The 53,097-nt window shown below is 68.3% G+C and carries 57 protein-coding genes (2 of these 57 running past the window's edge); 27 read left to right on the plus strand and 30 right to left on the minus strand.

Annotated features, from left to right (window positions below):
- The 3 genes from AC0IZJ_RS22400 to AC0IZJ_RS22410 all read right to left on the minus strand — a co-directional run.
- On the minus strand, nucleotides 1-126 hold the 5' end (the start) of the coding sequence (locus tag AC0IZJ_RS22400) for a low molecular weight protein-tyrosine-phosphatase (protein ID WP_471853780.1). The gene continues 348 nt to the left of window position 1, outside the view; only the first 126 of its 474 coding nucleotides appear in the window; the start codon lies at nucleotides 124-126; the stop codon falls past the left edge of the window.
- A gap of 136 nt (nucleotides 127-262) precedes the next feature.
- The gene (gene rpe / locus AC0IZJ_RS22405; RefSeq protein ID WP_471853781.1) at nucleotides 263-955 is read right to left on the minus strand and encodes a ribulose-phosphate 3-epimerase; all 693 of its coding nucleotides are present in this window, start codon (nucleotides 953-955) and stop codon (nucleotides 263-265) included.
- Between the two features lie 11 nt (nucleotides 956-966).
- Nucleotides 967-1,572, minus strand: coding sequence for a TetR/AcrR family transcriptional regulator (locus AC0IZJ_RS22410; RefSeq protein ID WP_471853782.1), 606 nt, complete (start codon nucleotides 1,570-1,572; stop codon nucleotides 967-969).
- A gap of 178 nt (nucleotides 1,573-1,750) precedes the next feature.
- Between AC0IZJ_RS22410 and AC0IZJ_RS22415 the strand changes: the two genes are divergently transcribed.
- The 3 genes from AC0IZJ_RS22415 to AC0IZJ_RS22425 all read left to right on the plus strand — a co-directional run bounded on the left by AC0IZJ_RS22415 (nucleotide 1,751) and on the right by AC0IZJ_RS22425 (nucleotide 4,123).
- Entirely contained in the window at nucleotides 1,751-2,593 is an 843-nt protein-coding gene (locus AC0IZJ_RS22415; protein WP_471853783.1) for a fasciclin domain-containing protein, read from the plus strand.
- A gap of 81 nt (nucleotides 2,594-2,674) precedes the next feature.
- Nucleotides 2,675-3,607, plus strand: a complete 933-nt coding sequence (locus AC0IZJ_RS22420) for a fasciclin domain-containing protein (RefSeq protein ID WP_471853784.1) — start codon at nucleotides 2,675-2,677, stop codon at nucleotides 3,605-3,607.
- Between the two features lie 63 nt (nucleotides 3,608-3,670).
- Nucleotides 3,671-4,123 carry a fasciclin domain-containing protein gene (locus AC0IZJ_RS22425; protein WP_471853785.1) on the plus strand — a complete coding sequence of 151 codons (453 nt, stop codon included), beginning with the start codon at nucleotides 3,671-3,673 and terminating at the stop codon, nucleotides 4,121-4,123.
- A gap of 250 nt (nucleotides 4,124-4,373) precedes the next feature.
- On the opposite strand, the gene AC0IZJ_RS22430 is transcribed toward AC0IZJ_RS22425, so the two are convergent.
- Both AC0IZJ_RS22430 and AC0IZJ_RS22435 read right to left on the minus strand, forming a co-directional pair.
- Nucleotides 4,374-4,985 (minus strand): DNA-3-methyladenine glycosylase I, encoded by a 612-nt coding sequence (locus tag AC0IZJ_RS22430; protein WP_471853786.1) that lies wholly within the window; start codon nucleotides 4,983-4,985, stop codon nucleotides 4,374-4,376.
- A complete protein-coding gene (locus AC0IZJ_RS22435; RefSeq protein ID WP_471853787.1) occupies nucleotides 4,982-5,728 on the minus strand; it encodes a substrate-binding periplasmic protein in 747 nt (248 codons plus the stop codon). Before AC0IZJ_RS22435 ends, AC0IZJ_RS22430 begins: the two co-directional genes overlap by 4 nt.
- 47 nt (nucleotides 5,729-5,775) lie before the next feature.
- On the opposite strand from AC0IZJ_RS22435, the gene apaG reads away from it, so the two are divergent.
- The 3 genes from apaG to mltA all read left to right on the plus strand — a co-directional run bounded on the left by apaG (nucleotide 5,776) and on the right by mltA (nucleotide 9,326).
- Entirely contained in the window at nucleotides 5,776-6,150 is a 375-nt protein-coding gene (apaG, locus tag AC0IZJ_RS22440; RefSeq protein WP_457420295.1) for a Co2+/Mg2+ efflux protein ApaG, read from the plus strand.
- On the plus strand, nucleotides 6,147-8,126 hold the full coding sequence (locus tag AC0IZJ_RS22445) for a site-specific recombinase (protein WP_471853788.1): 1,980 nt from the start codon (nucleotides 6,147-6,149) through the stop codon (nucleotides 8,124-8,126). The genes apaG and AC0IZJ_RS22445 overlap by 4 nt, the downstream gene beginning before the upstream one ends.
- Before the next feature lie 144 nt (nucleotides 8,127-8,270).
- On the plus strand, nucleotides 8,271-9,326 hold the full coding sequence (gene mltA / locus AC0IZJ_RS22450) for a murein transglycosylase A (RefSeq protein ID WP_471853789.1): 1,056 nt from the start codon (nucleotides 8,271-8,273) through the stop codon (nucleotides 9,324-9,326).
- Here mltA and AC0IZJ_RS22455 read toward each other — a convergent pair.
- Complete coding sequence (locus AC0IZJ_RS22455; RefSeq protein ID WP_457420301.1) at nucleotides 9,316-9,597, minus strand: DUF427 domain-containing protein; 282 nt, start codon at nucleotides 9,595-9,597, stop codon at nucleotides 9,316-9,318. The genes mltA and AC0IZJ_RS22455 overlap by 11 nt on opposite strands.
- A gap of 24 nt (nucleotides 9,598-9,621) precedes the next feature.
- Between AC0IZJ_RS22455 and AC0IZJ_RS22460 the strand changes: the two genes are divergently transcribed.
- The 6 genes from AC0IZJ_RS22460 (at nucleotide 9,622) to AC0IZJ_RS22485 (ending at nucleotide 12,375) form a co-directional block, all read left to right on the plus strand.
- The gene (locus AC0IZJ_RS22460) at nucleotides 9,622-9,861 is read left to right on the plus strand and encodes a hypothetical protein (RefSeq protein ID WP_471853790.1); all 240 of its coding nucleotides are present in this window, start codon (nucleotides 9,622-9,624) and stop codon (nucleotides 9,859-9,861) included.
- Between the two features lie 9 nt (nucleotides 9,862-9,870).
- Entirely contained in the window at nucleotides 9,871-10,515 is a 645-nt protein-coding gene (locus AC0IZJ_RS22465; RefSeq protein ID WP_471853791.1) for a glutathione S-transferase family protein, read from the plus strand.
- Nucleotides 10,516-10,666: 151 nt separating this feature from the next.
- Nucleotides 10,667-11,083, plus strand: coding sequence for a DUF1579 family protein (locus tag AC0IZJ_RS22470; protein ID WP_471853792.1), 417 nt, complete (start codon nucleotides 10,667-10,669; stop codon nucleotides 11,081-11,083).
- Between the two features lie 32 nt (nucleotides 11,084-11,115).
- A complete protein-coding gene (locus AC0IZJ_RS22475) occupies nucleotides 11,116-11,337 on the plus strand; it encodes a DUF7661 family protein (protein ID WP_471853793.1) in 222 nt (73 codons plus the stop codon).
- 9 nt (nucleotides 11,338-11,346) lie between these two features.
- A complete protein-coding gene (locus tag AC0IZJ_RS22480) occupies nucleotides 11,347-11,751 on the plus strand; it encodes a GFA family protein (RefSeq protein ID WP_471853794.1) in 405 nt (134 codons plus the stop codon).
- 192 nt (nucleotides 11,752-11,943) lie between these two features.
- Nucleotides 11,944-12,375, plus strand: a complete 432-nt coding sequence (locus AC0IZJ_RS22485; protein ID WP_471853795.1) for a hypothetical protein — start codon at nucleotides 11,944-11,946, stop codon at nucleotides 12,373-12,375.
- Nucleotides 12,376-12,417: 42 nt separating this feature from the next.
- Here the strand turns inward: AC0IZJ_RS22485 and AC0IZJ_RS22490 are convergent, their stop codons facing one another.
- Both AC0IZJ_RS22490 and AC0IZJ_RS22495 read right to left on the minus strand, forming a co-directional pair.
- Nucleotides 12,418-14,118: an NAD(P)/FAD-dependent oxidoreductase gene (locus AC0IZJ_RS22490; RefSeq protein ID WP_471853796.1), complete on the minus strand. Its 1,701-nt coding sequence runs from the start codon at nucleotides 14,116-14,118 to the stop codon at nucleotides 12,418-12,420.
- Nucleotides 14,119-14,204: 86 nt separating this feature from the next.
- Nucleotides 14,205-14,369 carry a hypothetical protein gene (locus AC0IZJ_RS22495; RefSeq protein WP_471853797.1) on the minus strand — a complete coding sequence of 55 codons (165 nt, stop codon included), beginning with the start codon at nucleotides 14,367-14,369 and terminating at the stop codon, nucleotides 14,205-14,207.
- A 158-nt stretch (nucleotides 14,370-14,527) separates the two neighbouring features.
- Between AC0IZJ_RS22495 and AC0IZJ_RS22500 the strand changes: the two genes are divergently transcribed.
- Complete coding sequence (locus AC0IZJ_RS22500) at nucleotides 14,528-17,284, plus strand: patatin-like phospholipase family protein (protein WP_471853798.1); 2,757 nt, start codon at nucleotides 14,528-14,530, stop codon at nucleotides 17,282-17,284.
- A gap of 26 nt (nucleotides 17,285-17,310) precedes the next feature.
- On the opposite strand, the gene AC0IZJ_RS22505 is transcribed toward AC0IZJ_RS22500, so the two are convergent.
- Together AC0IZJ_RS22505 and AC0IZJ_RS22510 are read right to left on the minus strand one after the other, a co-directional pair.
- Entirely contained in the window at nucleotides 17,311-19,431 is a 2,121-nt protein-coding gene (locus tag AC0IZJ_RS22505) for a putative bifunctional diguanylate cyclase/phosphodiesterase (RefSeq protein ID WP_471853799.1), read from the minus strand.
- Nucleotides 19,432-19,449: 18 nt separating this feature from the next.
- Nucleotides 19,450-19,818 carry a methylglyoxal synthase gene (locus AC0IZJ_RS22510; RefSeq protein ID WP_471853800.1) on the minus strand — a complete coding sequence of 123 codons (369 nt, stop codon included), beginning with the start codon at nucleotides 19,816-19,818 and terminating at the stop codon, nucleotides 19,450-19,452.
- A gap of 195 nt (nucleotides 19,819-20,013) precedes the next feature.
- Here AC0IZJ_RS22510 and AC0IZJ_RS22515 point away from each other — a divergent pair, with 195 nt between their 5' ends.
- Entirely contained in the window at nucleotides 20,014-20,802 is a 789-nt protein-coding gene (locus tag AC0IZJ_RS22515) for an isocitrate lyase/PEP mutase family protein (protein ID WP_471853801.1), read from the plus strand.
- Here AC0IZJ_RS22515 and AC0IZJ_RS22520 read toward each other — a convergent pair.
- The 6 genes from AC0IZJ_RS22520 to AC0IZJ_RS22545 form a co-directional block, all read right to left on the minus strand.
- Nucleotides 20,777-21,427 carry a hypothetical protein gene (locus tag AC0IZJ_RS22520; RefSeq protein WP_471853802.1) on the minus strand — a complete coding sequence of 217 codons (651 nt, stop codon included), beginning with the start codon at nucleotides 21,425-21,427 and terminating at the stop codon, nucleotides 20,777-20,779. The genes AC0IZJ_RS22515 and AC0IZJ_RS22520 overlap by 26 nt on opposite strands.
- Nucleotides 21,428-21,437: 10 nt before the next feature.
- The gene (locus AC0IZJ_RS22525) at nucleotides 21,438-22,325 is read right to left on the minus strand and encodes an EamA family transporter (protein WP_471853909.1); all 888 of its coding nucleotides are present in this window, start codon (nucleotides 22,323-22,325) and stop codon (nucleotides 21,438-21,440) included.
- 56 nt (nucleotides 22,326-22,381) lie between these two features.
- Nucleotides 22,382-23,497: a diguanylate cyclase gene (locus AC0IZJ_RS22530; protein ID WP_471853803.1), complete on the minus strand. Its 1,116-nt coding sequence runs from the start codon at nucleotides 23,495-23,497 to the stop codon at nucleotides 22,382-22,384.
- Nucleotides 23,498-23,582: 85 nt separating this feature from the next.
- The gene (locus AC0IZJ_RS22535; protein ID WP_471853804.1) at nucleotides 23,583-24,320 is read right to left on the minus strand and encodes a metallophosphoesterase family protein; all 738 of its coding nucleotides are present in this window, start codon (nucleotides 24,318-24,320) and stop codon (nucleotides 23,583-23,585) included.
- A 3-nt stretch (nucleotides 24,321-24,323) separates the two neighbouring features.
- The gene (locus AC0IZJ_RS22540; protein WP_471853805.1) at nucleotides 24,324-24,587 is read right to left on the minus strand and encodes a hypothetical protein; all 264 of its coding nucleotides are present in this window, start codon (nucleotides 24,585-24,587) and stop codon (nucleotides 24,324-24,326) included.
- Nucleotides 24,588-24,660: 73 nt separating this feature from the next.
- A complete protein-coding gene (locus tag AC0IZJ_RS22545) occupies nucleotides 24,661-25,155 on the minus strand; it encodes an Lrp/AsnC family transcriptional regulator (protein ID WP_471853806.1) in 495 nt (164 codons plus the stop codon).
- 217 nt (nucleotides 25,156-25,372) lie between these two features.
- Between AC0IZJ_RS22545 and AC0IZJ_RS22550 the strand changes: the two genes are divergently transcribed.
- Complete coding sequence (locus AC0IZJ_RS22550) at nucleotides 25,373-28,915, plus strand: indolepyruvate ferredoxin oxidoreductase family protein (protein ID WP_471853807.1); 3,543 nt, start codon at nucleotides 25,373-25,375, stop codon at nucleotides 28,913-28,915.
- Nucleotides 28,916-28,972: 57 nt separating this feature from the next.
- Here the strand turns inward: AC0IZJ_RS22550 and AC0IZJ_RS22555 are convergent, their stop codons facing one another.
- Complete coding sequence (locus AC0IZJ_RS22555; RefSeq protein ID WP_471853808.1) at nucleotides 28,973-29,482, minus strand: DUF4440 domain-containing protein; 510 nt, start codon at nucleotides 29,480-29,482, stop codon at nucleotides 28,973-28,975.
- Nucleotides 29,483-29,597: 115 nt separating this feature from the next.
- Here AC0IZJ_RS22555 and AC0IZJ_RS22560 point away from each other — a divergent pair, with 115 nt between their 5' ends.
- The 3 genes from AC0IZJ_RS22560 to AC0IZJ_RS22570 all read left to right on the plus strand — a co-directional run bounded on the left by AC0IZJ_RS22560 (nucleotide 29,598) and on the right by AC0IZJ_RS22570 (nucleotide 32,228).
- A complete protein-coding gene (locus tag AC0IZJ_RS22560) occupies nucleotides 29,598-30,500 on the plus strand; it encodes a DUF2167 domain-containing protein (protein ID WP_471853809.1) in 903 nt (300 codons plus the stop codon).
- Nucleotides 30,500-31,219 (plus strand): site-2 protease family protein, encoded by a 720-nt coding sequence (locus AC0IZJ_RS22565; protein ID WP_471853810.1) that lies wholly within the window; start codon nucleotides 30,500-30,502, stop codon nucleotides 31,217-31,219. The genes AC0IZJ_RS22560 and AC0IZJ_RS22565 overlap by 1 nt, the downstream gene beginning before the upstream one ends.
- Nucleotides 31,220-31,313: 94 nt before the next feature.
- A complete protein-coding gene (locus AC0IZJ_RS22570; protein ID WP_471853811.1) occupies nucleotides 31,314-32,228 on the plus strand; it encodes a DMT family transporter in 915 nt (304 codons plus the stop codon).
- On the opposite strand, the gene AC0IZJ_RS22575 is transcribed toward AC0IZJ_RS22570, so the two are convergent.
- Genes AC0IZJ_RS22575 through AC0IZJ_RS22585 form a run of 3 tightly spaced genes read right to left on the minus strand, consistent with a single transcriptional unit; the run spans nucleotide 32,219 to nucleotide 36,100 of the window.
- Nucleotides 32,219-34,351, minus strand: coding sequence for a TRAP transporter large permease (locus tag AC0IZJ_RS22575; RefSeq protein WP_471853812.1), 2,133 nt, complete (start codon nucleotides 34,349-34,351; stop codon nucleotides 32,219-32,221). The genes AC0IZJ_RS22570 and AC0IZJ_RS22575 overlap by 10 nt on opposite strands.
- Nucleotides 34,348-34,926, minus strand: coding sequence for a TRAP transporter small permease subunit (locus AC0IZJ_RS22580; protein WP_471853813.1), 579 nt, complete (start codon nucleotides 34,924-34,926; stop codon nucleotides 34,348-34,350). The genes AC0IZJ_RS22575 and AC0IZJ_RS22580 overlap by 4 nt, the downstream gene beginning before the upstream one ends.
- A 49-nt stretch (nucleotides 34,927-34,975) precedes the next feature.
- Nucleotides 34,976-36,100: a TRAP transporter substrate-binding protein gene (locus AC0IZJ_RS22585; RefSeq protein WP_471853814.1), complete on the minus strand. Its 1,125-nt coding sequence runs from the start codon at nucleotides 36,098-36,100 to the stop codon at nucleotides 34,976-34,978.
- Between the two features lie 237 nt (nucleotides 36,101-36,337).
- Between AC0IZJ_RS22585 and AC0IZJ_RS22590 the strand changes: the two genes are divergently transcribed.
- From AC0IZJ_RS22590 to AC0IZJ_RS22615, 6 genes are all read left to right on the plus strand, one after another.
- On the plus strand, nucleotides 36,338-36,874 hold the full coding sequence (locus tag AC0IZJ_RS22590) for a cytochrome b (RefSeq protein WP_471853815.1): 537 nt from the start codon (nucleotides 36,338-36,340) through the stop codon (nucleotides 36,872-36,874).
- Between the two features lie 13 nt (nucleotides 36,875-36,887).
- Nucleotides 36,888-37,421 (plus strand): YceI family protein, encoded by a 534-nt coding sequence (locus tag AC0IZJ_RS22595; RefSeq protein ID WP_471853816.1) that lies wholly within the window; start codon nucleotides 36,888-36,890, stop codon nucleotides 37,419-37,421.
- A gap of 33 nt (nucleotides 37,422-37,454) precedes the next feature.
- Nucleotides 37,455-38,024, plus strand: coding sequence for a YceI family protein (locus AC0IZJ_RS22600; RefSeq protein WP_471853817.1), 570 nt, complete (start codon nucleotides 37,455-37,457; stop codon nucleotides 38,022-38,024).
- A gap of 227 nt (nucleotides 38,025-38,251) precedes the next feature.
- Nucleotides 38,252-39,655 (plus strand): sensor histidine kinase, encoded by a 1,404-nt coding sequence (locus AC0IZJ_RS22605; RefSeq protein ID WP_471853818.1) that lies wholly within the window; start codon nucleotides 38,252-38,254, stop codon nucleotides 39,653-39,655.
- Entirely contained in the window at nucleotides 39,652-40,059 is a 408-nt protein-coding gene (locus AC0IZJ_RS22610) for a hypothetical protein (RefSeq protein ID WP_471853819.1), read from the plus strand. Before AC0IZJ_RS22605 ends, AC0IZJ_RS22610 begins: the two co-directional genes overlap by 4 nt.
- Nucleotides 40,060-40,078: 19 nt before the next feature.
- Nucleotides 40,079-40,894 carry a LytR/AlgR family response regulator transcription factor gene (locus AC0IZJ_RS22615; protein WP_471853820.1) on the plus strand — a complete coding sequence of 272 codons (816 nt, stop codon included), beginning with the start codon at nucleotides 40,079-40,081 and terminating at the stop codon, nucleotides 40,892-40,894.
- A 208-nt stretch (nucleotides 40,895-41,102) separates the two neighbouring features.
- Here the strand turns inward: AC0IZJ_RS22615 and AC0IZJ_RS22620 are convergent, their stop codons facing one another.
- The 10 genes from AC0IZJ_RS22620 to soxR form a co-directional block, all read right to left on the minus strand.
- Nucleotides 41,103-41,399, minus strand: a complete 297-nt coding sequence (locus AC0IZJ_RS22620; protein ID WP_471853821.1) for a type II toxin-antitoxin system RelE/ParE family toxin — start codon at nucleotides 41,397-41,399, stop codon at nucleotides 41,103-41,105.
- Nucleotides 41,396-41,629 (minus strand): addiction module protein, encoded by a 234-nt coding sequence (locus AC0IZJ_RS22625; RefSeq protein ID WP_471853822.1) that lies wholly within the window; start codon nucleotides 41,627-41,629, stop codon nucleotides 41,396-41,398. The genes AC0IZJ_RS22620 and AC0IZJ_RS22625 overlap by 4 nt, the downstream gene beginning before the upstream one ends.
- Before the next feature lie 360 nt (nucleotides 41,630-41,989).
- Entirely contained in the window at nucleotides 41,990-42,349 is a 360-nt protein-coding gene (locus AC0IZJ_RS22630) for a hypothetical protein (RefSeq protein ID WP_471853823.1), read from the minus strand.
- A 14-nt stretch (nucleotides 42,350-42,363) separates the two neighbouring features.
- Nucleotides 42,364-43,560: a toxic anion resistance protein gene (locus AC0IZJ_RS22635; protein WP_471853824.1), complete on the minus strand. Its 1,197-nt coding sequence runs from the start codon at nucleotides 43,558-43,560 to the stop codon at nucleotides 42,364-42,366.
- Complete coding sequence (locus AC0IZJ_RS22640; RefSeq protein ID WP_471853825.1) at nucleotides 43,557-44,207, minus strand: hypothetical protein; 651 nt, start codon at nucleotides 44,205-44,207, stop codon at nucleotides 43,557-43,559. Before AC0IZJ_RS22640 ends, AC0IZJ_RS22635 begins: the two co-directional genes overlap by 4 nt.
- Entirely contained in the window at nucleotides 44,204-45,847 is a 1,644-nt protein-coding gene (locus tag AC0IZJ_RS22645; RefSeq protein ID WP_471853826.1) for a substrate-binding and vWA domain-containing protein, read from the minus strand. Before AC0IZJ_RS22645 ends, AC0IZJ_RS22640 begins: the two co-directional genes overlap by 4 nt.
- Nucleotides 45,844-46,971 (minus strand): hypothetical protein, encoded by a 1,128-nt coding sequence (locus tag AC0IZJ_RS22650; RefSeq protein WP_471853827.1) that lies wholly within the window; start codon nucleotides 46,969-46,971, stop codon nucleotides 45,844-45,846. The genes AC0IZJ_RS22645 and AC0IZJ_RS22650 overlap by 4 nt, the downstream gene beginning before the upstream one ends.
- A gap of 164 nt (nucleotides 46,972-47,135) precedes the next feature.
- Nucleotides 47,136-47,912, minus strand: coding sequence for a ferredoxin--NADP reductase (locus tag AC0IZJ_RS22655; RefSeq protein ID WP_471853828.1), 777 nt, complete (start codon nucleotides 47,910-47,912; stop codon nucleotides 47,136-47,138).
- 149 nt (nucleotides 47,913-48,061) lie between these two features.
- Nucleotides 48,062-50,635: a PKD domain-containing protein gene (locus AC0IZJ_RS22660; RefSeq protein WP_471853829.1), complete on the minus strand. Its 2,574-nt coding sequence runs from the start codon at nucleotides 50,633-50,635 to the stop codon at nucleotides 48,062-48,064.
- A gap of 49 nt (nucleotides 50,636-50,684) precedes the next feature.
- Entirely contained in the window at nucleotides 50,685-51,293 is a 609-nt protein-coding gene (gene soxR, locus AC0IZJ_RS22665; protein WP_471853830.1) for a redox-sensitive transcriptional activator SoxR, read from the minus strand.
- Between soxR and AC0IZJ_RS22670 the strand changes: the two genes are divergently transcribed.
- The 3 genes in view from AC0IZJ_RS22670 to AC0IZJ_RS22680 are tightly spaced (at most 30 nt apart) and all read left to right on the plus strand, a layout consistent with a single transcriptional unit that may run on beyond the window.
- Entirely contained in the window at nucleotides 51,255-52,241 is a 987-nt protein-coding gene (locus AC0IZJ_RS22670) for a questin oxidase family protein (protein ID WP_471853831.1), read from the plus strand. The genes soxR and AC0IZJ_RS22670 overlap by 39 nt on opposite strands.
- Nucleotides 52,242-52,271: 30 nt before the next feature.
- Nucleotides 52,272-52,847, plus strand: a complete 576-nt coding sequence (locus tag AC0IZJ_RS22675) for a helix-turn-helix domain-containing protein (protein ID WP_471853832.1) — start codon at nucleotides 52,272-52,274, stop codon at nucleotides 52,845-52,847.
- Nucleotides 52,844-53,097: the 5' portion of a GNAT family N-acetyltransferase gene (locus AC0IZJ_RS22680; RefSeq protein WP_471853833.1), read on the plus strand. The gene runs 268 nt beyond the window's last position; only the first 254 of its 522 coding nucleotides appear in the window; its start codon is at nucleotides 52,844-52,846; its stop codon lies off the right edge, out of view. The genes AC0IZJ_RS22675 and AC0IZJ_RS22680 overlap by 4 nt, the downstream gene beginning before the upstream one ends.

Below are 53,097 nucleotides of genomic sequence, written 5' to 3' on the forward strand. Positions count from 1 at the left end.
CGGGTCGGCATGCACGCCGGCCGAGGTGATGGTCTTGAACACGTCGCCCAGCTTCGCCTTGAAGATGGCTTCGGCCATCGGCGAGCGGCAGATGTTGGCAGTGCAGACGAGGAGAACGGCGGCCATGTCAGTTACTCAGTTTCTCGGGACGAGCGCCGGGCCGCTCCCAAGCCGGCCCGTGTGGCGAAGTGCTTGCCGGTCGATCCGGCAAGCATCGCCGTCCCCACGGGGGACCGGCCAAGGTAATCCTTGGACGAGGGGCTCATGGCTTCGCAAGTTCCGTGCGCATGGCGTCGATGACGGCCTTGTAGTCGGGCTTGCCGAAGATGGCCGAGCCGGCGACGAAGGTGTCCGCGCCCGCTGCGGCGATCTCGCGGATGTTGTCGACCTTGACGCCGCCATCGATCTCCAGGCGGATGTCGCGACCGCTCTTGTCGATGATTTCGCGCGCCTTCTTCAGCTTGGCCAGTGCGCTGGGGATGAAGCTCTGCCCGCCAAAGCCCGGATTCACGCTCATCAGCATGACGAGGTCCACCTTGTCGATGACCCACTCCAGCACGTCCAGTGGCGTGGCGGGGTTGAAGACCAGGCCGGCCTGCTTGCCCTCGCCCTTGATGAGCTGCAGCGTGCGGTCCACGTGGGCGCTGGCCTCGGGGTGGAAGGTCACCAGGTCGGCACCGGCGCGGCAGAAGGCCTGTGCCAGGCTGTCGACCGGCTGCACCATCAAGTGCACGTCCAACAGGGCCGGCGTGCCATCGGGCTTCACCGCGTGCTTGCGCAATGCCTCGCAGATCATGGGCCCGAAGGTCAGGTTGGGCACGTAATGGTTGTCCATCACGTCGAAATGGATCCAGTCGGCGCCGGCGGCCAGCACGTTCTTCACTTCCTCGCCCAGGCGGGCGAAGTCGGCGGACAGGATGCTGGGAGCGATGCGGTATTGCGAAGCGGCAGGCATAGCCGCAGAGTTTAGGCGGCCAGGCCCTTGAAGCAGGTCGACACCAGCCAGTCGACGATCTGCGCGTCGCTGTAGTTGCCACCGGCCCGCATGACACCCAGGACCGGGTCGCAGGCGCGCGCGAACAGCGTGTAGAGCACCAGCTCGGGCGGCAACGCCGGGTCAAGCTGGCGCTGGGCTTGGGCTTCGGTGATCCAGCTGCCGAGCTCGTCGGACACCTGCATCAACCGCTCCATGTAGGCCTTGTTGCCCATCAGCGTGGCGCGCAGCGTGGAGTCCTGCGAGGGCAGCAGCGGCATCAGGCCGGCCAGCTGCTGCTGGTAGGCCCAGCGCGCCACGCCCTTGAGCCGGCCCAGCGCGTCCAGCTCCAGCGCGCGCAGGCGGGCCAGTTCGTCCTGCGTGCGCGCCAGCACCTGCACCATCGCGGCGGCGGCCAGCTCTTCCTTGGACGTGAAGTGCTTGTACAGGCTGGCCTTGGCGATGCCCACGTCGGCAACGACTTCGTCCACCGTCATCAGGTCGAAACCCTTCTCTGCCAGCAGCCGGCTCACCGACGCCACGATGGCGTCCTCACGGGCCTGCAGCACTTGCTCTCTGAATCGGGGGCGGGGCGTCATGACTCGAATTCTAGGCTGCCTGGTTACAAGCAAGACCACGGGGGTCAACTTTGAATCAGGAAGTTATAAAATAGACCACATAGTTGACAACGTGAACTGATCAGTTCACATTGCGGCCTCGCCAGTATTTTGTGAGGTTGCGATGCTGAACTGGATTGGAAAGCTGACGCGTCCGCCGATGTCGCACCTCCTGCCGCAGGGTCTCGGCGGAGAGGCCTCGCCTTCGGTGCCACCACAGGCCACCGTGAAGGCGGGATGGCTGGCGCCGCTGCTGGGTTGTGAGCCCCTGCGGTCCCTGGCCGCCAGCCGCGTGCCGGTGACGCTGTTCGCCCCGACGGACGCTGCGCTGCACCAGGCTGGCGTGTCGCCGCAGACCTTCGGTGCAGCGCTTCAGCAGGCGTGGCTGATGCGCCACCTCACTCTGCTCGACAGTCCGGCCGACTGCCTGGTGCGCATGCTGGACGGCAGCCTGCTGCGGCGCGACGGCTCCTGTCACTGGCTCGATGCCAGCGGCGTGCGCGTGCGCGACCTGGGGCCCGGCCTGGGCGTGGGCAACCTGCGCGTGCGGTTGCTCGACCGCCCGCTGGCGCCGGCCTGCGGCAGCCTGTGGGAACAGATCGCTGCGGAACCCGGGCTCGCCCGCTTTGCCGATGCCCTGGAGCGCACCGGCCTGGCACCCCTGCTGAACTGCACCGGCCCGTTCACCGTGTTCGCGCCGTCCGACGTGGGCCTGGAGCGCGCCGCTGCCCGGCTGGGGCTGGGCCGGCGGGCGCTGGAGGCCGACGTCGCCCGGCTGGGCCGGTTGCTGCGCCAGCACATCGTGCCGGGCCGCTGGACCAGCCGCGACCTGCCCTGGGGCAGCGGCCTGAACACCTGGGCCGACGCGCCGCTGCACTTCACGCCGCTCGGCAAGCTGCGCGCGGGCGGCTGCCTGTTGCAGACGCTGGCTCCGGGCAGCGACCAGCCCTGCCGCAATGGCGTGCTGCACCGCCTGCATCACGCGCTGCTGCCGGCCGACTGACGGCCAACTCCGATTCCCTCCCCCGGAGCCGCCCCAAAGGCAGCTCCGAAGCTTCCGTTCGTTCGTTCAAGGAGATTGCTCATGAGAACCACCTGGCTCAAACGTCTCGGTATCACCCTCGGCTTCGGCCTGCTGACCGCCTGCGGCGGCGGCGGTGATGACCACGATCCCAACGTCGTCGAGGTCGCTCAGCGCGACCCCGGCTTCAGCGTCCTGGCTGAGGCCGTTGTCGCCGCCGATCTCGCGGGCACCCTGTCGGGCCCCGGGCCGTTCACCGTGTTCGCGCCGACCGACGCCGCGTTCTCTTCGCTGCTGACCGAACTCGGCGTCACCAAGGCCCAGTTGCTGGCCGACAAGGCGCTGTTGCGCAGCGTGCTGCAGTACCACGTGCTCGGCGCCAAGGTCGACAAGGCGGCCGTTCCGCTGGGCAAGGCGATCTCGCCGCTGGACGGTGGCATCTTCAAGATCGACTCGGTCGGCGGCAACCTCGTCATCACCGACGGCCGCAACCGCACGAGCAAGATCACGGCGACCGATGTGATGGCCACGAACGGCCTCGTGCATGTCGTCGACAAGGTGCTGTTGCCTGCCAACAAGACCATCGTCGAGACCGCCCAGGCCCTGCCGGACTTCAGCATCCTCGTCGAAGCCGTCGTCGCCGCCGACCTGACGGCGACGCTCAACGGCACCGGCCCGTTGACCGTGTTCGCGCCGACCAACGCCGCCTTCGCGAAGCTGCTCACCGAACTCGGCGTGACCAAGGCGCAACTGCTGGCCGACAAGGCGCTACTGACCAAGGTGCTGACCTACCACGTCGTGGCCGGCCGCGTCCTCAAGGCCGACGTGCCGTTGGGCACGCCCATCACCACCGTGCAGGGCGGCACCTTCACGGTCGACGCCACGCTGGCCATCACCGACGGCAGAGGTCGAAAGGCCGCCATCACCGCCACCGATGTGCTGGCCCGCAACGGCGTCATCCATGTGATCGACACCGTCATCCTGCCCGCCCCCTGAGTTCCTCCCTCCGCAAGCCTGGCTTGCGTTTCCCTTCCCCTTCCCACTGAAAGTCGAACCACTATGAAGAAGCTTTTCGCACTGACCGCACTCTCCCTTGCCGCCCTTGGCGCCCAGGCCAAGGACATCGTCGACACGGCCGTGGCCGCCGGCAACTTCAAGACCCTGGCCACCGCGCTGCAGGCCGCCGGCCTGGTCGACACGCTCAAGGGCCCCGGCCCCTTCACGGTGTTCGCGCCGACCGACGCCGCCTTCGCCAAGGTGCCCAAGGCCGACCTGGATGCGCTGCTGAAGGACAAGGCCAAGCTGACCGCCGTGCTCACCTACCACGTCGTGCCCGGCAAGGTCATGGCCAAGGACGTCAAGGCCGGCAAGGTCAAGACCGTCCAGGGCAGCGAGCTCACCATCACCACGATGGGCGGCGTGATGGTGGACAACGCCAAGGTCACCGCGACCGACATCGCGGCGGACAACGGCGTCATCCATGTCATCGATACCGTTGTGATGCCGAAATGAAGCCCCTCGCCCAGTCGCGCCGCGCCGAACGTGGGCGCGGCTGACCGGTCTTGCAGACCGCGCTGCGGCAGTGCCGCAGCCCTTCGGCAGGCACATGTCGCCCACTGGGCGCCATGTGTCCGCCCTCAGCCCCCGAGGGGATGGCGATGCTTGCGGCATTGAGCCGCAGGCACATCGCCTGACGGGCCGGCTTGGGCGCGGCCCGGTGCTCGGCCCGAAGGCGGACGCGTCAGCCTCTCAAAGCAGACCCTCAGCGCGGGCGCGTGAACGCGTCTCGCGCCTTCTGCGCTTCGGCCCAGTGGTGGCAGCCGGGCTGGTGGTCGTTGATCAGGCCCATGGCCTGGATCAGCGCGTGCATGGTGGTGGGGCCGACGAACTTCCAGCCGCGCTTCTTCAGGTCCTTGGACAGCGCTTCGGACGGAGCCGACGTCGCCTGGTTGTGCGCGATGGAATTCTTCGGTGGCTCGAAGCGCCACAGGTAGGCGGCGAGCGAGCCGGTCTCGGCCACCAGCTCCACGCAGCGCCCGGCGTTGTGGATGGCCGCCTCGATCTTGCCGCGGTGACGCACGATGTCGGCGTCGAGCAGCAGGCGGTTGACGTCCGCCTCGCCGAAGCGGGCGACCTGGTTGTAGTCGAACCCGGCGAAGGCCGCGCGGAAGGCCTCGCGCTTGTTCAGGATGGTCCGCCACGACAGGCCGCTCTGGAAGCCCTCGAGGCATAACTTCTCGAACAGGCGGAAGTCGTCGGCCACCGGCCGGCCCCATTCCTCGTCGTGATAGTGCAGATAAGTCGCATCGCCCGGTGCAGCGGCGCACCAGGCGCAACGCGGCCGGCCGTCTGGGGGCAGGTAGAGGGGTTTCATTTGTACTTGTCGGCCAAGTGCCGCAGCACGCCGTCGCGCTCCAGCTTGCGCAGTGCCTGCGTCAACTTCTCCTCGACGGCGGCGGGCAGGTCGGCGCGCAGGGCCAGGTATTGCGGTTCTTCCTGGAAGACGGTGCGACCGAGCTTCATCCGGGCGCCCACCCGGCTGTCGGCAATGTGGTGGCGCAGGTTGATGTCCTGGCCGTAGATGATGTCGGCCCGGCCCATCGTCAGCATCTGCAGGGCCTCGCGTTCGGAGCTCACCTCGGCGATGGTCACGTCAGCCAGCAGCAGGTGGCGCGCGATGGCCGTGCCGCGCATGACCAGCACGCGCTTGGTGCGACTGGCGGCGGCCAGATCCGCCAGCGTGTCGAATTGCCGGTCATCGTCGGCGCGCTGCACGATGACATGGCGGATGACATACAGCGGCACCGGCGAGTAGCGCCACTGCTTCTCGCGTTCGGGCGACTTCAGCAGGCAGAAGAAGGCATCCACCTGGCCCTCGGCCAGCAGGCGCTCGACGCGCTTGAGCGGCACACGCCGCTCAAGGCCCGTGAAGCGCAGCGTCGGCTCGGCCTTCTCGACGGCGCGCAGGATCTCCACGCACAGCCCCGGCTTCTGCGCGGGCCCATCGGGGTCGTACTTGACGGTCGAGCCGGCCTGCTGAACGGTGCGAAGGCTGGCCTCCTGTGCCGGCGCGGCCACGCTCAGGAGGGCAGCCAACAGCCCGAGCCAACGCAGCATTTGGGGTCCTCTCACCAACATCCAATCAGCATAGCGACAATCACACCATGCCCAACCCCAGTTTCAGCTGCAGCGTCGCCGTGCAGACCCTGCCCGAGCAGACCCACCTCGAGCAAGGCCTCTACGCCTTCAGCTACACCCTCACCATCGAGAACACCGGCGACGTGCTGGCCCAGCTGATCGGGCGGCACTGGGAGATCACCGACGCGCGCGGCCAGGTGCAGATCGTCGACGGCCTGGCCGTCGTCGGCCACCAGCCGGTGCTGGCGCCGGGCCAGAGCTTTCAGTACAGCTCCTGGGCCCAGATCGGCACCCCACAGGGCACGATGCGCGGTCGCTTCCTGTGCGTGACCGAGGGCTGCGAGATCTTCCACGCGGACGTCGCGGAGTTCCTGCTGGCGGACAGCGCTTCTCTGCATTGACCTGGGACCTCACCGCGCTGCTGAACGCAGCCGACCCGCAGGCATCGCTGGCCGAGCGCAACCTGTGGCTGGTTCGCCTGCTCGAATGGCTGCGCCGCGCGCGCGAGGAGGCCGTGGCGACCTCGGGAGGGCTCGGTACGCCGCTGCCGCTCGTGCGCCTGAAGCACCTGCTCAATGTGCTGGAGCGCCACCCCGAACATGCGCGCGCCTTCGCCGGCGTCATTGCCGGCGTCTGGAGCGATGTCGACGCGGTCAGCCTCTTCGCCGAGGTGGGCTTTGCGCCGCGCATGGCGCTGTGGGGCGAGTTCCTCGGCCGCCTGCGCCGCCGCCTGCTGCCCGCCACGACGGACACACGCGATCTGGCGGCGCTGTTCGAGCTGCTGTTCGGCGACGAGGCCGATGAGGACTGGATCGCCGCCATCGACGACGAGCTGCTGGGCCGGCTGAGCCTGCTGTTTGCCGCCGCGCCCGACGACGGCTGGCGTGTCGAGGCGCGTGCGGCCATCACCGTGCTCATCAGCCATGTGCACGCCGCCGGCCTGGCCGGGCTGCTCCGTGTGCGCATGGACGCGCTGCTGCTGCACGACAAGCCCTTCCATCAGCTGCCCGCCGCCTGGGCGGCCGTGGAGCACGCGCAAGCCGGCGCCGAGGGCGACAGGGCCGCTCTGGCGTCGGCGATGCAGTACCTGCATGCGCTGCTCGATGGCTGCCGCGCCGCGGCGCTGACCGTGCCCGAGCACCTCGAAGTTCATGGCGTGTCGGTGGACCTGATGTTCGCGGTCGAGCAGCTCACTGCGCGGCTCGACCGCATCGAGGCGCTGCTGGCCTGCCTGCTGTCGCAGGAACCCCGGCGTGAGCTGCTGCGCCTGGTGGCCGGCCTTGTGCGCGTCGTGCACGAACGGCGCAGCCTGCGCACGCTGTTCGCGCGCCACTACTCGCTGCTGGCGCGCAAGGTGGCCGAGCGCAGCGCCGAGACCGGCGAGCACTACATCACCCGCACGCGCGCCGAATACCGCGACATGCTCAAGCGCGCGGCCGGCGGTGGTGCCGTCATCGCCGGCACCACCTTCCTCAAGTTCGGCATCGCCCTGCTCGGCTTCACGGCTTTCTGGGGCGGCTTCTGGGCCGGCGTGAACTACGCGCTGAGCTTCGTCGTCATCCACCTGTTGCACTGGACCGTGGCGACCAAGCAGCCTGCCATGACCGCGCCCCTCATGGCCGACAAGCTGCTCCACATCGACCGCGACGACGGCCTCCAGGGCTTCGTCGACGAGGTCGCCCACCTCGTGCGCTCGCAGGTGGCGGGCATCATCGGCAACCTCGCGCTGGCCGCCCCCCTGGTGCTGGCCGTGCAGGGCCTGTGCTGGCTGGCCTTTGGGGCGCCGCTGGTGGGTGACAAGGACGCCCACTACGTGCTGCATTCGCTGAGCCTGTTCGGGCCGTCGCTGCTGTTCGCCGCATTCACCGGCACGTTGCTGTTCGCCTCCAGCCTGATTGCCGGCTGGGTGGAGAACTGGTTCGTCTTCTACCGCCTGGACAGTGCCATTGCCTGGAACCCCGGCATCGTCGCGACCCTGGGCCAGGCGCGCGCGCAGCGCTGGTCGCACTGGTGGCGGGCCAACATCACCGGCCTGGCGGCCAACATCAGCCTGGGTCTGATGCTGGGCCTGGCGCCTGCGCTGCTGGCCTTCGTCGGCCTGCCCATCGAGGTGCGCCATGTGACGCTGGCCACCGGTCAGCTCGCCGCAGCGGTCGGCGATCTGGGCCTGGGCGTCACGGGCAGTTGGGCGTTCTGGTCCTGTGTCATCTGCATCGCCGGCATCGGCGTGCTCAATGTCGGCGTCAGCTTCTTCTGCGCCTTCAAGGTGGCCATGCGCTCGCGGGGCGTGCGGCTGGCGGACCGCAAGCGCGTCTACGCGGCCATCCGCACGCGGCTGCGGCGCGAGCCGCTCAGTTTCCTGATCCCCCCGCGCTAATCCTCCTTGCGTTCGCCCTTCTTGCGGCCCGAGAACATGGTCCACCAGATGATGAAGACGAAGATCAGCAACGCGCCGAGGGCTTCGAGAGCGAGGAGCAGCATGGGGTGGTGGGCGCGTGGAGGGCTGGCCGCGATTCTAGGAATGCTCGCCGCCTGCTCCTCGCCGCCGCTGCTGCCACCGCCGCCCGTGACGCGGCCGGTGCCGCAGGCACAGACACCGGGCGCGACCCAGCGCTGGGTTGCGGCCGACTGGAAGGACCTGCCCGGCTGGGGCAGCGACGACCTGCTCGCCGCCTGGCCGGCGCTGCTCGGCAACTGCCAGCGCCCCGCTGCCGGATGGGCGGAGTTCTGCGCCCGCGCCGCGCTGCAGACACCGGCCGACAACATGGAGGCCGCGCTGCTGCTGATGAAGCACCTGCGGCCCTGGCGCATCGTCACCGACGGCGGCGAGACCACCGGCTTGCTGACCGGCTATTTCGAGCCCCAGCTCGCCGCCAGCCGCACGCGCCAGGGCACCTTCCAATGGCCGCTGCACACGCTGCCGGCCGATCCCGCCTTGCGCCGCCTGCCGCGCCGCGACATCGACGCCCACCCTCGCTTCACAGCGCTGGAGCTGGCTTTCGTCGACGATCCCATAGCGCTGCTGCAACTGCAGATCCAGGGCTCGGGCCGCCTCGTCATGCGCGACGCCGGTGGCACAGAGCGCATCAGCCGCGTCGCCTTTGCCGGCCACAACGACCAGCCCTTTGAATCCGTCGCCAAGTCGCTGCTGGCGCGTGGCGAGCTGCGTGATGCAAGCTGGAAAGGCTTGAGCGACTGGGCGCGCAGCAACCCGGCCAAGGTGCGCGACGCGCTGGCCGTCAACCCGCGCGTCGTCTACTTCCGCGAGGAGGCGCTGACGGACGCCGGCCAAGGCCCGCGCGGCGCCCAGGGCGTGGCACTCAGGCCGGGCCGCTCCGTCGCCATCGACCGCTCGTTCATCACGTTAGGCACGCCGCTGTGGCTGGACAGCACCGAGCCGCTGTCCACCACGCCGCTGCGTCGCCTGGTGCTGGCGCAGGACACCGGCGGCGCCATCACCGGCGCCGTGCGCGCCGACCTGTTCTGGGGCTGGGGTGACGAAGCCGCGCTGCAGGCCGGCCGCACCAAGCAGCCGCTGCGGCTGTGGGCGTTGCTGCCTCACGGAGTCACTCCGTGACCTTCACGCCTTTCCAGAACGCGTAACGGCCCTTGATCTCGGCCGCAGCGGGTAGCGGGTCGGCGTAGTACCAGACCGCATCCGCATTCATCTCGCCGTTGACGAACAGGCTGAGGTACTGCGCCTGGCCCTTCCAGTGGCAGCCGGTGCGGTGGTTGGAGAAAGTCGTGTACTCCTTCTTCAGCGACTCGGGCGGGAAGTAGTGGTTGCCCTCAACCACTACCGTGTCGTCGCTTTCGGCGAGGGTCACGCCGTTCCACACTGCCTTCATCGTTTGCTCCGGGAGAATCGAGGGATGCGACGCTACCACTCCCACCTCGGCCGCGACATCGTCCTCACCGGCGGCAGCGCCCGTGACCTCGACCCGGGCCAGTTCGGCGTGCTCGCCATCGACGGCGGCGCGGGCGGGTGGTCCGTCGTGCACAAGGGGCCGGGCGGCGAGGTGGTCGACCTGAACAACGAGATGCATTTCGAAACGCCCGAAGAGGCGCTGGCCTTCGTCAAGGAGTTGATCGGGATGCTGACTGCGGAGTAGCGTCGGGGCATGCACACGCATCCCCCGCTCACGCTCTACGGCGCCCAAGCCTCCGGCGCCGTCGCCGTCGAAGCCGCGCTGACGCTGCTCGGCCTGCACTACACCGTGGTGGAAGGCGCCACCTGGGCCGAAGAGGCGGCGCGAGACCGGGTCGCCACCAGCAACCCGATGCGCCAGATCCCGACGCTGGTCATGCCCGACGGCGAGGTCATGACCGAGAGTGCCGCCATCCTGATCTACCTCGCCGATCTGGACCCGGCCGCCGGCCTGGCGCCCGCGCCGAACGACCCGCTGCGGCGGCAGTTCCTGCGCTGGATGGTCTATGTGTCGTCGGCCATCTACTCGCTGCACTGGATCAAGCCCGACGTGAAGCGCATTGGCGCACCGGAGACCTGCCGCGACACCGTCATCGAGGCCGTGCACGAGCGCATCGCCTTCTGCTGGGCCAACATGGATGAGCAGCTCAATCCCGGCGACTACCTGCTGGGCGACGAGCTGACCGTGCTGGACCTGTACGTGGCCGTCGTGTCGCGCTTCGGGCCGTGGCGCGAGCGCTTCTGCGAGGTGGCGCCGCGCATGGTGCCGGCCGTCCATCGTGTCGACGCCGATCCGCGGCTGGTGGCGCTGTGGCGCGAGCGCTTTCCGGAGGATTGAAGGCGATGCGCGGGTTCCTGCGTTGGGTGGGCCGTGGCCGGTCGCCCTGAGCTGCGCGCGTTTGCGCTTGTAACGATGCGCCGCAGGCGGTGGTTCGTCGGTATGGTCTTGGCGACGCGCCGTTGAGGAGAATGCCTTGCCAAAACCGCCCATGGCCCCGTTCGATGTCTTCATCGGCACCTGGAACACGATCGGCGAGGTGCTGGAGACGGCGACCCACCCGGCCGGCCAGTTGGTCGCGACGGACACCTACCGCTGGCTGCCGGGCCGGCACTTCATCGTGCATGACGTGGACGCGCGCTTCGACGGCCAGCCGACGCGGTCCATGGAGGTCATGGGTTATGACGCCACGAAGCAGCGGCACTTCGCGCGCTCCTTTGACGACCAGGGCCAGAGCGAAGTCTTTGTCGTCGAACTCGACGGCCGGCGCTGGCGCATCGACGGCAAGACGGTGCGTTTCGAAGGCAGCTTCAACGCCCGCAAGAGCCGGCTCGGCGGGCTGTGGGAGCTGAAGAGCCCCGGGGTGGGCTGGCAGCCATGGATACGGCTGGAACTGGCGCGCGCCTGACGGACGCGCTCTACGCATTGAGGAGCGACGCAATGATTTCCGAACGCTTCAACATCTACGGCGGACTGTTCGACATCGAGCGCACCGGCGGCGGCTGGTCCGTGCTGGCGGTGGGCAACGACGGCAAGCGCTCGCCCGCCCACTTCGTCATCCCTGAGTTCGTCGCCGACGAGGAACTCGAGCAGTTCCTGTTCGACCTGTTCCATGAGCATGCTGCCTACAAGAAGGGCGGGATTTCTCGCGTGCAGCGCTAGGGAGGCGGCATGCACATCCACGGCAGCTGCCATTGCGGCGCCATCCGTTACGAAGCGACGGTCGATCCGGAGGGCACAGGCCTGTGCCATTGCATCGACTGCCAGAAACTGACCGGGTCCGCTTACCGTGTGTCGGTGCCGGCCGTGGACGGCTCGTTTCGGCTGCTGGCCGGCGAGCCACGCGTCTATGTGAAGCGGGGCGACGCGGGAACGCGCCGTGCGCAGGCCTTCTGCCCGAACTGCGGCTCGCCGCTCTACACCTGGGACGCCGACCTTCCCGGCGTGGGGCTGGGCTTGCGCGTCGGCTGCATCGACGAGCGCGAGGCGCTGGTGCCGCGCAGGCAGAAGTGGTGCAAGTCGGCGCTGCGCTGGACGCAGAACCTCGCAGGACTGCCCGGCGCCGAAGGCGAATGACCGTGCGCGGTCAAGCCTTCCCGCCCGCCTTTGCCACTTCCCCCGGCAGTCGACAGCCTTGAGGCTTGGGTCGGGGAGTGCCCGGACAGGCGTGCATCTTCACCTCCGCCTTGACCCATGAACGCCGCACTTTCTTGGCATAGTCGCCGCGCCCGTTACCCAGGCGGGCATCAGGCCCAAGAAGGAGTGCCCTTGTTCAGGTTCCTCTTCCGGTGTGTTCTCTTTGTCGTCGGCCTCGCAATGGTCGCCGACACCGTGCTGCCGACGCGCTTCGAGCCGTTGCGGATCGACCGACACACCAGCCATAGCGAGGCCGATGATCGCGGCTTCAAGACCGGCGACACCAGCTACACGCTGCATCTGATCGGCGGCACGGTATCGACCTGCTCTGTCGGCTACGCGCTGTACAGGCGGCTGAGCGACGGGGACCGCATCGAGGTCCGCTCCACGCGACTCTTCAAGAACTGCATCCGCATCTCGCAGGGCGACGACGTCCTGGAGGACGACCGCTACTGGAAGTACGTCGGCCTCATCTTCGGCGCGCTGCTGATTGCCTTTGCCGTCGGCTGGCTGCGCAGCGACGATGACGACGACCGGGGCGGGATCGGCATACGCCTGGGTTAGCCGAGGGATCGGGAAATCCAACCTGAAGGTCGGAGGCCCGCGCTACACCTGCCCGCCCGCCTTCGCTCCTTTGCCCTGCAGCACCGGCGCATCCGGCATGCCCAACAAATCGGCCGCCAGCGCCTCGGCCACTTCGATGCCGTCGACACCGGCGCTCATGATGCCGCCCGCATACCCCGCGCCTTCGCCGGCAGGGAACAGCCCGCGCACGTTGACGCTCTGGTAGTCGCGCCCGCGGTTGATGCGCAGCGGTGACGAGGTGCGCGTCTCCACGCCGGTCAGCACCGCGTCCGGTCGGTCGAAGCCGCGGATCTGGCGGGAGAAGGCGGGCAGCGCTTCGCGGATCGCCTCCAGGCAGTAGGCCGGCAGCGAGCCATTGCCCTTTTGCTGCAGGTCGGTCAGCGTCACGCCGGGCTTGTAGCTGGGCACCACGTCGCCGAAGGCCTTGCTGACCTGGCGCTTGACGAAGTCCCCCACCAGCGAGCCCGGCGCCAGGTAGCCGCCGCCGCCCAGCGCGTAGGCGCGGCTTTCCCAGATGCGCTGGAAGGCCATGCCGTCCAGCGGGTTCACGAGGCTGCCGTCGCGCTTGCCATCCTGGCGGTAGTCCTCGGGCGTCAGGCCGACGACGATGCCGGCATTCGCGTTGCGCTCGTTGCGCGAGTACTGGCTCATGCCGTTGGTGACGACGCGGTTCTCTTCGCTGGTGGCGGCCACCACGGTGCCACCCGGGCACATGCAAAAGCTGTAGACCGCGCGGCCGTTCTTGGCGTGGTGAACGAGCTTGTAGTCGGCCGCGCCGAGGATCTCGTTGCCGGCGTGGGCGCCGAAGCGCGCTGCGTCGATCAGGCTCTGGGGGTGCTCGATGCGGTAGCCGATGGAAAAGGGCTTGGCCTCCATGTGCACACCGCGCGCATGCAGCATCTGAAAGGTGTCCCGCGCGCTGTGGCCCAGCGCAATGACGACGTGCGTCGTGTCAATCTGCTCGCCGGATTCCAACGTCACGCCACGCACCGCGCCGTCCTCGATGAGCAGGTCCGTCATCTTCTGCTGGAAGCGGATCTCGCCGCCCAGCGCCTCGATGTCGGCACGCATCTTGATGATCATGCTGACCAGGCGGAAGGTGCCGATGTGCGGCTTGCTGACGTAGAGGATCTCGTCCGGCGCGCCGGCCTTGACGAACTCTTGGAGAACCTTGCGCGTCAGGTGGCGTGGGTCGGTGATCTGGCTCCACAGCTTGCCGTCCGAGAACGTGCCGGCACCGCCCTCGCCAAACTGCACATTGCTCTCGGGGTCGAGCTTTTGCTCGCGCCACAGGCCCCAGGTGTCCTGCGTGCGCTCGCGCACGGCCTTGCCGCGTTCCAGCACGATGGGCTTCAAGCCCATCTGCGCCAGGATCAGCGCGGCGAACAGGCCGCAGGGGCCGAAGCCGACGACGACGGGGCGCGGGCCGGTGAATTCGCCGACCTGCGCGAGGAAGTGATAGCCGGTGTCGGGCGTGGGGCGGACCTGGTGGTCGCCGGCGAAGCGCGCCAGCACGGCGGCTTCGTCAACGCCGTCAGCCAGCGTGCAGTCGAGCGTGTAGACGAGCTGGATGTCGCTGCGCTTGCGGGCGTCGTAGCCGCGGCGGAAGACCTGCACATCGGCCAGTTCGGCGTCGGTGAGTTTCAGGCGCGCCAGCACGGCGGGGCGCAGGGCCTCTGACGCGTGGGCCAGCGGCAGGCGGAGTTCGGTGATGCGGATCATGGAAGTCAGGTCAGTTTCTAGCCGACAAAACAAAACAGGCCCATCAGGGCCTGTTCATCGGGATCATCAGGCGTGAGCCTGAAGAATCAACCCGAGTGCGGGCGCTTGCCCGGGTTCTTCTTGGAGCGGGTGTGGGCACCGCGCTCCAGGCTGCTCAGCTGGCCCTTGCCGGCGGTGAAGGTCACGCCCTTGGGGGCGGCGGGACGGGGGGAGGCGCGGCGGTCCGCTTCGGTAACGATCTTGTTGCCCATGATGGCTCCAGTAAAACTAGCCCACAGCAGGGGCAAAACGACGAAAGGCGCGCATTTTAGCCTCTTGGCGAGCAAACGCCTCTGGCTCAGCAAAACTGCGGATGTGCAGGCGGCCCCGCTTGGGAAACAGTGCGGTGCCGGAGCTCAGGGAGAAGACCGTGGCGGAATCACAAAACACGCAGCCGCCGAAGCGGGGCGCCCGCTGGGCTGCGTATGCCCGCAACATGGTGCGCCGTCTGGAAGCCTGGATAAGCGGCGCTGCCGCCGAGGGCAAGCCGCCCGAAGAGGCGGTGCTGTTGCGGGACCGTCGTGTTGCCATCGACCTGCCGGCCACCGAGCGCTTCGACGCGCTGGCCTTGTCGGGTGGCGGCATCCGCAGCGCGACGTTCTCGCTGGGTGTGCTGCAGGCCCTGGCCGAAACCAGTCGCAAGCGCACGGAGTCGGGGCCGAACCAGCCGCCTGACGACTTCAAGGCATCGATGCTGGCGCGTTTCGACTACCTGTCCACCGTCAGCGGCGGCGGCTTCATCGGCGCCTTTCTCGTCGGGCTGTTCGTGCCCGGGCGCCTGCGCAAGGCCGCACAGACGCCAGCAGATGCCGAAGCTGCCGCCAATGACGCACGAGCGGTGCTGGGCAGCGGGCCGCCCGAGCGCATCCGCGCGGCGACCATGGGCGGCGAGAAATCGCTGCTGAAGGCGCCGCTGGCCTGGCTGCGCGAGAACGGCCGCTATCTGACGCCCACGGGCTCTGGCGATCTGGTCTACGCCGCCGGCATGGGCCTGCGCAACTGGGTCTCGCTGCACGTCGTCATCGGCGTCGCGCTGCTGCTGGCCTTGACCCTGCTGGCGGCGCTGCGCAGCGCGGTGCTGGCGCAGCCGTGGAGCGGGCCGCTTGCCGGCCTGGAGACCGAGTGGCTGGGCAAGGCGCTGCAGGCTGCCGAGGCACTGACCGCTGCGGTCTCGGAATGCACCGCCAAGTGCCCCGCCAGCCCCGCCACGCCGCTGTCCGGCCTCATCTGGTGGAGCTCGCTGTTCGCGCTGGCCCTGGCGCCGCTGCTGTTGTGGGTGGTGCCGACCGGTATCGCCTTCTGGACGACCAGCCGCCGGCCCGATGGGGTGAGCCTGCCGATCAACCGCAGCGTGCTCGGCATGACGCTGGCGGCCGGCGTCTTTGCCGCACTGGCCGGGTTCGGCCCCGGAGAGTCGCGCGGCCTGCAGTGGGTCTGGTGGGCCCTGGCGGCGTTGACGCTGCTCGGCGTGCTCGTGCATGTGGCGATGGCCATCTTCGAGCCCAGTGCGCGCAAGCAGGCCGTGCTGCTGACGCGCTGGCTGGGCAGGGGCCTGATTGCCACCGGTGCGCTGCTGCTGCTGGGTGTCATCGAGACGCTCGGCCACACGCTCTACCTGCTGACGATCACCCAAAGTGCCTGGTTGCCTGCCGTGCCGGCGGCGCTGGGCGCGGCGCTGGCCTGGATGGCCAAGAAGATCGGTGCCTCGGGCAAGGGCAGCGCCCCGGGCTGGATGAAGACAGTGCCGTTGACGACGCTGGGCGGCCTTGCCGGCTTGGCTGTGCTGCTGCTCATCGCCACCGTGTGGGCCTGCGGCGTGCAGTGGCTGGCCTGGCAGGGCGCCAGGCCGTCCATGGCCGCCATGGCCAGCGCCGCGCATCTGCAGCTGCTGCTGATGCATGCGCTGGCCTGGCTGCTGCTGGCGGGCGGCGTGGGCCAGTTCCCGGCGTTCATCAACCTGTCCAGCCTGCAGAGCTTCTATGCCGCGCGGCTGATCCGCACCTATCTCGGCGCCAGCAATGGCGAGCGCTTCAACGGCGAGGCCAAGCATCTGTCGGCCGCCGAGCCGCTGCCCGGCGACAACCTGCCGTTCGACAAGCTCTATGCCGGTGGCCAGCTGAAGACCTGGGCGCCGCTGCACCTCGTCAACGTGACGCTCAACAAGACCATTGACCCCGCCGAGCAGCTGGTACAGCGCGACCGCAAGGGCCAGCCCATGGCCGTCATGCCCTATGGCTTCGGCATCGACGGCAGCAAGCCCCATCTCTTCAAGCCGCAGGGCGGCAAGCTGCCGCTGAACCCCGCCATGCACCTGGGCGATTGGGTGGGCACCTCGGGCGCCGCCTTCTCGACCGGCATCGGCCGCGAGACGACGCTGGGCATGTCGCTGCTGATGGGGGCGGCCAATGTGCGGCTGGGCGTCTGGTGGGCCTCGGGCGTCCACGAGCAGGAGCCGCCGCCCTGGTGGAAGCTGCCGGCCTGGCTGGGCCGCGGTCTGGGCATCGTGTTCCGCACGCAGACCTATCTCGGCTATGAGTTCACGGCCCGCTTCTACGGGCTGCGGCGGCGCTGGCAATACCTGTCGGACGGCGGGCATTTCGAGAACACGGCCCTGTACGAGCTGCTGCGCCGCGAGCGCAAGGTCGGCTTCATCCTGGCCAGCGACAACGGCGCTGACCCGGACTACCGCTTCGACGACCTCGCCAACCTGATCCGCCTGGCGCGCATCGACCTGCGCACCGAGGTCAGTGTCGTGAGCGACTTCCGCAGCGCCAAACAGCTGCCCAAGGTCTTCGGCACGACGGCGCAGTTCAGCGCCGATGGCAGCACACCGAACCCGGCCGCGTTGCTGCTGCGCGCCCAGGCCTTGCCGGGCCCCGACAACATGTCGCCGCCACCTTGCTGGATCGTGCTGCTCAAGCCGGCCAAGCAGGCCGGCGCGGCCGCCGACGTGCTGCAGTACGCCAGGACGCACCCGGCATTCCCGCAGGAGCCCACGGCCGACCAGTTCTTCGATGAGGCGCAGTGGGAAAGCTACCGCAGCCTGGGCCAGCACATTGCCGGGCGCGTGCTGGCGCCGGACGTCTGGGCGGAGCTGGAGCAGCTGATGGCCGGCCAGACGCCCTAGCGCCGACGGACCCTGCCGTCAGCCGGTCAGCCCGTCGCCTTGAGCCAGCTTTCGAACGCCGTCAGGTCCATGGGCTTGGCCAGCAGATAGCCCTGCAGCAGGTCGCAACCGCAGGCCGTGATGACGCCCAGCTCGGCGTCGTTCTCGACGCCCTCGGCCGTCACCGTCAGGCCCAGGCCCTGGCCGACGCCGACGATGGACCGCAGCAGCGCCTCGCGGCGCGGGTCGGTGTTGACGTCCTGCACGAAGCTGCGGTCGACCTTCAACTCGTCCACCGGCAGGTGCTGCAGGTAGGCGAGCGAGGACTGTCCCGTGCCGAAGTCGTCGATGGCCAGGCGCACGCCCCAGCTCTTCAGCGCATGCAGCACGGCGATGGGGTCGGTGCCGCTGGACATCAGGCCCGTCTCGGTCACCTCCAGCTGCAGTTGGCCGGGGTCGACGCGGTACTCGGCCAGCATCGCCGCCAGTCGCGCGGGCAGGGTCTGGTCTTGGAGGTCCAGCGTCGAGATGTTGACGGCGATGTAGATGGGCGGCAGGCCGGCGGCCTCGCGGTCGGCCAGCGTGTGCACGGCGCGGTCCAGCATCCAGTCGGTGATCTGGCGGATGCGGCCGCTGCGCTCGGCGAAGGGAATGAAGTCGCCCGGCGGCAGCCAGCCGCGCTGCGGGTGCTGCCAGCGCACCAGCGCCTCGGCGCCGAGGATGCGGCCGGTCTTCAGGCAGCGCTTGGGTTGCAGGAACTGGCGCAGCTGGTCCTGCTGGATGGCGGCGGCCAGGTCCGACAGCAGGCTCAGGTGCAGGGCGCGCGCGGCTTCCGCGCCGGGGTTGTAGACGGACACCGGCTGGCGCAGCCGCTTGGCCTCGAACATGGCCTGCTCGGCGCGGCGCAGCAGGGTCTCGGTATCCTCGGCATGCTCGGGCCAGTGGGCCACGCCGAGCGACACCGACAGGTCCAGCGACTGGCCCTGCCAGCTCAGCTTGTGCTCCACCTCCTCGCGCAGCTGGGCCGCCAGCGCGGCGCCGTGCTCCAGGCGGGACACCGGCGCCAGCGCCGCAAAGGTGCCGCCCGCCAGGCGGCCGTAGGCGGCCGAGCCCTCGTCGAACAGCGAGGCCAGCTTGGTGGCGGCGCCCCGCAGCAGCGCGTCGCCGGCATCGAAGCCCAGCACGCCGTTGACGGCCTTGAGCCGGTCCACGTCAATGCAGATCAGCACCGCCAGCTGCTCGCGCTCGGGCAGGTTGGCCAGCAGGCGGTTGCCATCGGCGACGAAGCGGGCGCGCTGCGGCAGGCCGGTCAGCAGGTCGATGTCGGCCATGCGGCGCAGCTCGGCCTCGCGCTCGCCCACGGCCATGGCCATGGTGTTCATGGCGCTGGCCATGTGGCCCAGTTCGTCGGCGGAATCGACCTCGATGCGGTGGCCGTACTGACCCTGGGCGATCAGCTCGGCGCCGTCCTCGGCGCGCTTGAGCGGGTTGACGATGGAGCGCGTGACGCCCACGGCCAGCCCCGCGGCGGCCAGCAGCGCGCCGATGCAGATGGCCAGCACGCCGGTGCGGTCGCGGTCGATCTGCTCGCGCAGCTCACGCGCCTTGGCCGTGCCGGCGCGTTCCTCGCTGGAGGCGAGCTGGTAGATGGCGCCGACGAACATCGACAGCGTCGATTCCGTCTCGCTGCCCAGCAGCGCGCGGGCGGCCTGGAAGTCGTCGTTCTCGATGAGGTCGCGCGCGGCGATGTAGCTGGCTCGGTAATCGGCCAGGCTCTGGCGCACATCGTCCAGGCGCATGCTGCGCGGGCCCGGGGGCAACAGCAGGCTCAGGCGCTGCATGGCGTCGTCCAGCCGGGCGTTGGCCGAGGTGATCTCGGGGTAGGCGGCCAGGCGCAGCTCGTCGTCGGGGCTCATCAGCACCAGCAGCTTGCGGGCGACGGCCTCGGCGTTGCGATTGATCTCGTTGACCGAATCGCGCACGGCGGCCTGCTCGTCGACGATCTGGTTCAGCGCGTCAGACAGGCCTGCCAGCCGCACCACCGTCAGCGCCGCCAGGCCCAGCAGCAACAGCAGCAGCAGCCCGAAGGCCAGGCCCAGCCGCGTGCGGATGCGCAGCCGCCTTGACAGGCTGGGCGCGGGCAGCGGGGCCAGGTCAGGCTCGGTCATGCCTGATTCAGGCTGCGATCATGGTTCGCTCCAGCGCGTCAGCAGCAGGCGCGCGGTGGCGACGTTGGTGGCGCAGGGCACGTCGTGCACGTCGCAGGCGCGCACCAGGGCGTTGATGTCGGGTTCATGGGGCTGGGGCGTCATCGGGTCGCGCAGGAAGATGATGCCGTCCAGCCCGCCCACCGCCAGCCGGGCGCCAATCTGCAGGTCGCCACCCATCGGCCCGCTGAGCACGCGCTCCACCGTCAGGTCGTGGGCCGCGGCGAGGCGAGCGCCAGTGGTGCCGGTGGCCATCAGTTCGCAGCGGCGCAGCAGCGGCAGGAACTCGGCAGCGAGGGCGATCATGGCGTCCTTCTTGCCGTCATGGGCGATCAAGGCGAGTCTCATCGGGCGGGCCGGCTGTTAAAAGGAGGCACGTTACACGCAGTCCAGGCGCGTTTGTGGGGAGAACTTGACAGTTCCTTCGCTTGATTGGTAACGCTCACTTCACTCGTGAATGCGGCTTGCTGGCCCATCCCGCTGCCATGCGCTGGCAGCAAGTGCAGGCAGCATGGCGGCCTGTTCACGTTCAACCCCACTGCCATGACCTTCCGCCAGCTTCACCAAGGCCCCGAACTCCTGCAGATCGCCAACGTCTGGGACGCCGGCAGCGCCGTCCTCGTGCAAGCCCTGGGCGTGCCCGCACTGGCCACCACCAGCGCCGGCCTGGCCTGGGCGCTCGGCTACGCGGACGGCAACCACCTGCCCATCGCCGAGCATGCCGCCGCCATCCGCCGCATTGCCCGCGTGGCGCGAGTGCCGCTCAGCGTGGACAGCGAGGCGGGCTACAGCGACGACCCTGCCACGGCGGCCGGCCACGTCATGCAGCTCGTCGAGGCCGGCGCCATGGGCATCAACCTGGAGGACGGGGCGGGCGAGCCGGCCCTGCTGGCGCGCAAGATCGAGGCCATCAGGGCGGCGGCAGCGCGGGCCGGCGTGGACGTCTTCATCAACGCGCGCTGCGACGTCTACCTGCGCAACCTCGCGCCCGGCCGCGCGGTGGACGAGGTGCTGCTGCGCGCCCGCGACTACGCGGCGGCCGGTGCCGACGGCCTGTTCGCGGCCGGCGTGACAGCCGTGGCCGACATCGAGGCCCTGGTAGCCGGCCAGCCGCTGCCGCTGAACGTGATGGCGCGGCCGGCGCTGCCGGGGCTGGGCGAACTCAAGCGCCTGGGCGTGCGGCGCATCTCGGCCGGCAGCGCCATCGCCGAGGCCGCGTGGGGGCGGGCGCAGCGGGCGGCGGCGGGTTTTCTTGCCGAAGGCGGCGGTACCCAGCTGTTCGAGGGTGCCGCGCCCTATCCGCAGATCAACGCTTCGTTTCCCCGGGACTGAGCGACACACGCAGCTGCAGCTCGCGCTCGGGCTGGCCGGCCGCGTCACGGCTGCTGACCGTACCGCGCGGCGCCGGTGCAGTGGCGCCGCCCGTGCGCGCCACGGTCTGCCAGCGCTCCAGCGGCAAGTCCAGCGTGGACTGGAAGGCGCTGTCACCGTCCTCCACATCGAAGGCCACGCGCACCGGTGCGCGGCCCCCGGGCCAGGTCGGCGTGACGGCAAAGCTCTGCGTGGCGCGCCGCTCGGCCTGGCGCGGCTGCGCATAGAGGCGGCGGGCGGCACTGGCAGCCGTCGTGGCAGCGGGGTCCAGCTCGACGACGGCATCCACCCATTGCAGCGCTTCGCGCGTCGTCAGCCGCAGGCTGGCACGCTGGCCGTTGAGCACCAGCAAGCGCTGGGCGGGCTGAGTTGCTGCGGGGGCTGTCGAGGTGACGACACCCGGCCCACGCGGCGACACGGTGCCCGCCGTGCCAACGACGACGGCGCCGTCGCGCACACCGGCCTGGGCGGATGGCGGCAACTGGCTGTCCACCCAGCGCAGCTCGACGGCCAGCTGGACCGCAGGCGGCGCAGCCTGGGCCAGCGCAGGCAGCAGGGTCAACCAAAAAAGGTCGCGGCGCTTCATCTGTCGCAGCTTAGCCCTGTGCCACCTTGGCCCTCAGCTTCAAAAGCTGCGGCCCGAACAGGTTGATCGCCAGACCGGCCAGCACCAGCGCGGCGGCGATGAGCTTCCAGCCCGGCAGCGGCTCGCCGAGCAGCAGCGTGCTGGCACCCATGCCGAAGACGGGCACCAGCAAGGCCATGGGCACGATGCGCCCGGCCGGGTGGCGGGCCAGCAGCCAGGCCCAGCAGCCATAGCCGAACAGCGTGTTGGCAAAGCTCTGCCACAGCACGGCGGCCCAGGGGCCGATGTCGGTGATGGTCAAGGCGGCGGCAATGCGCTCCGGCCCGTCCACCACGACGGCCAGCCCCAGCAGCGGCGGCACCGCCAGCCCGCTGCTCCAGACAATGAAGGCCAGCATGTTCACCCGGCCGGCGCGCTTGCCGACGATGTTGCCGCAGGCCCAGGAGAAGGCCGCGCCCAGCATCATTGCCAGGCCCAGCGGCGTGGTCGTGCCGTCGGTGTGGGCGACGATGACGATGATGCCGGCCGCTGCGAGCGCCAGGCCCAGCCACTGCGCGGCCAGCACGCGCTCGCCGGCCAGGCGCACGGCCAGCAGCAGCGTGAAGAAGACCTGGGTCTGGATGACCAGCGAGGCCAGGCCCGGCGAGATCTCGCTGCGCATGGCGAGATACAGCAGCGAGAACTGGCCGACCAGCACGAACAGGCCATAGCCCGCCAGATACCGCCACGCGATCTGCGGGCGCGGCAGGAAGAAGCAGGCCGGCACGAAGGCGATGGCGAAGCGCAGCACGGCCAGCGTCATGGGGGGCATGACGTCCAGCGCGTATTTGGTGACGACGAAGTTGCTGCCCCAGATGGCGACGATGGCGAGGGCGAGCAGCAGGTGCCGTGGCGGCAGGGTGGCCATGCGAGCGGGCAAAGAGGCGTGGGCAGCGGGGCGGCCGACTATGCCAGTCAGTCTGCACAGGTGCGGTTGCGGCCCTGGGCCTTGGCCTGGTAGAGCAACTGGTCGGCGCGCTCCAGCGTCTGGGCCAGTGTGTCGCCGAGACGGTGGCCGGTCAGGCCGATGGAGACGGTGACCGAGACCGCCACGCCGTTACCGACGTCGACACTCAAGGCCTGCACCCGCTCGCGCAGCCTCTCCATGCCGGCCAGGGCCGGCGGCATGCCGGTGTCCGGGAGCAGCACGAGGAACTCCTCGCCGCCCCAGCGCGCGATCACGTCGGTCGCGCGCAGGGCGCCCTGGCCGGCCTGGGCGAAGGCGCGCAGCACGATGTCACCGGCCGCGTGGCCGTGGGCATCGTTGACGCGCTTGAAGTGGTCCAGGTCGACGACGGCGACGCAAAACTCGTAGCCGTGGCGCAGGGAGCGCAGCAGCTCCTGGTCCATCAGCGCCTGCATCTGGCGGCGGTTGGGCAGGCCGGTGAGTTCGTCGCGCGTGGCGATGGCGTGCAGCTGGGCCAGGGCGCGGGCCAGCTCCTCGCGCTGGTCGGACAGGCGCCGTCGAATGCGGCTCAGCCGCGCCGTCAGCATGGCCACGGCGGGCAGCATGCAGGCCAGCATCACGAAGTGGCCGATCTCGACGGCGGGCGGGTAGGCGGCCGGCTGCACCCAGGCCATGACGGCCATGACGCTGCCGAACAGGACCAGCGCGAACACGCTGAGCCCATAGGCGCTGCGCGCGCGCAGCTGGAACATGCCGAACATCAGGATCAGCGTCAGCACCGGGAAGCAGGCGCCCCGCAGCGGGCCGGCCTGTGCGTAGCCCAGGGCCGCGGCGCTGATGGCGAAGGCGATCTGCTCGCGCGTCAGCGACGGGTCCGCCAGGCGCAGCGACCAGGCGCTGCGGATGGCCGTGTAGAAGGCGGCCATGCCGCCCAACGCGTAGACCGTCCAGGCCCACAGCGCCAGGCCGCGCTCGCCGCCACTGATGTGCACCGCGTAATGCAGCATGCCCACGCTGATGGCCATCAGCACCATGGCCAGCGAGGTCTGGCGCAGGCGCAGCCGCTGGACCGGTTCGCTGCCCAACCAGAGATCGCCAAGCCGACGGAGAAGCGACATCGCCATGGGCGGCAAGCCTAACGCGATGCCGGTGCCAGGTCTTGCCTTCGGCGGTGCAGGCTGCGGTGCTTGTTCACGCGCGGGCGCGGCTTCAGCCCACGTAGCCGGTCAGCAGGGCGCGCTCCCACTCCGGCCGGTGGTTCTGCCGTGCCAACGCGGCCATCGAGCGGTGGTCGTAAGGCACGGCGTGCTGGCTGCAATGCCAGCTGCCGGCGACCTGCTCGACGATGGCATAGGTCGCATCCGGCGTGCCGCGTTCGACGACGTAGCGCTCGGGCTCGTCCTCCACATAGGCCTGCAGACCGACGCTGCCGGGGTTGACAAGGCACTGGCCCTTGGCGGTGCGCAGGAAGCGCGGCAGATGGCTGTGGCCGCAGGCGATCAACCCGCTGCCTTGGCCGGCCAGCCGCTCGGCAATCTCTGCGGCGGTGGCCAGGCCGAGGACGCCATGGCGCGGGGTTTCCAGGAAGTGTTCGCAGTCGCTGCGCGGCGTGCCGTGGCACAGGATGATGTCGGGCGCCCATTGCCACATCGGTTGCAAGGAGCGAAGCCAGTCCAGTTCTGCGGTGCCCAGCGTGGACAGCGCATAGCCGTCGGACGCGCCGCCCGTCTCGGGCTGCCATTCGAGGATCTGCCGCTCATGATTGCCCGCCAGGCAGGGCCAGCCCGAGGCCATCAGCCACTGCGCCGTCTCGCGCGGCAGCAGTGGGCCGGAGAGGTTGTCGCCCAGGCACAGCACCTGGTCGACGCCACGGCGGCGGATGTCGGCGGCAACCGCCTCAAGGGCGGGCAGGTTGCCGTGGATGTCGGAGACGAGAGCGAGGCGCATGGGTCAGTGAGAAGCCTTGTCGATGGCCGCCACGGCTTCCTTCAGGCCCTGCCCGGTTTGCTGCCGGTGCAGGCGGATGGCCTCGATGCGGCGCTTGGGGTCGCGTGCCAGCTCGCGCACTTCGTTGCTGGGCTCAGCGCTGGCGACACCCAGGTGCAGCAGCAACGCCTGTTGCTGGACCTGGATGGCCGCGAGCCGCTGCGAGAGGGTCTGCAGCAGCGCGAGGATGGCAATGCCGATCAGGGCAAGCAGCAGTGTGTAGTCCATAAGCGGCCTCCGTGGAGTCGGGTTGGGCGAGCGGCGATTTTGCGCAGGGTTGGGCGAGTCGTCGCGTGGCTATTCACGTCGCGCGCCCGGCGTCCAGATGCCCCAGCGGCAACGCGCCCCCGGCCTTGACCTCGCCGAGCGAGAAGCTGGTGTGGATGTCCTTCACGTTGGGCAGCTTCAGCAGCGTGTTGATGGAGAAGCGCGAGAAGGCGTCGAGGTCAGTCACCATGACCTGCAGCTCGAAGGTGCCGGTGCCCGAGATGTAGTGGCAGGCGATGACCTCGGGCAGCTGGCGGATGGCGTCCTCCAGCGCCTTGGTGGCTGTCGCGGCGCTGCGCTCGGCGTCCACGCGCACGAAGGCCAGCACGCCCAGGCCGATCTTGCGGCGGTCGATCTCGGCCCGATAGCCGGTGATGTAGGCCTGCTCCTCCAGCCACTTGACGCGTCGCCAGGTGGGCGCCGCGGACAGGCCGATGCGCTGGGCCAGTTCGGCGTTGGACTGGCGGGCGTCGCGCTGCAGCTCGGCCAGGATGGCGATGTGATAACGGTCGAGGTCTGCGGAACTCATGGTTTGCCCTTGGCGACGCATCGGCGATGTGAATTGAGACGAATTCTGCTTGATCGCGCAAGGATCTTGCTATTCAGGCCTGTTTCAAGCGCTAACGCGAAAGCACCCATCCTCCCTGTTTCCCTACACTGACCGGTCCGGCCATACTGGCCACACGCCCACGCGCCAGGCCCCACAAGGGCCGCCACGCCAGGCTGCCAATCAGGAGCTCCATCCGATGAATGCCCCTCTGCCTGAGCACGTCCTGCGCGCCCTTCAAACGGTTTCTCTGGACGACAAATACGCGCTGGATTCCGGCCGAGCCTTCATGAGCGGCGTGCAGGCGCTGGTGCGGCTGCCCATGCTGCAACGCACGCGCGACGCCATGGCCGGGCTGAACACCGCCGGCTTCATCAGCGGCTACCGAGGCTCGCCACTGGGCACGTACGACCAGGCGCTGTGGGCGGCCAAGAAGCACTTGGCCAAGCAGCACATCGTCTTTCAGCCCGGCGTGAACGAGGAGCTGGGCGCGACGGCCGTGTGGGGCACGCAGCAGCTCGACCTCTTCCCCGAGAAGGCCAGGTTCGACGGCGTGTTCGGCCTCTGGTACGGCAAGGGTCCGGGCGTGGACCGCTGCATCGACGTCTTCAAGCACGCCAACATGGCGGGCACGTCCAAGCATGGCGGCGTCATCGCCATTGCCGGTGATGACCACATCGCCAAGAGCTCGACGGCGGCGCACCAGAGTGACCACGTCTTCAAGGCGGTGGGCTTCCCGACCTTCTTCCCGAGCAGCGTGCAGGACATCCTGGACATGGGCCTGCATGCCTTTGCGATGAGCCGCTTCTCGGGCCTGTGGGCGGGCATGAAGACCATCCAGGAGATCGTCGAATCGTCCGCCTCCGTCAGTGTCGACCCCGACCGCGTCAACATCCTGCTGCCCGAGGACTTCCAGATGCCGCCCGGCGGCCTGCACATCCGCTGGCCCGACCCGGCGTTGGAGCAGGAGTCGCGGATGATGAACTTCAAGTGGTACGCCGCACTGGCCTACATCCGCGCCAACAAGCTCAACCACAACGTCATCGAGGGCCCGAACGACCGCTTCGGCCTCATCACCAGCGGCAAGGCCTTCAACGACACACGCCAGGCGCTGCACGACCTGGGCCTGGACGAGGACACGTGCCGCCGCGTCGGCATCCGCCTGCACAAGGTCAACGTGGTGTGGCCACTGGAAGCGCAGATCACGCGCGAGTTCGCCAAGGGCCTGCAGGAGATCCTGGTCGTCGAAGAGAAGCGCCAGATCATTGAATACCAGGTCAAGGAAGAGCTCTACAACTGGCGCGCCGACGTGCGCCCCAACGTGCTCGGCAAGTTCGACGCCGGTGACGGCGAGGGCGGCGAGTGGAGCGTGCCCAACCCGAGCGAGCACTGGCTGCTGCGCCCGCAGGCCGACCTGACGCCAGCCATCATTGCCCGGGCCATCGCCAAGCGGCTGAAGAAGCTCGGCGTGGACGCCGACATCCGCGCCCGCCTCGATGCCCGCATGGCCGTCATCGACGCCAAGGAAGCCGCGCTGAAGTCCGAGGAACAGACCGCCGGCGGCGCCGACCGCACGCCCTGGTTCTGCTCGGGCTGCCCTCACAACACCAGCACCCGCGTGCCCGAGGGCAGCCGCGCCGTCGGCGGCATCGGCTGCCACTACATGGTCACGTGGATGCCCGGCCGCAAGACGGCCACCTTCACGCAGATGGGCGGCGAGGGCGTGCCCTGGGTGGGCCAGGCGCCGTTCACCGATGAGAAGCACATCTTCAGCAATCTCGGCGACGGCACCTACTTCCACAGCGGCAGCCTGGCCATCCGCCAGAGCATCGCTGCGGGCGTCAACATCACCTACAAGATTTTGTATAACGACGCGGTTGCGATGACCGGCGGGCAGGCCGTGGGCGAGCGCCCCGAGGGCCACACCGTCATCCAGATCATGAACAGCGTGATCTCCGAGGGCGTGAAGAAGCTGGTCATCGTCACCGACGAGCCGGACAAGTACGACGGCGTGGCACTGGCCCCTGGCGTGACCGTGCACCACCGCGACGAGCTGGACGACATCCAGCGCCAGTTCCGCGACATTGAAGGCACCACGGTCATCATCTACGACCAGACCTGCGCCACCGAGAAGCGCCGCCGCCGCAAGCGCGGCAAGCTGGTCGACCCGGCCAAGCGTGTCGTCATCAACGAGCTGGTCTGCGAGGGTTGCGGTGACTGCTCGGTGCAGTCCAACTGCCTGAGCGTGGAACCGGTTGAGACCGACTTCGGCCGCAAGCGCCAGATCAACCAGAACTCCTGCAACAAGGACTACTCCTGCGTGAAGGGCTTCTGCCCGAGCTTCGTCACCGTCGAGGGCGGCGAATTGCGCAAGCCCAAGAAGGAAGGCCGCAAGAGCCCCTTCGACACGGCGCTGGCGATGCTGCCGATGCCGGTCGTGCCCAACCCCGAGAAGGCCTGGGGCATCGTCGTCGGTGGCGTGGGCGGCACGGGCGTCATCACGATCGGCCAGTTATTGGGTATGGCAGCCCACTTGGAAGGCAAGGGCGTCATCACGCAGGACGCCGCGGGCCTGGCGCAGAAGGGCGGCGCAACCTGGAGCCACATCCAGATCGCCAACGAGCCGGAGGACATCTACTGCACCAAGGTCGGCACCGCTGAGGCCGACCTCGTCATCGCCTGCGACGCCATCGTCGCCGCCAACAAGGCGACGCTGGCCGTCATGCGCGAGGGCCGCACCTACGTGGCGCTGAACACGCACGGCTCGCCGACGGCCACGCTGGTGAACGACGCGAACTGGCGCTTCCCCGGCGCGGCCTGCGAGGCCGCCGTGGGCAACGCGGTGGGTCGTGACCATCTTGGCTCATTCGACGCCGAGGAAGTGGCCGTCAAGCTGGTGGGCGATTCGCTCTACACCAACCCGCTGATGCTGGGCTACGCCTGGCAACAGGGCCGCATCCCGCTGAGCTACGACGCGCTGATGCGCGCCATCGAGCTGAACGGCGTGCAGGTGGACAACAACAAGATCGCCTTCGAGTGGGGCCGGCGCTGTGCGCATGACCTGCCGGCCGTGCAGGCGCTGTATGCGGCGCAACAGGTGATCCAGTTCGTCAAGCGCCAGGGCGTGGACGAGATCGTCGCCAAGCGCGTGGACTTTCTGACCGGCTACCAGAACGCCGCCTACGCGGCCGAGTACAAGGCCTTCGTCGACAAGGTGCGTGCCGCCGAAGCCACGCTGGGTGGCGGCACCAAGCTGACCGAAGCGGTGGCGCGCTACCTGTTCAAGCTGATGGCCTACAAGGACGAGTACGAGGTGGCGCGCCTGCACACCGACATGGGCTTTGCCACCAAGATCGCCGGCATGTTCGAGGGCGACTACAAGATCGTGCACCACCTCGCGCCGCCGCTGCTGGCCAGGAAGAACTCGCACGGCGAGCTGGTGAAGCGGCCGTTCGGCCCCTGGATCCGCCCGGCCTTCGGCCTGCTCGCCAAGCTCAAGGGCCTGCGCGGCACGGCCTTCGACGTCTTCGGCTACACCGAGGAGCGCAGGATGGAGCGCCACTGGATTGCCGAGTACCGCGCCGGCGTGGAGAAGGCGTTGGCGGGGCTGACGACCGAGTCGCTGGCCACGGCTGTCGAACTGGCCCGCGTGCCGGAAGACATTCGCGGCTACGGCCATGTGAAGGCCCGCCACGAGAAGGCGGCCCGTGCCAAGTGGGACGCGCTGATCGCGAAGGTCTGACCACCGGACTCACGGCACTCGCATGACGGTCTCGGGCCGGCATGCGGGTTTTGTTTTTCAGGGCCTCGCCGTCGAGTGCTGGAGCACGATCAGCCAGCGGCCCTCGATCCGCTGGTAGGCAAAGCTGTAGCGCGCCGGCCGCGTCTTCGTCTGGCCGTCGACCTGCTCGATGAACTCGTATTCGCCCGAACGCACGGCCGTGTCGCCGAACAGCTTCAGGTTGCCGATCATCCAGCGCATGCGCGCCGTCGGCCGCTGCGCGATCTGGTCGAAGAACGCCGGCAGCGCCTCGCCGGACAGCGGCACTGTCGTGTATTCGTCGTCGGTGATCAGAGCGCCTGGTGCATACAGCTGCTGTAGCCGCCGCGGGTCGCGGCTGTTGTAGGCGTCCTTCCAATCCTCCAGCGCCTGCATCAGCTCGGGGACGCAGCTGCTGCGTGGGTCGTCGCAGCGCAGCGGTGCCGACACCCGCACCGTGGGCGCCGTCGTGCAGCCGCTACCGAGCGCCAGCAGCAGCAGGCAGGTCGCGGCGGCAAAGGGCCGGCGCGTCTTGTCGATCATTGCCATGTCGTGATCCCCTGGTTTGTGGGCTGATTGTGAATCTGCCCGTCGCGGGGCAATCCCTGAACGGGGCCGCAGCCGGGTTTGCCTAGACTGCGGCCCTTTGCGTCAGGGAGAACCTATGAAAAACATCGTGCGCGGCTTGCTGGCCGCTGCCGGCTTGTGCCTCGGCTTTGTCGCTCATGCAGCCGACGCGCCATCTGCCAAGCCCGCCGAGGACCCCGCCTGGACCGAGGCCAAGGCCGCCGCCAAGACCGGCCCGGCCGACATCGCCATCGCCGGCCAGGCCACGCTGCACCTGCCGGCCGGGCGCGTCTTCATCCCGCAGCCCCAGGCCGGCAAGCTGCTGCGCGCCATGGGCAACCCGGGTGAGCACAACGAGCTGTCGGGCGTCATCTTCCCGGCGGGCCAGGAGCAATGGTTTGCCACGCTGCGCTACATCGCCTCCGGCTACGTGAAGGACGGCGACGCCAAGGAGTGGAAGGCCGACGAAATGCTGGCCAGCTTCAAGGAAGGCACCGAGGGTGCCAACGAGGAGCGCAAGAAGATGGGCGTGCCGGCGCTGGAGATCACCGGCTGGGCCGAGGTGCCGGCCTACGAGGCGACCACGCACCGCCTCGTCTGGGCCATGAGCTCCAAGGAAAAGGGCGCGCCGGCCGATGCCGGCCAGGGCGTCAACTACAACACCTACGCCCTCGGCCGGGAGGGCTACCTCAGCCTGAACTTCGTCACCGAGCTGAAGGACCTGCCGGCCGAGAAGCCCGAGGCCAAGGCGCTGCTCGGCGCGCTGGAGTTCGACAACGGTAAGCGCTACGAGGACTTCAATGAGTCCACCGATCACGTCGCCGAGTACGGCCTCGCGGCGCTGGTGCTCGGCGTGGGCGCCAAGAAGCTGGGCCTGCTGGCTGTGATCTTTGCCTTCCTGGCCAAGTTCGCCAAAGTCATCTTCATTGCCGCCATCGGCGGCGGTGCCGTCATCACCAAGTTCGTCAAGCGCAAGAAGCCGAGCGAGCCGGCCGCCTGATGCTCAAGCTCCTCGCCCTGCTGTTCACGGGCGCCAAGTTCGGCAAGCTGTTCGTCACCGGCGGCAGCATGCTGATCTCGCTGGTCGTCTACGCCTGGATCTACGGCTGGCGGTATGCGGCGGGGTTCATCGTGCTGCTGTTCGTGCACGAGATGGGCCACTTCATCGCGGCGCGCTACAAGGGGCTGAACGTCGGCGCGCCGACCTTTATCCCCTTTGTTGGCGCCTGGGTCGAGCTCAAGGACATGCCGCACGACGCGCAGACCGAGGCCTTCGTCGGCCTGGCCGGGCCGCTGCTGGGCACGGTCGGTGCGACGGTGGTCTACCTCATGGCACGAAGCTGGGGCGTGGACTGGCTGTTAGCGGTGGCTTACAGCGGGTTCTTTCTGAACCTGTTCAACCTGATCCCGATCTCGCCCTTCGACGGCGGCCGCATCACGGCGGTGCTGTCGCCGCGCATCTGGCTGCTGGGCGCGCCGATGTTGGTGGCGCTGTTCTTCTGGCGCCCCAGCCCCATGCTGATCCTGATGGCCCTGCTGGCCTGGCCGCAGCTCATCAAGGCCTGGAAGCACCGCGCCGACAGCGTTGAGGCGCAGACCTACTACGCCGTGCCGGCGGCCGTGAAGTGGGAGTACGCGACCTACTACCTCGTGCTGGCTGCCTACCTCGCCGTCATGTGCCACGACGTGCACGAGATGCTTGCCCACGCACGGATTTAGCGCCGCGAAAGCGGTGGTCGCGGGGCCCATGCCCACCGCTTTCGCAAGCTCAAGGTTCGCCGCACGCGCAGGGTGTGCGGCCTAGACTGGCTTCATGCCTGAGCCGTCGCGAGCATCGACTTCCCGTTCACTCTGGCCCGGCCTGCTGCTCGCCGTGCTGGGCGCCATCGGCTTCTCCGGCAAGGCCATCATCGTCAAGCTGGCCTACCGGCACGACGTCGACGCGGTCACGCTGCTGATGTGGCGCATGCTGCTGGCGCTGCCGTTCTTCCTCGCGATGGCCTCGTGGGCCGGCCGGGGCAAGCCGCCGTTGACGCGGCAGGATTGGCGCGACATCGGCGTGCTGGGCTTCACCGGCTACTACCTCGCCAGCTACCTGGACTTTGCCGGCCTGGCCTACATCACGGCCAGCCTGGAGCGGCTCATCCTCTATCTCAACCCGACGCTGGTGCTGTTGATCTCGGTGCTGTGGTTCAAGCACAAGCTGCAGGCGCGGCAGGTCATCGCGATGGCAGTCAGCTATGCCGGCGTCGTTGCGGTGTTCGCGCACGAGCTGAGCTTCGAAGGCCCAGGCACCGCCATCGGCGCGGCACTGGTGTTCGCCAGCGCGGTCAGCTATGCCGTGTACCTGTCGCTCAGCGGCAAGGTCGTGCAGCGGCTGGGCTCGCTGCGGCTGGCGGGCCTGGCCAGCACGGTGGCCTGCGCGCTGTGCATCGCGCAGTTCGCACTGTTGCGGCCGGCGTCGACCTTCCTCGTGCCGGAGCCGGTGCTGTGGCTGTCGCTGCTGAACGCAACGGCCTGCACGGTGGCGCCGGTGCTGATGGTGATGATGGCCATCGCCCGCATTGGCGCGCCGCTGTCGTCGCAGGTCGGCATGGTCGGCCCGATGAGCACGCTCATCATGGGCGTGCTCATCCTGGGCGAGCCGATGAACGCGTGGATCGTGATCGGTACGGTGCTCGTGCTCGGCGGCGTGTTTCTTGTCAGCCGCCCGTCACGTCAACCGTAGAGCACCTTCGGCAGCCACAGGCCGATGGCGGGCCAGATGTAGAGCATGACGATGGCGATGACCTGGATGCCCATGAAGGGCAGCATGCCGACGAAGATCTGGTTCAGCGTCACGTGCGGCGGGGCCACACCCTTCAGGTAGAAGGCCGCCATCGCCACCGGCGGGCTCAGGAAGGCGGTCTGCAGATTCAGCGCCACCAGCAGGCCGAAGAACAGCGGGTCGACGCCGAAGTTGTCCAGCAGCGGGATGAAGATGGGCATGAAGATCACGATGATCTCGGTCCACTCCAGCGGCCAGCCGAGGATGAAGATGATCAGCTGGCTGAGGATCAAGAACTCGGTCTTGCTGAGGTTCATGCCCAGCACCCACTTCTCCACCAGCTCCTGGCCGCCCAGCAGTGCGAAGGCGGCCGAGAAGATGGCCGAGCCGACGAACAGCCAGCAGACCATGGCGCTGGTCTTGGCGGTCAGGAAGACCGACTCGCGCACCTCCGTCTGCAGCCGCGCCTGGCCGTAGGCCAGCACCGCCCACAGCAGCACGCCGGCGCCGGCGATGGCACCGAAGCCGACGCTGACGGGCTGCGCAGCCAGGCCCTCCTTGTGCGCCAGGAACCAACCCACGCAGACGAGGAAGGGCAGCCACAGCAGCAGCCAGACAATGAACAGCGGTCGCCGCTCGCCCGGCGCGCGCTTGTTGATGACGGAATAGATGGCGGCCAGCACATAGCCGCCGAAGGCGCCGACGGCGGCCGCCTCGGTGGGCGTGGCCAGGCCAAAGACGATGGAGCCCAGCACCGACAGGATCATCACCAGCAGCGGGAAGAAACTCGTCAGCAGCAGCTTGAAGATCTCCAGGCGCTGGAAGTTCAGCATCGCGTAGAAGCCGACGAGGACTGCGGCGGTCACCGCCCAGCCGATCCAGCTGCGGCCGGTGCCGGCGGGCGGCATGGCTGCGGCCGACGCGGCCTCGGCGGGTTCAGCGATGGCGGCGGGAGCAGGCGCAGCGACGGGCTCTGTGACCGGCGGTTCGGCGACGCCGGCTTCGGCGCTCGCAGCTTCGCTCGGCGGTTCGGCCAGGCCGCCGTCGGTGGGCGCTTCGGGCGGCGGCTCTGCCAGCCCGCCTTCGCTCGACGGCGGCGGCGCCTCGCTGCCCATCACCTGCGGCGCATCGGCGCTGGGCACCTCGGCCGCGCGCGGGTTGTGCGCATGCAGCCAGCCGATGCCGGCGACGAGCAGCACCAGCGCCACCGGCAGCAGCGCCACGCCGAGCTGGCGCAGCACCGGGCCCTTGTTCGGCTCGCGGCCCAGCGCCTTCAACAGCGCCGGCAGCGCGGCGCGCAGGCGCCCGTCGCTCAGCCGCTCGGCCAGCGGCGGCAGGTTGACATGCCGATCCGCGGCGGACAGCGGTGGCATCAGCGCCGGCTTGAGCTTGGCCAGCACCACGACATAGACGACGTACAGGCCCGCCAGCATCAGGCCGGGGAAGAAGGCGCCGGCATACAGCTGCACGACCGACACGCCGGCCGTGGCGCCGTAGACGATCAGCATCACCGACGGCGGTATCAGGATGCCCAGGCAGCCGCCGGCCGTGATGGCGCCGGCCGAGATGCGCACGTCGTAGCCGCCCTTGAGCATCTGCGGCAGCGCCAGCAGGCCCATCAGCGTGACGACTGCGCCGACGATGCCGGTGGCCGTGGCGAACACCGCGCAGGTGAAGATGGTGGCCACCGCCAGCGAACCCGGCACGCGCGCCATCGCCAGGTGCAGGCTCTTGAACAGCTTCTCGATCAGGTTGGCCCGCTCGACGAGATAGCCCATGAAGACGAACAGCGGGATGGAGATGAGCACGTCGTTGCCCATCACCTTGAAGGCGCTCTGCACCATCAGCGCGAGCGTCTTGCCGGTGTCGAAGTCGTAGGCCAGCCAGGTGAACAGCATGCCCATGCCCATCAGCGTGAACGCCGTGGGGAAGCCGAGCATGATGGCCACGACGACCAGCGCCAGCATCATCAGCCCGAGGTGGCCGCGCGTGACCTGTTCGGCGCTGATCAGCACGAAGCCGGTGCCGGCGACGATGAGCGCCATCAGCACGAAGCCGAACCAGAGTTCCTTGCGGATCTTCATGGCGTGGCTCCGTCTGCGTGGACCATCTGCTTGAGCTTGTCGACGTCGACTTCCTCGACGTCCTGCTCACGGCTCGGCCAGGCGCCCGTCTGGAGGCATTGCAGGCAGCGCACGATCTCGACGATGCCCTGCAGCAGCAGCAGCAGCCCCGCCAGCGGGATGACGGCCTTGAACGGGTAGACCGGCAGCGGCGTGGCGCTGAAGGTGGACTCGCGGATGGCGACCGCGTCCTGGAAAAAGGTCCAGCCGGCCCAGGTCAGCGCAACGATGCCGGGCAGGAAGAAGACGATGTAGAGCGTCAGGTCGATGGCGGCCTGCGTGCGCGGCTGGAAGAAGCCGTAGAGCACGTCGCCGCGCACATGGCCGCTCTTGGACAGCGTGTAGGCGCCGGCCATCATGAAGAGGGTGCCGTAGCCCATCAGCTGGGCGTCGAGGTTCCAGTCGTGCGGCTCGTTGAGGATGTAGCGGGAGAACACCTCCCAGCTGATCAACGCGGTCAGCAGCACGATCAGCCAGGCGAATGCCTGGCCGATCCAGGTGGACAGCCGGTCCACGGCGAGCAGCAGGGTTTTCATGGGCGGGCAGGAAAAAGGGGCGCGAGGCCCCTTTGGTTCGTCGTCCGGATCAGGCCTTCTTGGCCGGTGCGGCGCGGAAGTAATGGTTGTAGGCCATCTTGTAGTCGACCGTGTAGTCGTTCTGCCAGCCGCCGGCGCGCTGGGCGAAGGCCTTCTGGCTATCGAGCACCTTCTTGAACAGCGGGTTCTCGGCGGCCTTGGCGGCGGTGACCTTGTCCCACGCAGCGAGCTGCGCGCGCAGCACGCTGTCGGGCGTCTTGTAGAACTTCACGCCGGCCTTCTTCAGCTCGTTGTAGTCGGTGCTGTTGCGCTCGATGGCCTTCCAGCTCATGTCCGCGCTGGCGGCCTGCACGGCGTAGTCGATGACTGCCTTCAGCTCCGCCGGCAGGCCGTCGTACTTGGCCTTGTTGAACAGGATCTCGAACTGCTCGCCGCTCTGGTGGAAGCTCTGCAGCATGCAGGTCTTGGCCACGTCGGCAAAGCCGAGCAGGCGGTCGCTGGAGGCGTTGTTGAACTCGGCCGCGTCGATGAGGCCGCGGTCCAGCGCCGGCACGATCTCGCCGCCCGGCAGCGGGTTGACGGCCGCGCCCAGCTCCTTGAACACGTCGACAGCCAGGCCGACGGTGCGGAACTTCAGGCCCTTCAGGTCTTCCGGTTTGCCGATGGGCTTCTTGAACCAGCCCAGCGGCTGCGTCGGCATCGGGCCGTACAGGAAGGACACGACATCGATGTTCAGCGCCGCGTAGATCTCGGCCAGCATGGCCTTGCCGCCGCCGTAGTTGTGCCAGGCCAGCACCATGTTCGGGTCCATGCCGAAGGCCGGGCCCGAGCCCCACAGCGCCAGCGCCGTGTTCTTGCCGTAGTGGTAGGCCACGACGCCGTGGCCGCCGTCCAGCGTGCCCTTGTTGACCGCGTCCAGCAGCTGGAAGGCCGGCACCACCGAACCGGAAGGCAGCACCTCGATCTTGAGGCGGCCACCGGCCATGTCGTTGACCTTCTTGGCGAAGTCCTGGGCGTACTCGTGGAAGATGTCTTTCGCCGGCCAAGTGGACTGGAAGCGCAGGCTCACGGTCTGTGCCGTCGAGATCATGGGCATCGCCAGCGCGCCGGCACCAGCTGTGGTGGCGGCGGCCGTTTTGATGAAGCGACGACGTGCACTGGGTGTCTGGGTCATGGGCTTGTCTCCAATTGGATATGTTTGGCTGCGCCTCGAACAGAACTGCGGCCGGGCGCGCTGGCCGCGGTGCCCGACTGTCTGGCCGCGCCCTCGCTGCGCGCAACTGGGTCAAACCCAGTGGTGGCCGCGGGTCATCTCAAGCGTGTCCGGCCTCAGCGATTCAAATTCGCTGAACAATGGCGACAAGGTCGGTGAACCGACTGCCTGCCAGCGAGGAACACACTGCGAGCCATGATGAGCACTGCCACCCGCTACACCTCCGTTGCCGTCGTGCTGCACTGGCTGATGGCGCTGGCCATCATCGGCAGCTTCAGCGTCGGCCTGTACATGGCCGACCTGCCGTTCTCGCTGACGCGGCTCAAGCTCTACAACTGGCACAAGTGGGCCGGCGTCACCATCCTGGCCCTGGCTGCCCTGCGCCTGCTGTGGCGCCTGACGCACCGCCCGCCGGCTGACCTGCCGATGCCCGCCTGGCAGGCGTTCGCCGCGCATGCCACGCACAACCTGCTCTACATCGCCTTCTTCGCCGTGCCGCTGCTGGGCTGGGCCTACAGCTCGGCGGCGGGCTTCCCCATCGTCTGGTTCGGTGTGCTGCCGCTGCCCGACTTCGTGCCCAAGGACAAAGCGCTGGCCGATACGCTGAAGGAGCTGCACAAGTTCGCCGCCTACGGGCTGGCCCTGCTCGTGCTGGCCCACGTCGCCGGCGCCCTCAAGCACCGTTTCATCGACCGCGACGGGCTGCTGGCCCGCATGTCGCTGCGCCGCTCCTGATCAGGAATCCCACATGACCAAACTTCTCTCTGCCCTGTTGCTCGCTGCGGCGATCCTGCCTGCCCAGGCGGCCACCCTGCAAGCCGACAAGAGCGACCTCAGCTTCACCTTCAAGCAGATGGGCGTGCCGGTGGACGGCAAGTTCAAGAAATTCGAAGCGCAGTTGGACTTCGACCCCAAGAAGCCGGAGACAGGCAAGATCGCCTTCACGGTCGACCTGGGCAGCGTGTCGCTCGGCGATGCCAGCTTCGACGCCGAACTCGCCAAGACGCCCTGGTTCGACACCAAGCGCAACGGCAAGGCCACATTTGTGTCCGGCGGCATCAAGGCCACCGGCCCAGGCAAGTACGACGTGGCCGGCAAGCTGACCATCAAGGGCGCCGTGCGCGATGTCGTCGTGCCCATCACCCTCGCCAATGGCGTGGCCTCAGGGGCACTGCCCATCAAGCGCCTGGACTTCAAGATCGGCGACGGCGAATGGGCCGACACCTCGGTCGTCGCCAACGATGTGACCGTCAAATTCAAGCTGGCCTTCGCGGGCCTGTAACCTCTTCCTTCCCCCACCCCCGGAGCTCCCCTGATGAAGAACGCACTGCTGCTCACCGCCCTGCTTGCCGCCGCTGGCGCTGCCCAGGCACAAAGCGCCACCTACGCCATCGACCCGACCCACACGGCGGTCACCTTCGAGGCCAAGCACTTCGGCACCAGCACGCTGCGCGGCCGCTGGGACAAGAAGGAAGGCAGCGTCACGCTGGACAAGACGGCCAAGACCGGCAAGGTCGAGTTCACCATTGACATGGCTTCCATCTCCACCGGCGTTGTCCCCTTCGACGGCCACCTCAAGAGCAAGGACTTCTTCGCTGTCGAGGAATTCCCGACGGCCAAGTTTGTCGGCGACAAGTTCACCTTCAATGGCGACAAGGTCACCAGCGTTTCCGGCGACCTGACGCTGCGCGGCGTCACCAAGCCGGTCACGCTGACGGCCACCGGCTTCAACTGCTACGAAAACCCGCGCCTGAAGCGCGAGGTCTGCGGTGGCGACTTTGAAACGACCCTCCAGCGGAGCCAGTTCGGCATCAACTACGCCCTGCCCGCCGTCACGCCGGACGCGATCCGACTGCTGATCGAGGTTGAGGCCATCAAGCAGTAAGCGCTGCCGGTCGCCGCATCTGACAAGCCCGCTTCGGCGGGCTTTTTGCTGGTCAGTCGGCGGCCGTCCGTGACGTATTCACGGGGCCGTCACCAGGGTGTCACGCCGGGCCGGACGGCCTGTCGCGCACCCATGCAGTTCGTCACCCGCACCGGCCGGCGCGTCGCCCGGGCAGCGCGTGGCCAGACACCCCTGCGTACAGTGGCATCAACGACGACAAACAGGCCATGACTCCCTCCTTCACCCCCAGCCCCCAGCAAAAGCTCTGGCTCGAGCGCTGGCAGCGCCTTTCAGCCACCGTGCTGCGCTATTTCCATGCCTACGCCGGCTGGCTGGTCGGCATCAGCTGGAAGCGCTTCGTGCTGCTGGCGCTGGCGCTGCTGATCGGCGTCAACGTGCTGAAGAACCTGCCGCCCTTCACCTGGCGCATCAGCGAGCAGGTCGAGGAGCAGGACCACGGCGACTCCCGCCGTCAGCTCAAGAAGGCCGCCGAGAAAGCCAAGCAGGCAGCCGAGCAGGCAAGGAAGGCCGCCAAGAGCGTGCCCTACGAGCTGAAGGTCGACGAGCGCGGCGTTCACCTCCGCCCGGTGCCGGCCGCGTCCGGCGCCAGCGCCGCCAACGGCGAGCCGGCCGAGACCGCCCCCGCCATCGAGATCGACTTCCCCAAGAGCGCCCGGCCCGAGGACATCCGCGCCGCGCTGGACGAAGCCAAGGACAAGCTGCAGCAGCTCAAGCACGACGCCGACGAGGTGCGCCAGGCGCAGGAGCAGGCCGCCGACGCCCAACGCGCGCTGGAGGAGGCAACGGCCGAGGTCAGCGAGGCGCAGGCCCAGTCGCGCCGCAGGGTCACCGTCATCCGCATGGGCGACTCCATGGTGGACCTTGCCATCCTGTGGGTGCTGGCTTCCGCCGTCATCAAGGCCATGTACAAGGGCCGCATCCAGGCTGAGGTGAAGGCGGCTCAGGCCACCGAGAACGCCGAGAGCGAGGCGCTGAAGCGCCAGGTCATCGAGGCCCGCATGGCCGCGATGCAGGCCCAGGTCGAGCCGCACTTCCTGTTCAACACGCTGGCGAGCATCGACCACCTCATCGAGACCGACCCGCCCACCGCCAGCAAGATGCAAAAGAACCTCATCGCGCTGCTGCGGGCCTCCATGCCCACCATGCGCGAGGCCAATGCCAACGGCGCGGTGCGCGATCTGGGCCGTGAGCTGGCCGTCATCAAGCCCTACCTCGAGATCCTGAAGATGCGCATGGAAGAGCGCCTGCATACCGAGATCGATGTGCCCGAGGGCCTGATGTCTGCCGAGTTCCCGCCCATGATGATCCAGGGCCTGGTGGAAAACGCCATCAAACACGGCCTGGAGCCCAAGGCCGAGGGCGGCCTGCTCAGGGTCAAGGCCGAGATCGTGCACGGCAAGCTCGCCGTCACCGTGGCCGACACCGGCCTGGGCTTCGGCCGCGCCGCCACCAGCGGCACCGGCGTGGGCCTGGCCAACATCCGCGAGCGCCTGCAGCTGCTGCACGGCAACCGCGCCAGCGTCACCGTCACCGAGAACCAACCCTCGGGCACCGTGGTCACCATCACCGTGCCCTACCGCAGCCGCAACGACGAAGGAGTCGCAGCATGAAGACCTTGTTCAAGATCCTGTTCATCGGCACTGCGCTGATGGTCCTGATGGCGATGTTCGGCGGCTTCGCGCTGCTCAACCACCACGGCCCCGACATGCATATCGTGCTGGACGACGGCGAGTTCTTCTTCGGCGGCAGCGACTTCGGCGACTGGCTGGGCGCCAGCATCGGCCTCTTCGTCGCCGGCATCGTCTGCGTCATCGTGCTGCCGCTGGTGCTGCTGCTGGGCGTGGCCTTGCCGCTGCTCATCGTCGGCGGCGTGTTGACCGTTGTCGTCGCCAGCCTGCTGGGTGTCGGCGCGCTGCTGGGTTCGCCGGTGATCCTGCTGGGCCTGCTGCTGTTCGTCGTGTTGCGCAACCGCCGCCGTGCCAACACCGCTGTGGCGCGGACCGAGCCGGTCTGAGCTAGTAGCATCGGCGGCCATGAGCAATGCACCTATCCGCGCCGTTCTGGCCGACGACGAACGACTGATGCGCGAACAGCTGCGCAGCCGCCTCACCGAGGTCTGGCCGGAGCTGGAGATCGTCGCCGAGGCCAAGAACGGCCTCGAAGCCGTGGAACTGACGAAGGAACACAAGCCCGACCTCGTCTTCCTCGACATCCGCATGCCGGGCCTGACCGGTGTGGACGCCGCGCGGCAGATCGCCCAGCTGCCGGAAGACGACGACTGGCTCGTGCCCGAGATCGTCTTCATCACCGCCTACGACCAGTACGCCGTCGAGGCCTTCGAGCAGGGCGTGGCCGACTACGTGCTCAAGCCCGCCGAGCGCGAGCGCCTGCAGCTGACGGTGGCGCGCATCAAGAAGCGCCTGGCGCAGCGCGAAGGCAGCGAGTCGGTCGAGACCTCGTCGGCGCCGCTTCAGCAACTGCTGCACAAGCTGTCATCGCAGATCAACCCGAGCGGCAAGCCGAGCTATCTGCAATGGATCCAGGCGACAGTCGGCCAGGCCATCCAGATGATCCCGGTCGACGATGTACTGTTCTTCATCAGCGACGAGAAGTACACGCGCGTGCAGACGGCCAAGGTCGAAGCGCTGATCCGCAAGCCCATCAAGGAGCTGGTGGACGAGCTGGACCCGCAGGTGTTCTGGCAGGTGCACCGCTCAACGCTCGTCAACGCGCGGGCCATCGATGGCATCACGCGCGACTTCCGTGGCCGGCAGTTGGTGGGCGTGAAGGGGCTGACGGAGAAGCTGGAAGTGAGCCGGAGCTACACGCATTTGTTCAAGGGCATGTGAGGTCATGCGCCAGCTGACCCGGGGCGCGTTGCTGGCCTGTGTCGGCGGCGTGGCGTTGCACACCGGGACCGTCGGGTTCCGCACCGATTGGCGAAGACGGGCTGAGCGCCTCAACGCTCGTAGGGCGGCTCGCGACCCGCTATCACCGTTGCCACGCATCCTCGTATGGCGAGTCTCGACTCGGCCTACCCGGCGGTTGAGCAAGGCGTTAGGCGTCTACGCGCGAGGTCCAATAGCCGGGCTTCTTGCTGTGCGGTGCAATGGCGACAACCAAGACCTCCGTTGCAGAAGCTCGGTAGACGAGACTGAACAGGAAACCCTTGACGCGAAAGGTCCGCGTTTCGTTGTACGACGGCGCTCCACCGTGCGGATGGCGCGCGGCCATGCTGGAGGCCGCTTCAACGGACGCTTCGAATTTGGCCGCCGAACCCGGCCTGGCTTTCGCGTAGTACGCGAGCTCTCTCAAGAATTCGAGCTCTGCGGCGGGTAGGAACCGGACCTTCATCCGTTGGCAAGCTTGCGCGCCTTGGCAAAAACTGCCTCTCCGTCGATAGCCTGGACTTCGCCTCTGTCGTACTCGGCCAAGCGCTTCTCAATCTCAGCTTCCCATGCGGGATCAAGCGCCGAAGACGCCCCTTCGTTCAAGGACTCCAGCAGGCCATCGACAAGGCGCTCACGCTCCTCCGGGGGCAGCAGGCGCCCCTTCTGAACCAGTTCAGCGACTTGATCGTGCATGGCAGCTCCTTGTGCCCACAAAGTCTACGTCGGCGGCCAAGCCCGGCGGATCCGACGTCGACTGATCCGCTGAATGTCGGGGTTGCGACCGCAACTACGGGGCTGGGTGGGCGCAGGAGCGCGGGCAGGCCTGATGCTTCGTGTCCCCCGGCCCGCTGCGCGAGCCTCCTCCTTTACCTTCGCATCAGGCCTGCCCGCACTCCCGCTAATCGCTGCACTGGTTTTTGCGGCGAAACACTTCTGGTGGAAAAGCCGGGATGCGGCTGCGCGCAATTGCGCAGGTAAAGGAGGAGGTCGCGCAGCGGCCGGGGGACACGGAGCAATTGCGTGCAGCCGCGTCCCGGCGCCAGACGCTGTCTCCTAGAGCTTCACCGGCCCCGCCGCCTCTTCACCCGACACCGTTTCTCGCCCCTGCTGCTGGCGGCACCAAGCCACCAGCAGCCACCAAGCCGAGGCGCTCGCCGCCGTGGCGATGAGCAGCCGGACAAGAAGCACGGCACCTCCCGTAGGCTCTGGCGCATCCGGGGCTGCGATGAATGGCCCCAGCTCAACGACCGCCAGCATTGGCGCGACGGCCCACAGCGGAATCAGAAGACATACCTTGCCGATGCGCAGCCACTGACCAGTGAATGCAGAGTGCAGGCCCACCAAGAGCGAGGCAATCGGCCATGCGACGATCAGCAACGCAACGAAGCCGACCAGAACCGTAGTTGCGTGCATGACGACTCATTCGGTCAGAGCTTCACCGGCCCCGCCACATCCCCACCTGACACCGCCGCCCGCGCCTGCTGCTGCCGCACGCGATCCACATAGCCATCCGCACGCTGCAACTGCGCCTCGATGAGCTTGTTGTTCGCCCCCATGGTCGCAATCGCCTTGGAGCGGAAGTTGTCCATCGCGTCCATGGCCTGGAAGGTCTGGTCGAACATGGACTGGATCTGCTCGATGCCCAGCATGGGGTTGGACGCGAACTCGGCCGTCTGGTCGACGTGTTGGTTCAGCGCCTGGCCGGTCTGGTTGATGAGGTTGCCGATGGTCGCGTTGACGCCTTGCAGCATCTTCATGACCTCGATCTGGTTGCCGGTGGCGCGCGCCACGGTCTGGGCCACGGCCAGGGCGCTCATGCCAGTGGTGGCGACGCGGTCGCAGCCGATCATCATTTCGCGGCCGGTCTTCTTCAGCACGTCCAGCGCCAGGTAACCGTTCACGCAGACGGCCTGCTGGGTCTGGATGTCGGCGAGGTTCTGGCGGGCGTAGAACAGCACTTCCTGCTCCAGCGCCTTGGCCTTGATGGGGTCGGTTGCCTGTAAGGCCTGCACGCGCTCGGCCAGCCGCGTGTCCAGCGTGCGGGCGAAGCGCGCTGCTGCCGCCAGGGACTGCATCGCCTCCCACAGCTTGCCGCGCGTGGACTCGATGTCGATGACGTCCTTCTGGATGCCGTCCTTGGCCGCGTAGAGCTGGGTCATGCTCGTCTGCAGCTGGCCGGCGGCGCTTTCGAATTTGCGGAAATAGGCCTCCAGCTTGTTGCCGAAGGGGATCAGCCCGAGCAGCTTGCGCGGTTGCAGCAGATCGCCGTCCTTGCCCGGGTTCAGTTCGTCGAGCTGGCCGCGAATGGCGGCAATGGCCTTGTAGGCCGGCGTGTCCGTCGCGCCGACGAAGTTGCGCTGCATCAGGCTGCCCTGCATCAGGCTGGCGGCCAGGCTGATCTCCTGCCGGCCGAGTTGGAAGGCGCTGTCGAGGCGGGCCTTGAAGGGCTCGCTGTGCAGGTCTTCCTTCTCCAGCGCGTCGATGAAGCGCTGCACCTGCTGGTCGACCTGGGTGGCCACCTCGGGCTTGAGCGGCACGGCCTCGACGGCCTGCGGCGGCTCGACGGGAATGATGACCTCGGGCGCGGTCAGCGTGAAGGCGGGCTTGGTGGTGGTGTCGCTCATGGTGTCTTGGCTCCGAACTTTTGCTTCAGGAATTCGCTGTGCCGCAGAAAGGCCTGGGCGTCCTGCCCGGCCAGGTCATCGCCCAGCTGTTCGACCTTGCCCTCCAGCTCGGCCAGCACGCCCTCGAAGGTGGCCTGCGCCGTCATGCCGTTGCTGAGCAGCTTCTTGGTGGCGAACTGCGGCGGGATGCTGAGATAGGTGTTCAGCGCGTCGGGCAGGTAGCTGATGGCGATGTGCCGCGCATGGAAGCTCTCCTGCAACGGCAGCTGGCCCTTGCTGCGCTCCCACTGGTCGAGCAGCGCTTCGAGCTTGCTGCACAGATGCTGGATGCGCGTGGCGAGCGGGCCAGGGATGCGCTGGCCGGGGTTGTGTTCGGTCAGCCGCCGCACGCCGCCCAGCGCCCGGCTCATGGCCTCGCGGGCATCGCCTTCGTCCTTGAACTCCAAGGCCTCCCACTCGGCCTCCTTGAAGCTGGGCCAGCCCCACCACATCGCGCCGACGACAAGACCGCCTGCGTAGCCGAGTGCTGCCACACCCAGGCCCAGGCCGCCGAGCAGGCCCAGCGCCTTCAGCACCAGCACGGCGGTTGCCGCGAGCAGGCCGCACCAGTTGGCCGGTGCGTTGAGCCATCGGAAAAGCGATGTCATTGGTAAGAGCGGATGTCCTTGAACACCGCATACAAAGGCGTCTTGCGCGCATCGAACACGCGGCCACCGGTGATGGCGACGAGCTGTTTCAGGTCGGCCTCGGCCGCGTCGCCATACAGCACCATGAAGACCGGGATGCCGCGGACGTCCTCGGGCATCTGCTCATAGGCCTGCTTGAAGGCGTCCAGGTTGCGACCCACGGTGTTCTTGCCGTCGGTGAAGGCGATGACCGAGTACTGGTAGTCGGGCTTGAGCTTGCGCTGCTCCAGCATGTGGTTGAGTGCTGCCAGCACCGAGTCGTACAGCGCCGTGCCGCCGGCCATGCGCAGGCCGTCGGCGGCGTCGCGCACGCGTTGCAGCTCGGCCTTCTTGGCGTCGGTGTCGGCCTGCGGCGCCACGCCCTTCTTCACCGGGCTGCCGGCCGGAATCTCGAACAGCACCGGCTCGCGCGGCCGGTCGCTGAAGGGCAGGAACCACAGCTTTTCGCGGTTGGTCAGCTTGGCCACGCGGCCGGTCAGCGACGCATCGGCGCCGGCCAGGTAGTGAATGGCCTCCACCAGCTGCTCGCGGCGCTGGCCCTGCATGCTGCCGCTGGTGTCCAGCACGAAGGTGCTGGCAATGGGCTTGCGGAACTCGTTCAGATAGGCGTCGATGAGGCCATCAGCGAGCTGGCGGTCGGGCGAGAACGGCAGCTCGACCTGGAAGCCGCGCGCGGGCAGGATGTCAGCCACCTGTGCGGCGAGCTCAGCCTTCATGGGCCGGCGCAGCGTCTGCCTCGCCAGCCACAACTGGGCGGTGTCGCCCTTCAGGTAGTCGACCACCTTGAGGTAGTCGGCCCGCTTGGCGTCGTTGAGCAGCATGAAGGGGTAGTCCGCCGTCGAAACACCCTCGAACGGATAGATGAGGTGGAGCTTTTCGCGCAGCTTGCCGCTGGCGTTCAGGCTGAGCAGCCAGCTCTCGTAGTTGATGAAGGCGTTGGCGCGCGTGCCCTGCAGCTTGGTGAATTGCTCGGCCAGATAGGTGGAGTTGTCGCCGACGATCTTGTAGCCGGTCAGGAAGTCGGCAATCGCCTGCCGGTCCACGTCCGCTGCCGTCAGCGCCTCGCCCTTGCCGCCCGTCGCCGCGACGACGCCCAGCAGCGCCATGAAGCCCTGGTTGCTGGTGGCCGGGTTGGACAGCGCATAGCGCAGCTGGCCCTGCTTGGAGGCGCGGGCGATATCGGCCCAGGTCAGCTTGGCATCGGCCTTGTTCCAACCGAAGCGAGCCGCGTCGCTCTCGCTCACGCCCACGGCGATGGGCGACAACATGATCTTTTCCTGCAGCTTCACGCGGCCCTGGCCGGCGGCGTCGCTGAGCAGGTATTTGGCGTTGGCAAACCAGGCGACGTCGGCGTTGGGCGTGCCGCTCAGCACCTCCTGTGTGCTCTCCATCGTGCCGCCAAAGCGGAACTGCACGGCCACGCCGGTGGCGGCCTCGATCTGCGCGGCCAGCGGCTCGATGTCCTTGAGGTCGCTGGTGGCCAGCACGCGCAGCGTGGTCTTGGCCGCAGACGGCGCCGTCTGGGCGATGGGCGCGTCCTCTTTCTTGCCGCAGGCAGACAGCGCCACGGCGAGCACGACAAGGGCAAGGCGCCGCATCATTGATTCATCTCCCGGCTGACGGTGTCGATCATGTCGAACATCAAATCGAAGCCCGGCGGGTCGACGACCTGGCGCAACTGCGTGTCCACGGCCAGCCCGGCCTGCTTGGCTGTGGCGGCAAACGCAGCCGGGTCGCCGGTGCGGAAACCCTGCTCCAGCGCGATGGCTTGAAGCTCCTTGTTCGTCGCCAGCAGCTCGGCCAGCTTGCGACCGCGCTCGTTCATCGCCACGATGACCAGCTTGTTGACGATGGTCGGCTGCGGGTACATCAGCACCATCTCCGCCCGCAGGCCGCCGCCGCCGTTCTTCTGCGCCTGGGCCAGCATCTGGCTCTCGTAGATGAAGGCCAGCGGCGTCTTGCCCATGCCGATGGACAGGTAGTCGTCGAAGGCGCCGTTGACGTAGTTCTCCTGGAAGCCCTGGCGCTTGAACAGCTCGGCCAGCTTCAGCGCCAACGCATTGCCGCGCGTGCGGTCGCTGACGACCTCGCCGTTCAGCGCCTGCGAGGTCAGCGCCAGGTACATCGCCGCCGAGTTGCTGCGCCGGATGTCGGTCGTCGACACCAGCACGCTGCGCGACACGGCGTAATCGCCGCTGTCCTTCAAGTCGCGCCAGCGCTTCTTGGCGAGCATGGCCTCGGTCAGCTTCTCCATGTCCAGCCCGTAGACCTTGGGGCCCAGCGGCTTGGCCATCTGGTTGGCGACCAGTATCTTGGCGACCGGCTCCCACGAGGCCACCACCAGCGGCGTGTGGAACGGCGAGCTCTGCGTGGCCGGCTTGTTGGCCTTGCGCGCCGCGTCCAGGATCATGTTGGCGGCCACCACGCCGCTGGCCAGGAAGAAGTCCGGCGCTTCGTCCAGCTTGCCCGCCATGTCGCGGCTGCCTACGCGCACGGCCTGCACCGGCAGGCGCTGGGCGGCCAGCAGCTTGGCGACGCGCTCATCCTTGAAGAAGGGCTCCACGTCGACCGCGATCAGCCCCTTGAGCGGTGCCGTCTGGGCGACGACCGCCTGCTCATGTTCGAGGACTTGAGTCTGCTGGTTGCTGCGCAGCGCCCAGAACAGGGCGCTGCCGAACACGGCCAGCACGATGAGGGTGCCGGCGATGCGCTTGGGGTTGTTCATCTGGCTTGTCTGCTCCTGTCGATCTGGACAGGTGCGGAGTGTGCCCGCTTCAGGGGCACAGCCGAAAGTCAGGCGCCGTCAGGAATTACCTGAGCGATTGGCTGAGAGTCATTCAGCCGCGAACGCCTTGCACGCCCGCCGCGCACGCGGCAGGGCCTGCCGGTTTACTTCTCCACGAACGCCCGCTCGATCACGTAGTCGCCCGGCGTCGTCGTGCTGCCTTCCTTGAAGTTGCGCACTTCCAGCATGGCCTGCATGTCCTTCAGCAGCTCGGGGCTGCCGCACAGCATGATGCGGTCGGTCTCGGGGTCCAGCGGCGGCAGGCCCAGGTCGGCCTGCAGCTTGCCGGTCTGGATCAGGTCGGTGATGCGGCCGGTGTTCTTGAACGGCTCGCGCGTCACGGTCGGGTAGTACAGCAGCTGCTCGCTCGCAAACTCACCGAGGAACTCGTGTTGATGCAGGTCGACCGTGAGATGGTCGTGATAGGCCAGCTCGTTCACGTGGCGCACGCCGTGCACGACGACGACCTTCTCGAAGCGCTCATACGTCACCGGGTCGCGCACGATGCTGATGAAGGGCGCCAGACCGGTGCCGCTGCCCAGCAGATAGAGGTTCTTGCCCGGCAGCAGATAGTCCACCAGCAGCGTGCCGGTGGGCTTGCGGCCGACGACGATCTTGTCGCCCGGCTTGATGTGCTGCAGGCGCGAGGTCAGCGGGCCGTCCGGCACCTTGATGCTCAGGAACTCGAGGTTCTCCTCGTAGTTGGCGCTGACGATGCTGTAGGCACGCAGCAGCGGCTTACCGTTCTCGCCCTTCAGGCCGATCATCGTGAAGTGGCCGTTGGAAAAACGCAGGGCCTGGTCGCGCGTCGTCGTGAAGCTGAACAGGCGGTCGGTCCAGTGGTGGACGGTCAGGACGGTCTCTTCGTGGAAGGCACTCATGGGCGTTGATCTTGGCGGGGTTAACCCCGGGATTTTCGCCCGGAAGTGATATCCGCCCGTCACATAAGGGTCAAGCAATTGCGTTGACGGCCTTCGCGTCAGTTCCAGCCAGGTTCACGGCAGACCCCGCGAGGGGCCGGCCGTGTGGGTCAGCGCACGATCAGGAAGTACTGGACGCCGCTGGCCTGGACCTCGTTGCTGCCCGTCTGCACCACCGCCACCCGCTTGTCGTCGCTGGCGTGGTAGACGGCCAGGCCGTACGACTGGGCACCGTTGATCAGCGGCAGGCGGACGTCGCCGGCAGGGAACAGCAGCGAACCGGTGAAGCGCTTGAGCACTTCGGCGTACTGGGATGTATTGGTGCCGTTGTTGGTCACCGCGAGGGCCTCTGCCGCGGTGGCACTGTGGCTGACCGACAGGGCAGCCATGCCCAGTGTGCCCAGGTATTGCAGGTCCGAGGTTCTGTAGTAGCTGCCGCCGCTGGTGAACAGCAACGACTCGTCACCCGAGAGCCACATGGGATTGGGTGCCGAGTAGTTCGTCGACGATTGACCGTTCGAACCCGTGAAGCTGCCGGTGCTGACATTGACGCCGGTCCAGTACAGCGTTGAATAGTCGCCGATCAGCACACGGCCCAGCGACTCCGACATCACGCCCCGCGGATTGCTGGAGCTGCTGTAGAGGCTGCCAGTACCGAGCGTGACACCCGTGCGCCCGTTGATGGCGACGGTGCTGGTGTAAGGCCACGAGTTCGAGCCCGCCACGAACACGATGCCCGAGTTGGCCGTGAACACGTCCGTCTGCGAGCCTGCCGTGCCCGTTGTGGCCAGCAGCGAACCGGCAACGACGTCCACCAGGCTGACGCTGCCCTCATGCAGCAGGCCTGCCAGCCGGCCGTCGGCCGACAGCGACAAGGCCTTCACCGCCGTGGGCAGCGCGATGGCGACATCGGTGCCCGCCGAGGGGTCGACCAGATGCAGCTGGTTCGGGTTGGCAGAAACAACCACCAGCTTGTTCTGCGACTTGCTGAAGCGCGTCAGCAGCGGCTTGTAGGCTAGCGGCACGGTGCCCGCAGTGGCGCTCAGCACGGTGATGCTGACGCCGGACACGGCGCTGACCTGGCCATCCGTCACGGTGACCGATGCGTAGTAGCTGCCGGGAACGTCCGGCGTGAAGCTCAGCGCGGCGCCGTTCGGCGTGGCAATGCTGGCGTTGGAGCCCGTTGGGCGGGTGTCAAGCGCCCATTGGTAGGTCAGCGTGCCAGCGTTGTTCTTGCTGTAGCTGCTGGCTGCCGATGCCGTGATGCTGCCGCCCTGCAGCACCATGGCCTGGCTGCGGTCGAGCACCACCACCGGCGCATAGTAGCCGACGTCGACGGTGACGGATTGAACCGCGCGCAGGCCTGCCGGGTTGGTGACCGTCAGCGTGGCTGCGTAGCGACCGTCCTTGTCCGGCGTGAAGCTGGGCGTGGCGGTGGTGGCGGCGCTCAGGCTGGCCGTGCTGCCTGCCGGCAGCGTGTCCAGCACCCAGCTGTAGGTGAGGGCGCCGCCCGCCGGATCCTGGCTGCCCGTGCCGCGCAGCGTGATGGCGCTGCCGGTGGCAGCGACATAAGCCGGGCCGCCGGCCTGGGCCACAGGCGCTGCGCTGGCTGACACGATGGCCACCGGGCCCCAGTCGGCCTTGACGGCGACCCGGTGGATGGCCGACACGCCGGTGTTGCGGTCCACGGCCGTGTATTGCAGCGTGTAGGTGCCGGCCACGTCGGGAACGAAGCTCACGGCCCACGCGGACGTGCTGGTCAGCTGCGCCAGCGCACTGTTGGCGGGCTTGCCCGCGACCGCCCAGGTGCCCTCAACGTTGGAAAACCAGTAGCCGCCGCCGTCCAGCGACACGATGTTGCCCACCGCCGCGTCGAGGCTGCTGTTGGCGACCACCGTCGACACGCTGGTTGACACGGCGAGCGCCGGCGCGAGCTTGGCGGCATCGAAGGTGTGCACCGCATCCGCATAAAGGCCGGACGACGAGGTCGCCCTCACGCGCACCTGGTAGGCGCCGACGGCGTCAGGCGTCAGTCGAGCCGTCGTGCCCGTGGTGGCCAGCGTCGCGGTGTTGCCAGCGGGGGCCGACAGCAGCGAGAACGCCAGCGTCACCGGGCCGCCGTTGGCATCGGTGCTGCCCGCGCCGTCCAGTGCGATGACGGATCCGACCGACACGGACTGGGTGGGACGGATGTTCGTGGGGCCGGCGAAGCTCACCGACGCATCGACGTTGACGACCGGCACTGCGGCAGTGACGGTCACCGGTAGCATGGTGTTGGCCGTCGTGCCGTTGGCCCCGACCTGCAGCGTGAACTGGTAAGCGCCCGCCACATCCGGCGCGAACGTGGCCGTCGCGGTCGTGGCGTTCTGCAATGTGGCGGTACTGCCGGCGGGTTTGGTCGTCACCGTCCACAGGTAGCTGGTGATGCCGCCCGACACAGACGTGCTGCCTGTGCCATCGAGCGTCAGGGTGCTGCCCACCGGCGCCTGCACCGTGGCATTGCCCGTCGTCGTGACGGCCAGGGCCGTCGCGCGAATGACTGCGGTCGGCGGGTCGGCCGCCACCGGGTTCGTGGTGGGCGCGCTGCCGTCACCACTACCCCCGCCACCACCGCAGGCACTCAAAGCCAGCAAAGCGGCGGCTGCGCACGCAGCCACGGCCGCGTGCCGAATCGTCTTGATCATGATCACTCCCTGAACGCCGCGCCTTGGACTGGCCGGTCGAGGGCGGATGTTAGTGAGGGTTCGATGTCACTTTTACCGGGACTGCCCGCGTTTGAGGGGTCGCTTCGACGGCCACGGCCAGCATGCGCGCGCCCGGGCCCTCGTTGCTTTTGACGTCCAGCGGGTTGTAGAGCGCGCAGGCTTTCAGCGACAGGCAGCCGCAGCCGATGCAGCCCGTCAGCCGTTCGCGCAGCTGCTGCAGGCCCGCGATGCGCGCGTCCAGCAGCGGGGCCCAGCCAGCGGAAAGCCGCGTCCAGTCGGCCTTGGTCGGCGTGCGGCCGTCGGGCAGAGTGGCCAGCGCGGCCTTGATCTGCGGCAGCGTCAGCCCGACGTTTTGCGCCGCGCGGATGAAGGCGACGCGGCGCAGCGCATGGCGCGGGTACTGGCGGTGGCCGCCGGAACTGCGGCTGCCGGCCAGCAGGCCCTCGGCTTCGTAAAAGCGCAAGGCACTCGTCGCGACGCCCGCGCGCCGGGCCAACTGGCCAATCGTCAGCAGGGTTGCCGACGAGGTGCTTGACTTCAAGTCAACTTCAACTTCGAGCATGGCGGCCATGTTCCCACGGACGAGGTCCCCCTGCTGATGAAAATCGTTGTCCCCGCCAGCATCGCCCAGCTGCACCACCTGCTCGACGCCGGCCAGGCGCTGTCCGCCACCTACCGCGGCCAGATGAGCAACCACCTGCCGATGGCCCAGCAGGCGCTTCTGGAGCTGGGCGCGTCGGCCGCGCGGCTGCAGGCCTTCACGGAGGCCGGCGAAGCGTTGCTGGAGCCGCGCATCGCCTCGCGGCCGGCGCGCATCGTCGTCGAGCGAGACCTCGGCCGACCGGACAGCGACGCCGCCTGGCGCGCCCACTTTGCGGCGCTCATTGCCGAGCGGGGCTCAGGTGCCGCGCTGCGCGAGGCGCTGGCCCTGCTGCTGCCCGGCGCGGGCGCCATCGCCTTCCACGGCCTCATCCGCACGGGCCACGCCGTGCTGGCGGGTCACGAGGGCGAACTGGCAGCAGGCCTGGCGCATTGGGCGTCGCACTTCATGCCGCTGCCGACGGCCGATGACGGCCCGCCGCTGGAACTGACCGAGTGGCTGAAGGCGCTGGCAGAGCTGCCGCGCCCCGTCTACCCGCCAGGCAGCCTCATCACAGGTCGCATGCAAGCCTGGGGCGATTCCCCAAAGTTCGGCGCCATCGGCGGCCGCCTGCGCCATGGCCCTGACACGCGCCGCGACCTCGCCGTGCTGGCCGCCCGCACCTACGCCGCCACCGGCAACTTCACCGTGCTGCACCTGCTGACGGCGAGCCACGCGATGAGCGTGCTGCAGCCCTGGTGGCCGGCGCCCGAACTCGCACGCGGTTTCAGCGTCGCCGCCGCATCCGGCCTGCTCGCCAGCGGCGCGCCACCGGCGCTTGCGCTGGACCGCCCGCCCAGCCGCCCCTGGCCGGCGCTGATCTCCGCCGCCTGCGCGCAAGACGACGCCCATGTCATCAAGCTCACCCACGCCGCCTGGCGCCTGGGACGCCGTTGGCCCGACCCCGCCTGGCGCCGCGCCGTCGAACGCATCATTCCAGTTTGATGGAATGTAAATTCCAGTAAACTGGAATACATGACCAAGGACAACATCACCGAACTCATAGGCCGGCGGCTGCGCGAGCTGCGCGCTGCCGCCGACCTGTCGCTGGACGCGCTGGCGCACAAGAGCGGTGTCAGCCGCTCCAACATCTCGCTGATCGAGCGCGGGCAGAGCAGCCCCACGGCGGTCGTGCTGGACAAGCTCGCGTCGGCGCTGGGCGTCAGCGTCGCGTCGATGTTCGAGGTCGGGCCCGCGCCAGCAGCCCCATCACCGTTAGCCCGCGTGGCCGACCAGCCCGTATGGAGCGACCCGGCCTCTGGCTATGTCCGCCGCAACGTGTCGCCGCCTGGCGTGTCGCCGCTGCAGCTGGTGGACGTCGTCTTCCCCGCCGGTCAGCGCGTGGCCTTCGAGACGTCGGAGCGCGACAGCGACATCCACCAGCTCGTCTGGATGATCGACGGCGTCATGGAGATCGCCCACGGCGCCGACCAATGGCAGCTCAACGCGGGCGACTGCCTGGCCGTGCGCCTGGATGCCCCCATCCGCTTCCACAACCCGGGCGGCAAGCCTGCCCGCTACCTCGTCGCACTGACCGGAGCCAAGCCATGAGCGTCGTCATTCGCGAACTCGACGGCACCGAGGCGCTGGCCCGCGTGGCCGAACTGGCCGAGGTGCTGCGCGACTGCGTCGAAGGCGGCGCGTCGGTCGGCTTCATGCTGCCGCTGGCCGAAAGTCGGCCCGAAGCTTTCTGGCGCAAGGTTGCGGCAACCGTCGCGGCCGGCGAGCGCCATCTCTTCGTCGCCGAGGACGACACTGGCTGCATCTGCGGCACGTTGTCCCTCGTCATCGACATGCCCGA

Source organism: Roseateles sp. AC306 (genome assembly GCF_979253795.1).

What these genes read in the sequence shown, in the direction of transcription:
- rpe (WP_471853781.1), bottom strand. Translation starts at nt 955, where the DNA reads ATGCCTGCCGCTTCGCAATACCGCATCGCTCCCAGCATCCTGTCCGCC.
- AC0IZJ_RS22410 (WP_471853782.1), bottom strand. Translation starts at nt 1,572, where the DNA reads ATGACGCCCCGCCCCCGATTCAGAGAGCAAGTGCTGCAGGCCCGTGAG.
- AC0IZJ_RS22415 (WP_471853783.1), top strand. Translation starts at nt 1,751, where the DNA reads ATGTCGCACCTCCTGCCGCAGGGTCTCGGCGGAGAGGCCTCGCCTTCG.
- AC0IZJ_RS22420 (WP_471853784.1), top strand. Translation starts at nt 2,675, where the DNA reads ATGAGAACCACCTGGCTCAAACGTCTCGGTATCACCCTCGGCTTCGGC.
- AC0IZJ_RS22425 (WP_471853785.1), top strand. Translation starts at nt 3,671, where the DNA reads ATGAAGAAGCTTTTCGCACTGACCGCACTCTCCCTTGCCGCCCTTGGC.
- AC0IZJ_RS22430 (WP_471853786.1), bottom strand. Translation starts at nt 4,985, where the DNA reads ATGAAACCCCTCTACCTGCCCCCAGACGGCCGGCCGCGTTGCGCCTGG.
- AC0IZJ_RS22435 (WP_471853787.1), bottom strand. Translation starts at nt 5,728, where the DNA reads ATGCTGCGTTGGCTCGGGCTGTTGGCTGCCCTCCTGAGCGTGGCCGCG.
- apaG (WP_457420295.1), top strand. Translation starts at nt 5,776, where the DNA reads ATGCCCAACCCCAGTTTCAGCTGCAGCGTCGCCGTGCAGACCCTGCCC.
- mltA (WP_471853789.1), top strand. Translation starts at nt 8,271, where the DNA reads ATGCTCGCCGCCTGCTCCTCGCCGCCGCTGCTGCCACCGCCGCCCGTG.
- AC0IZJ_RS22455 (WP_457420301.1), bottom strand. Translation starts at nt 9,597, where the DNA reads ATGAAGGCAGTGTGGAACGGCGTGACCCTCGCCGAAAGCGACGACACG.
- AC0IZJ_RS22460 (WP_471853790.1), top strand. Translation starts at nt 9,622, where the DNA reads ATGCGACGCTACCACTCCCACCTCGGCCGCGACATCGTCCTCACCGGC.
- AC0IZJ_RS22465 (WP_471853791.1), top strand. Translation starts at nt 9,871, where the DNA reads ATGCACACGCATCCCCCGCTCACGCTCTACGGCGCCCAAGCCTCCGGC.
- AC0IZJ_RS22470 (WP_471853792.1), top strand. Translation starts at nt 10,667, where the DNA reads ATGGCCCCGTTCGATGTCTTCATCGGCACCTGGAACACGATCGGCGAG.
- AC0IZJ_RS22475 (WP_471853793.1), top strand. Translation starts at nt 11,116, where the DNA reads ATGATTTCCGAACGCTTCAACATCTACGGCGGACTGTTCGACATCGAG.
- AC0IZJ_RS22480 (WP_471853794.1), top strand. Translation starts at nt 11,347, where the DNA reads ATGCACATCCACGGCAGCTGCCATTGCGGCGCCATCCGTTACGAAGCG.
- AC0IZJ_RS22490 (WP_471853796.1), bottom strand. Translation starts at nt 14,118, where the DNA reads ATGATCCGCATCACCGAACTCCGCCTGCCGCTGGCCCACGCGTCAGAG.
- AC0IZJ_RS22495 (WP_471853797.1), bottom strand. Translation starts at nt 14,369, where the DNA reads ATGGGCAACAAGATCGTTACCGAAGCGGACCGCCGCGCCTCCCCCCGT.
- AC0IZJ_RS22505 (WP_471853799.1), bottom strand. Translation starts at nt 19,431, where the DNA reads ATGACCGAGCCTGACCTGGCCCCGCTGCCCGCGCCCAGCCTGTCAAGG.
- AC0IZJ_RS22510 (WP_471853800.1), bottom strand. Translation starts at nt 19,818, where the DNA reads ATGAGACTCGCCTTGATCGCCCATGACGGCAAGAAGGACGCCATGATC.
- AC0IZJ_RS22515 (WP_471853801.1), top strand. Translation starts at nt 20,014, where the DNA reads ATGACCTTCCGCCAGCTTCACCAAGGCCCCGAACTCCTGCAGATCGCC.
- AC0IZJ_RS22520 (WP_471853802.1), bottom strand. Translation starts at nt 21,427, where the DNA reads ATGAAGCGCCGCGACCTTTTTTGGTTGACCCTGCTGCCTGCGCTGGCC.
- AC0IZJ_RS22530 (WP_471853803.1), bottom strand. Translation starts at nt 23,497, where the DNA reads ATGGCGATGTCGCTTCTCCGTCGGCTTGGCGATCTCTGGTTGGGCAGC.
- AC0IZJ_RS22535 (WP_471853804.1), bottom strand. Translation starts at nt 24,320, where the DNA reads ATGCGCCTCGCTCTCGTCTCCGACATCCACGGCAACCTGCCCGCCCTT.
- AC0IZJ_RS22540 (WP_471853805.1), bottom strand. Translation starts at nt 24,587, where the DNA reads ATGGACTACACACTGCTGCTTGCCCTGATCGGCATTGCCATCCTCGCG.
- AC0IZJ_RS22545 (WP_471853806.1), bottom strand. Translation starts at nt 25,155, where the DNA reads ATGAGTTCCGCAGACCTCGACCGTTATCACATCGCCATCCTGGCCGAG.
- AC0IZJ_RS22550 (WP_471853807.1), top strand. Translation starts at nt 25,373, where the DNA reads ATGAATGCCCCTCTGCCTGAGCACGTCCTGCGCGCCCTTCAAACGGTT.
- AC0IZJ_RS22555 (WP_471853808.1), bottom strand. Translation starts at nt 29,482, where the DNA reads ATGGCAATGATCGACAAGACGCGCCGGCCCTTTGCCGCCGCGACCTGC.
- AC0IZJ_RS22560 (WP_471853809.1), top strand. Translation starts at nt 29,598, where the DNA reads ATGAAAAACATCGTGCGCGGCTTGCTGGCCGCTGCCGGCTTGTGCCTC.
- AC0IZJ_RS22565 (WP_471853810.1), top strand. Translation starts at nt 30,500, where the DNA reads ATGCTCAAGCTCCTCGCCCTGCTGTTCACGGGCGCCAAGTTCGGCAAG.
- AC0IZJ_RS22570 (WP_471853811.1), top strand. Translation starts at nt 31,314, where the DNA reads ATGCCTGAGCCGTCGCGAGCATCGACTTCCCGTTCACTCTGGCCCGGC.
- AC0IZJ_RS22575 (WP_471853812.1), bottom strand. Translation starts at nt 34,351, where the DNA reads ATGAAGATCCGCAAGGAACTCTGGTTCGGCTTCGTGCTGATGGCGCTC.
- AC0IZJ_RS22580 (WP_471853813.1), bottom strand. Translation starts at nt 34,926, where the DNA reads ATGAAAACCCTGCTGCTCGCCGTGGACCGGCTGTCCACCTGGATCGGC.
- AC0IZJ_RS22585 (WP_471853814.1), bottom strand. Translation starts at nt 36,100, where the DNA reads ATGACCCAGACACCCAGTGCACGTCGTCGCTTCATCAAAACGGCCGCC.
- AC0IZJ_RS22590 (WP_471853815.1), top strand. Translation starts at nt 36,338, where the DNA reads ATGAGCACTGCCACCCGCTACACCTCCGTTGCCGTCGTGCTGCACTGG.
- AC0IZJ_RS22595 (WP_471853816.1), top strand. Translation starts at nt 36,888, where the DNA reads ATGACCAAACTTCTCTCTGCCCTGTTGCTCGCTGCGGCGATCCTGCCT.
- AC0IZJ_RS22600 (WP_471853817.1), top strand. Translation starts at nt 37,455, where the DNA reads ATGAAGAACGCACTGCTGCTCACCGCCCTGCTTGCCGCCGCTGGCGCT.
- AC0IZJ_RS22605 (WP_471853818.1), top strand. Translation starts at nt 38,252, where the DNA reads ATGACTCCCTCCTTCACCCCCAGCCCCCAGCAAAAGCTCTGGCTCGAG.
- AC0IZJ_RS22610 (WP_471853819.1), top strand. Translation starts at nt 39,652, where the DNA reads ATGAAGACCTTGTTCAAGATCCTGTTCATCGGCACTGCGCTGATGGTC.
- AC0IZJ_RS22615 (WP_471853820.1), top strand. Translation starts at nt 40,079, where the DNA reads ATGAGCAATGCACCTATCCGCGCCGTTCTGGCCGACGACGAACGACTG.
- AC0IZJ_RS22620 (WP_471853821.1), bottom strand. Translation starts at nt 41,399, where the DNA reads ATGAAGGTCCGGTTCCTACCCGCCGCAGAGCTCGAATTCTTGAGAGAG.
- AC0IZJ_RS22625 (WP_471853822.1), bottom strand. Translation starts at nt 41,629, where the DNA reads ATGCACGATCAAGTCGCTGAACTGGTTCAGAAGGGGCGCCTGCTGCCC.
- AC0IZJ_RS22630 (WP_471853823.1), bottom strand. Translation starts at nt 42,349, where the DNA reads ATGCACGCAACTACGGTTCTGGTCGGCTTCGTTGCGTTGCTGATCGTC.
- AC0IZJ_RS22635 (WP_471853824.1), bottom strand. Translation starts at nt 43,560, where the DNA reads ATGAGCGACACCACCACCAAGCCCGCCTTCACGCTGACCGCGCCCGAG.
- AC0IZJ_RS22640 (WP_471853825.1), bottom strand. Translation starts at nt 44,207, where the DNA reads ATGACATCGCTTTTCCGATGGCTCAACGCACCGGCCAACTGGTGCGGC.
- AC0IZJ_RS22645 (WP_471853826.1), bottom strand. Translation starts at nt 45,847, where the DNA reads ATGATGCGGCGCCTTGCCCTTGTCGTGCTCGCCGTGGCGCTGTCTGCC.
- AC0IZJ_RS22650 (WP_471853827.1), bottom strand. Translation starts at nt 46,971, where the DNA reads ATGAACAACCCCAAGCGCATCGCCGGCACCCTCATCGTGCTGGCCGTG.
- AC0IZJ_RS22655 (WP_471853828.1), bottom strand. Translation starts at nt 47,912, where the DNA reads ATGAGTGCCTTCCACGAAGAGACCGTCCTGACCGTCCACCACTGGACC.
- AC0IZJ_RS22660 (WP_471853829.1), bottom strand. Translation starts at nt 50,635, where the DNA reads ATGATCAAGACGATTCGGCACGCGGCCGTGGCTGCGTGCGCAGCCGCC.
- AC0IZJ_RS22670 (WP_471853831.1), top strand. Translation starts at nt 51,255, where the DNA reads ATGAAAATCGTTGTCCCCGCCAGCATCGCCCAGCTGCACCACCTGCTC.
- AC0IZJ_RS22675 (WP_471853832.1), top strand. Translation starts at nt 52,272, where the DNA reads ATGACCAAGGACAACATCACCGAACTCATAGGCCGGCGGCTGCGCGAG.